Raw genomic sequence first — 57,671 nt, 5'->3', positions numbered from 1 at the left:
TTCAATTAGTTGCATTCTTTGATATAGGAAATGCTTGGCAAAAAGAAAGCATAAATGCTGCAGGAAGAAGAACATATTCGCCAGACAGAAAAAGTGCACATGATTTCAAAGACTTGAAAAAAGGATATGGAGTAGGACTTAGAATAAATACACCAGTTGGTCCATTAAGATTTGATTACGGTTGGCCAATGGATCCTGAAAAACCAGGTAAGAAAAAAGATAAAGGTAAATTCTACTTTAGCTTTGGACAATCATTCTAATATAATATCAAACAGGGAATTTATTTCCCTGTTAATTTTTTAAAATCAAAAATTTTGTATAAAAAAGTAAATTTTATTTAGTAATTTTTTATGATTAATAAATAAGTTATTAACAGACAAGAAAAGAGGGATACACATGTATAATATAAAAGAAGTTGCAGAATTAATTAGTGGAAAAATAGTTGGAAATGAAAATTTAATTTTTAAAAGATTAGCTCCATTTTTTTATGCGACAGAAGATGAGTTGACTTTTGCAGCAGATGAAAAAATGTTGAAAAGTATTGATAAATGTACTGCTGGTGCAATAATTGTTCCACCGTTGGAAAATTTGCCAAAAGACAGAACGTATATTGTGGTTGAAAAAAATCCGAGAGAATTGATGCCAATTTTGCTTAACTTTTTTAAACCGAAAGTGAAACCATTTGAAAAACCGATAGAAGATTCAGCAATAATTGATGAAACAGCGAGTGTCTCAAAAATTAATACATACATTGGACATAATGTAAAAATTGGGAAAAATGTTGTAATTTATCCAAATGTTTCGATTTTTGAAGGGACAGAAATTGGAGACGGGACAATTGTTTACTCAAATGTTACGATTAGAGAATTTTCTAAGATTGGGAAAAAATGTATTTTTCAGCCAGGTGCAGTTATTGGATCTGATGGATTTGGATACATAAAAGTGAAAGGTGATAATGTGAAAATCGAGCAAATTGGACATGTTATCTTGGAAGATGAAGTGGAAATAGGAGCAAATACTTGTGTTGATAGAGGAGCGATTGGAGATACGATTATAAAAAAAGGTACGAAAATTGATAATTTGGTTCATATTGCTCATAATGATGTGATTGGTTCTAATTGCTTTATTATCGCACAAGTGGGAATTTCTGGAAGCGTGGAAGTTGGAGATAATACGACTCTTGCAGGACAAGTTGGAGTTGCTGGACACTTGAAAATTGGAAATAATGTTGTAATTGCTGCAAAATCAGGTGTTACAAATGATGTTCCTGATGGAAAACAAATGTCAGGATATCCTTTGAGAGACCACATGGACGATTTGAGAGTGAAAATGTCGATGGGAAAAGTGCCTGAATTATTGAAAACTGTAAGAAAATTGAAAAAGGAAATCGAAGAATTGAAAAAATAAATATTAGTGATTACTTTAATAAGAAAAATTCGTATTCCTATTGTAAAAAGTAATATTTTATGTTAAAATAAATTATTATAAGAGCCAAATGATTACACAAAAATATAAGGTATTAATAAATTAATTAAAATTTAAATAAAAGATAGGAGTGCGGTATGAAAAAAATATTATTAGGAATGTTATTGCTAATTTTCGCAGTTAGTTGTAGTCAAAAACCAGAATCAACAGTTTCAAAATTTATTGATGGTATTAAACGTCAAAAAATTGAAGAAACGTATAAAAAATATGCGTTAGACAATAAATCAGAAAATGATTTAAAATTAGAATACAACAACAAATTTCAACAATTATTTTTTGAAACATTATTCAAAAATATAGATTATAAAATTGAGAAAGTACATAAACAAGATGATGAAACATCAATTGTTACAGTATCTGTAGAAAATGTAGATGTTGAAAAAGTATTTTTGAAAGTTTATAAAAATATGTTAGATAGCACATTTTCTAGCGGAAATGCTAAATCTGTAGAAGACAGTTTCAAAGAAGAATTGGAATCTAAAGATGTTCCAAAATCAAAAAATGAAACACAATTTATTGTTAAGAAAACAAGCAATGGTTACAAAATTGATGTAACAGCAGAAAATATCGATGTATTATTAGGAAAATTCAATACGACATTTAGAAATTTGAATAAATTAGGAGAAAATGATTCACAACAATCATCAACTGAACCAAATTCAAGCAACGCTCAATTGCCAAAATCTGGTCCAAATGTAGCTCCGACTCAAGTTTCTCCAAATGGTGAAATAAACGGTATAACAAAAAAATAAATTCAATTAACTGTCTTGTAAAATTTGCAAGGCAGTTTTTTTATGCAAAAAAAAGGAATTAATAAAAAAAGACTTTTTTATTTTTCTCGAATATTGTATAATAAATTATGTTTTAAAATTAAAAAAGAAAAATTTATAGAAAGAAAAGGTAAGATAATGGAAAAAAAGTCAAGAATAATAAGAGGAACGAGTAAATGTGCACGTTTTTTCGTTTGTGATACGACAGAGTTAGTTAAAGAAGCTAAAAAAATTCATGAGTTGGATCCAATACCAGCGAGAATTTTTGGAGAATTATTGACAGCGACTGTGATGATGGGAAAAGATTTAAAAGGAGAAAATGATTTAATTACTGTAAAAATAAATGGAGATGGACCGTTTGGAAAAATGTTAGCGACTTCAGGGAAAAATGGAGAAGTAAAAGGATATGTAAGCGGAAATCCATCTGAAGATATTTTTAAAATAATAGACGAAAATGGGAATTTCATAACTGATGAAAATGGAAAAATCAGATTTATCGGTGAAGGAACATTACAAGTAATAAAAGATATTGGATTGAAAGATCCGTTTTCTGGCGTAATAAAATTAGAAAGTGAGAAAATTGCTGACAATATTGCATATTATTTCTTGCTTTCGGAACAAATAAAATCAGTGGTAGCCTTAGGCGTTCAAATAGACGAAAATGGTGAAATTCAAAAAGCTGGTGGATATATGGTTCAGTTACTTCCAGGAGTAGAAGATGGATTTATTGATAAATTGGAAGATAAATTAAGACAAATTAGAAGCATTACTGAATTGTTGAGTGGTGGAATGAGCTTGGAGCAAATTGTAGAATTGTTGTATGAGGATATTACGGTTTTTGAAGAGGAAACTGATGTTGATGGAGCGCATAAAAAAACTTATGTGGAAGATTATGAAATTTTGGAAGAAAGTGATATTGAGTACAAATGTAATTGTTCAAAAGAAAAATATTTGTCAGCAGTGAAAACACTTGGAGATGAACAAATTAATGAGATTTTAGAAGAAGAAGGAAAAATTCAAGTGGAATGTCATTTTTGTAGAAAAAAATATGAATTTACAAAAGAGGATTTTGAATAAAATTAATTTTTGAGAAAAATATAAATTTTGAAAATAAAAAGTTGTGAGTTATTTTGAAATGATAAAAAATAAATAAAATTATAAACTAATAAGGAGATGAAAAAAATGTCAAAATTAAGAGTAGGTGTAATACGTGGGGGAGTTTCGACTGAAAGAGAAGTGTCGCTAAAAACAGGAAGTGAAATTGTAGCAAATTTAAATAGAGATAAATATGAAGTTTTTGATATTGTAATTGATACTGAAAAGGAAGTTTATGAAAAAATAAAAGACTTGAATCTAGATTTTGCTTACATTGCTTTACATGGTGTATTTGGAGAAGATGGAAGAATACAAGCAATTTTACAAAGTTTTGGAATTGCTTACAGTGGGCCTGGAGTAATGTCAAGTGCAGTTTGTATGGATAAGGAATTTTCAAAAAGAATTGTGTCTGAATACGGAGTTAGAATTGCAAAATGGAAAAGTGTTCGTGTAGGAGAAACAGTTGATTTTGAAACAGTAAAAAAAGAATTAGGAGATCATCTTATCGTAAAACCAAATAACGGTGGTTCAAGTATTGGAGTAAGTTTTGTGGAAACTGAAGAAGAATTGAAAAAAGGGTTAGAACTTGTATTTGGAATGGATAAAGAGGCTTTGATTGAAGAAGTATTACATGGAGTGGAAATAAGTGTGCCAGTAATTGGTGGAAAAGTTTTCCCAACAATAAGAATCGAAGCTCTTGCTGGAGATTACTTTGACTATGAATCAAAATATGCAAAAGGTGGAGCAAAAGAATATGTGTTTGAATTCCCAGAAAAAGTACAAGCTGAAATTAACAAATTTGCACAAGATAGCTATTATGGATTAAAATGTGAAGGATTCGCAAGAATTGACTTTATGGTAGTAAACGAAGAAACACCATATTTCATGGAAGTAAACACATCACCAGGAATGACAGCTGCAAGTTTATTGCCAAAAAGTACAGCTTCAAAAGGATACAGCTACTCAGAAACATTAGATTTATTAATCGAATCTTCATTAAAAGTGGAAAGATAAACGAAAGTAAATATTCATAAAGCAAGGAGTTTTGTCCCCTTGTTATCAAATATATCAAAATATGGAGGGAAATATGGAAAGAATAGCAAGTTTTACAGTAGATCATAAAAAATTAAACAGAGGAATTTATGTGTCAAGAATTGACGAAATTAACGGAAATTACATCACAACTTTTGACGTGAGAATGAAGCTGCCAAACAGAGAACCAGTAATAAACATCGCAGAACTTCACACAATGGAACATTTAGGAGCAACATTTTTAAGAAATCATCCAACTTGGAAAGATGAAGTTGTATATTTTGGACCAATGGGTTGCAGAACAGGATTTTATGTAATTTTGAAAGGAAAATTAGAATCAAAGGACATCATTGACTTAATGAAAGAACTTTACAAATTTATGGCAGAATTTAAAGGCGAAATCCCAGGAGCAACTGCAATTGAATGTGGAAACTATTTAGATCAAAACTTGGCGATGGCTAATTTTGAATCGAAAAAATTTTTGGAAGAAACTTTGGAGAATTTGACGGAAGCGAATTTGGTTTATCCTAGATAGAGAAATTTAAAAATAGAAGATTAGTTTGTTTTTTTAGATTTTTTCAAATAATTAATATAAAAAAGGAGATTTATGAAAAAAATACTGATTTTATTTTTAGTTGTTTTTTCATTAAATTTTTCATTTGAATTAAAAAAAGAAAATTTAAAAATTGTAAAAAATAAGAGTTTAAAAATATCGGAAGAAGAAATGAAAAATCAAAGTGAAAAAATTGTTGAAATTTTTGATAAAGAAATTTTAGATAGGATAGAAAGTCAAAATAAAGGAATTGAATATTCGGAAAATACTAATTTTATAACTGGGTTTTTTAAAGCGAATGTACCTGATGTTTTGATGAATAATAAAGTCTATGAAAAAACAATTTATGAAATTGAAAAGATTAACTTTATTTCAAAAAATAAAGTGGAAGTAATTTATACTGAAAAATTACCAAATATTTTTAAAATTATGTTTTCTGAAGAATTTAATAAAATGCTAGAAGATAAAGTTTCGAAAGAATTGGGATATAAATTGGATAATGAAAAAATTCAAAAATTATCCAATGAAGAAAGAATGAAAGCAAATGCAATAATTTTGTCTGAATATCAAAATGAAATGATAAAAATATTGGATAGTAATCAGTTTGAGTATATGACTAATAAAAATAAGATGATTTTGGAAAGAAAGAAAAAAGGATGGGAATATAAAGATGAAGAAACATTAGAAAGTGATGGTTTTGATATTTTTGATTCTATGTTTGAAATTTTGGAAAATAATTTGAATAAATGAGGATGAGGTATGAGAATGAAGAAGATGTTAATGTTATTTTTACTAACAGCAAGTCTTGGATTTTCTGCAAATTATAAGGTGGAAGTTAAGCCTAATGTAAAAATTCAACAGTCAGAAATTGAAAAGAACAATTTGGAAATTGAAAAAGTTTTTTTTGAAAATATAAAACGAGATACTCTTGAAGGAATAAAAGAGGTTGACAATCAGATTGCAGAACAAAAAGATGAATTAGGAGCAAGATTTTTTGGTGAAATTTTGAAAGAATATATGAGAAATGTGGAATATCGTATTAAGGAGATAAATTATAATTCTAATTCAAGTGCAGATTTAAAATTTGTTTTAAAAGCACCAAAATTAAATTTTAATTCTCTTTTGGGAGCTGAAGACCAAGAAAAAATAAATAAAACATTTGAGCAAAAAACTGGAAAATCAATAAAATATTTGTCAAATGTTTCAGGGGAAGATTTTCAAAAGAAATGGATGCCAACCTTGATAGATATAATATCAAAAACGATTTCAGATAAAATTAAGGATATAAAAGAATTTGATGAAAAAGAAGGAACTGTCGAAGCGACAAAAATTAATGGAAAATGGAATATTATAATGAATAATTTAAAATAGAAAATTTTAGAAAATTAATAAGATTGGAAATTTTTTATATAAAAATTAAAAATTTTTTGTAACAAAGGAAGGATTGAAATGGCAAAAATAATAGACACACATACACACATTTACGACGAGCAATTTGCAGAAGATTTTGATGAAGTTTTGGAACGGATTGAGGAGCAATTGGAAAGTGCTGTTGTTATTGGGTGTGATTTGGAAACTTCGCTTACGAGTGTGGCTCTTGCGAATAAATATCCGTTTATTTATGCGGTGATTGGAGTTCATCCTGTGGATATTAAGAAGTATAATGATGAAGTGGAAAAAGAGTTGGAGCGATTGGCTTTGAATGAGGAAAAGGTTGTTGCGATTGGGGAAATTGGGCTGGATTATCATTGGATGGAAGATCCGAAGGATGTTCAGATTGCTGGATTTAGAAAGCAGATGGAACTTGCTGAAAGAGTGAAAAAGCCTGTTGTGATTCATACGAGGGAAGCGTTGCAGGATACGATTAATGTTTTGAAGGAATATCCAAATGTTGGTGGGATTTTGCATTGTTATCCAGGATCGCTTGAGGCGGCAAAACCACTTTTAGATAGATATTATATCGGAATTGGTGGGACTTTGACATTCAAGAATAATAAAAAGACGAAAGAACTTGTGAGAGAACTTCCTTTGGAAAAGATTGTCCTAGAAACAGATTGTCCATATTTGACACCAGTTCCTTTTAGAGGGAAAAGAAATGAGCCGATTTATACAAAATATGTGGCAGAAGAAATTTCTAGAATTAAGGAAATTTCAGTGGAAGAAGTTATAAGAGTAACTACGGAAAATGCAAAAAAAATTTATAGAATGAAATAAAAGAAAGGAAGTGCAGAGAATGGAAGAAAAAGTAATTTTAGAATGTAAAAAATTGAGAAAATCTTACAAACTTAATAATGCATTGAATGATATTGATCTTTCGATAAAAGGCAATAAAATTATTGGTTTGTTGGGACCGAATGGGAGTGGGAAGACAACTTTAATTAAGTTGGCGGTTGGATTATTGAAACCGACATCGGGAGAAATCTTGATAGATGGGAAACCAATTGGTGTGGAAACAAAAGAGATAATTTCATATCTTCCGGATAGAGATTATTTGGACAAAAATCAAAATGTGGATTCATTGATTAAATTATTTGAGGATTTTTATCCTGATTTTAATAAACAGACAGCGTTGCAAATGTTTCAAGATTTGAAAATTGATACGACGAAAAAATTTAAAGCGTTGTCGAAAGGGAACAGAGAAAAGGTTCAATTGATTTTGGCTATGAGTCGAGAAGCTAAATTGTATTTATTGGATGAGCCGATAGCGGGAGTGGATCCAGTTACGAGGGATTATATTTTGAATACGATTATTAAAAATTACAATAAAGATGCGACTTTATTAATTTCAACTCACTTAATAAATGATGTTGAGAAAATTTTGGATGAAGTGGTTTTTGTAAATAATGGTGATATTTTACTTCATGATACAGTTGAAAACATTAGATCGAAAAATGAGAATAAAAGTATTGACGAATACTTTAGGGAGGTGTTCAAATAATGTTAAAATTATTTAAGTACGATTTTAGAGCGATAAGTAGAAGATTGATACCGTTGTATCTAGTTGGAATAGTAATAGGAGTTATTAATGTAATATGTTCAAGCATATTATCAAATATGCTAAGTGGCGATTATACTTCGAAGGCTCAAGAAGTAACATTTATGATATTGACAATTTTAAAAGGCTTGTTGTCATTTTCATTTTTTATACTGAGTTCATATATTTCGATATTGACAATTTTTATATTAATCTCAAATTTTCATAGTTCAGTTTATGGGAACGAAGGTTATTTAATAAATTCATTACCGATAGAATCAAAGAAATTAATTTTAGCAAAATATTTTAACTTTTTATTCTGGACATTTGTTTCAGGAATATTTTACTCAATTTTCTATATTGCAGGATTATTTTCAAATGTAAATAAATATGAAAGAAAAGAGTTATTTGATCATTTTAATGAAGTAAAAGTAGAACTTTTCAAAAGAATGGCAAGTTATCCACATATGTCAAAAATTATAGCTTTAATTATAATAGCGATAATTTGCTACGTTTTGTATATTTTACTATATTCTTGGTATTACATGCTAAGCGTTACTTTTGCAAATTTAATAAAATTAAATAAAATAGTTGTTGGAATAATAACTTTTTTCATTTGTAACGTAATTGTTATGATAATCTCAGTAACTTTAATGATTTCAGGAATTGTCAGTTTATCGAAAATTGAAGGATCAGCATCTTCTGAAATACAAGTATTTAATGTACTAAGTACCCATGGAATAACATTGATGATTGCTTTGATATTATTGAATGTTGGTTCGTTTTTCTTGATAAATTATATTCATTCAAAGAAAATTGATTTAGAATAAATTAATTAAATAAATAAAAAAGAATGTGAATTTAAAACCATTTTTGGAGATAAGTTCACATTCTTAATTTTATAGTAAAACTGCTTTAAAACTAAACTCAAAAACTATGACTATTTTACTCAACTCTTAAATTTACGTAATTGTTAATAGTTTTGAGTATAAAATATCCTATAATATTCCTGGATATTTTACTCCGCCCCAGTTAACATTGTCTTTCATAACAGCAATTTCGTCTAAATTAACATCTCTCAATGCCCATTTTTTAAATTCTTCAAATCCTGTTCTGTCAACAATATAACCAATATGTTCTTTTGGTAAACTTCTGTCGATATATTCTTCTACATATTCGTATGTATTTTTTAAGATTTTGATGATTGATTCTTCATCAGCCCACAATAACCAATCTTCAGCAAGTCTAGGGTTCTTTTTACCAGTTCTTCCCATAATTGTTAATTTGTAATATTTTTTAGAATCTCTTGTCCAAGCATTCATCGGACAGTTTAATACACATTCTCCACATCCGATACATCTGTCATGGTCTCTAACAGGTTTATAATTAACCATTTTTATTGCCCCTGTCGACAATTTTGTACATTTTCTTTCACACATTCCACAAGAAACACATCTTTGTGCATCAAAAACAGGTTTAGCCATTCCAATAATTCCAAAATCATGCATTCTAACTTTTTGACAATCATTCGCACAACCAGTCAAAGCCACTTTAAAATGCAAATCATTTGGGAAAATAACTTTTTCAATCTTTTTAGCCAATTCAGTTGTATTGTATTGACCTTTTGGACAAACTTTGTTTCCGATACAAGCTGCCACATTTCTAGTACCAGCTGATTGATACCCTTCGTTTTCCCCTTTGTAATTAATTTCCAATTTTTCCATAATTGGTTGAACCATTTTATTAACTTTTTCAATATCTTTCCAGTCGATTCCTAATATTTCAAATCCTTGTCTAGTTGTGATATGAATTCTACCATCTCCATAAGTATTTGCAATATCATTAACCATTTCCATTACATCAGTTGTGATGCTTCCACCAGGAACTCTGACTCTCAAAGCAGTTTTATGTCTATCTTTTGTTACTCTAAAAGCGTTTTTCGTAACAACTTTTCTATTTATATCCATACTCATTGATTTTTCCTCCATCATTTTTTACTAAAAGCTCAGTCGCCACTTTCAAATTATATTTATTAATCAAGCAATTTTTGTGCAAAGCTGTAATTAAATACAGGCCCTTCTAAACAAATGTATGTTTCATCAATTTTACAGTGTCCACATTTTCCAACAGCACAAGACATTCTTCTTTCAAATGACACCCAAATTTGCTCTTTAGGAATATTTCTTTTTAATACTTCTAAGCAAGTGAAATGCATCATAATTGGAGGTCCAACAACTACAAATTCATAATCAGAAGTATCTTCAGGCAAGAATAAATCTGGAATATATTTAGTAACCATTCCTTGATTCATATCCTTGGCACCTTCATTGTTATCCAAAGTAATCAATACATCAAATTTTTCTTTCCATCTATCAAATTCATCTTTAAAAATTAATCCTTCAATATTTTTAAATCCAACAATGATTTTCAACGATTTAACTTCTTCAGGATGTACATAAAAATATTCAATTATTGGTCTTACAGGTGCAATTCCACTTCCTCCAACAATCAAAATCACATTTTTATTTTTATACTTATCAATTGGAAACCCATTCCCATAAGGTCCTCTCAAAAAGATTCTATCATTTTCTTTTAATTTAAAAATTTCATCAGTAACTTTTCCAACTTTTCTTATCAAAAAGTCAAGCCATCCTTCTTCTTCGTTAAAATTAGCAATAGAAATAGGAACTTCTCCAACACGAGGCAACGAAACTTGCATGAATTGTCCAGCACTAACTTTTCCCTTGTATTGTACTCTAAAAAGCCATTCCAAGTGAGTAACTTTTTCTACTTTTAATAATCTATGTACAGTTGGTAAATACACATTTTCAGTGTAATAAGAGTTAAAATTTTCTTCAATTGCTTTTTTCACAAGAGGTAAAGCACTTTCAGCGTAATTAGAATTATTCATTTATAGCAGCCTCCTTTTTTTCTTTAGAAATTCTTTTTAATTCAGCACTCAATTTATTGATGCAATTTGAGAAAGAGATGTACTCAGGACAAGCATCATCACATCTTCCACATCCTGTACACATATTATATCCAAATCTTTTCTTAAAATCAGAAATTTTGTGCATTACTTTAAATCTCATTCTATCTCCATGTCTTTGTCTAAATGAGTGTCCACCAGCCATATCAGTAAATCCTTGAACATGGCAAGAAGCCCAAACTCTTCTTCTTTCTCCAACATTTTCTGTTTCGCTGTAAAAAATATCTTGTGTAGAAGTACAAGTACAAGTAGGACACACAAAGTTACATTTTCCGCAAGCAATACATCTCTTATCGTATTCACGCCATAAATCCAAGTTTATAACATCTTCCAACTCAATATTATCAGGAATATCAACGTGAATTTCATTATCTTCAACAAATTCCATTTCAAATTCCTGTTTTCTATAATTTAATCTATCGTTCGCAAAATAGCTTATAAATTCTTCATCTTTAATATCTAAAAATATTTCTGAATCAGTAACTTTAATTCCAATATTATAATCATCAGTTTTGTTAGTCCCCATATCCACACAGAAACAGTTTTCAAAACTATTAGGACATCCAAAAACAACAAATTTAACATTTTCTCTAACTTTTTTGTAATAAATGTCCAAAAATTTATTATTCAAATAAATTTCATCAACCCTTTTCACAGAATGTAAGTCACAACTTCTCAAAAAAATCAAATATTTTTTATTTTTTTCTTCAGGAACTTTAACATTATCTTCAGTAAAATAAAACATTGTTTGAGTAATTGGTAACATTACTTCCTTTGCTGAAAAATTTGATTTTCTATCAAAACAAATATCTTCAACTTTATCAATTTGGTGATATCTAATAACAGATGTATCAGAGAAATTCCCAATACCAGGAACTTCTACGGGTGCATGAATTTCATATTCTTTTTTTAAAGCATCCAAAGCCTTATTAAAATTTGCATAATTTAAGCTAATTTTCATTTTTCCTCCCTAAATTTATAAAATCTTTCTGCCAAATGCAAAAAAATTTTTAGTATTACAGAACTGTAAATATTTTTAATTTGTAATTCTTTTCACTAGGAGTATACCCCATTTTAACTATATTAGGCAAGTAAAAGTTTTTATTTGGATTTCAAATAATTTATTATTAAAATAAAAAAATCTGAAAAATAAAATTTATTTACAAAAAATTAATAATTTTACAACTAAGAAAAATTATAATATGTAAAAAAAATTATAAAAAATTTGCTATAATGAAAAATTTACTTCAATTCGTGACAAAAACAAATTGCAAAAATAAAATAAGATGTGGTATAATTGACGCATAACGTTTGTTATTTATAAAGAAAGGAAGAGAAAACAGATGAAAAATGTATTAAAATTTTTAATAAAAAGAATTTTAATGGGATTTGTAACTTTATGGTTAGTAATTACAATTACGTTCTTTTTATTACATTTATTACCTGGTGATCCATTTCAAAGTGAAAAAGCGATACCACCGAAGATAAAAGAAAACCTAATGGCAAAATATCACTTAGATAAACCTTTAGGTGTTCAATATGTAGAATATTTGAAGAGCATTTCAAAAGGTGATTTAGGAATGTCGATGAAAGTTAGAGGAAGAACTGTAAATGATGTAATTGTAGATAGTTTTCCTGTGTCAGCAGATTTAGGAGCTAGAGCAATTATATTTGCATTGGTAGTGGGAATACCTTTAGGAATAATTGCAGCATTGAAGAGAGGGAAGTATCAGGATAAGATATCAATGGTAATAGCGATTATTGGGATATCGGTTCCGAGTTTTGTCCTGGCGGGATTAATGCAGAAATATGCAGTTGATTTTCATAATGGAATTTTGATTGATAAGCTGAATTTACCACTGTTTAGAATTTTATTGTCAGGTTGGGATGATCCGTCTAAAAAAATATTGCCTGTAATTGCGTTAGGATTGTATACAGTAGCGTTAATAGCGAGATTACTTAGAGATAAAATGATTGAGGTAATGGGACAAGATTACATTAGATTGGCAATAGCAAAAGGTGTAAAACCTAAAGATATAGTATTAAAACACGCATTAAGAAATGCCATTTTACCAATAATTACAATAATGGGACCAACAATAGCAGCATTATTGACTGGTTCATTTGTAATTGAACAAATTTTTACAATTCCTGGATTAGGGAAATATTTCGTTCAAAGTATAAATGATAGAGATTATACGATGGTATTAGGAGTAACAGTATTTTATGCGATATTCTTGATTATAATGATGATTATTATGGATATTGTGTATGCGTTAGTAGATCCTAAAATTAAACTTGGAAAAGGAGATGAGGCGTAAGTATGTCAAATAGTACAAATGAAAAATATATTCCAACGGCAGAAGACTTTAAAATAGTTGGACCAGATACGGCTCAAAATGAGGTAATTTACAAACCAAGTTTAACATTTTGGCAAGACGGTTGGAGAAGATTTAAGAAAAATAAATTGGCGTTATCATTTTTAGCATTAACAGTATTTTTTGCGTTTTTAGCGATTTTTGGACAACATCTAACAAAATATTCGTACAGAGCACAAGATTTAACACAAAAATTCTTAAGTCCATCTCAAGGTATAAAAACAGGGCATTATTTAGGGACGGATAATTTAGGAAGAGATTTATTCGCAAGACTTTCTCAAGGAATTAGAATTTCAATGGAATTATCAATTGTAACAGCAATTATTTGTGTTATTTTTGGTACAGTTTATGGTGCGATTTCTGCATATTTTGGTGGAATAATCGACACAATTATGACAAGAATTGTAGAAATTTTAATGATAATTCCTTCGATGATTTACATAATCTTATTAATGGTTGTAATGGGAAATAGCGTAAAAACAATTATTATAGCGATGTCATTGACTAGATGGTTAGGATATTCATTGTTAGTAAGAGGGGAAGTTTTAAAAATTAAGGAAAGTGAATTTGTGTTAGCATCAAAATCACTTGGTGGAAACTTTATTTGGATAACATTGAGACATTTAATACCAAATACATTAAGCGTTATAATTATTAGATTGACAACTGATATACCAAATATTATTTTTACAGAAGCATTTTTGAGTTTTATTGGATTAGGAGTACCAATTCCTCAAGCTTCATTAGGAAACTTAGTATTTGATGGATTCATAAATATGGATTCTTATCCTTATTTATTTGTAATTCCAGCAGTTGTAATTTCATTAATTACATTGGCGTTTAATATTGTAGGAGATGCGTTAAATGATGCATTAAATCCTAAATTGAGATCGTAAAAAAACGACTTTAAACAAGCTTAAAATTAAAATTGGGAGAAATAGAAAATGAGCAAAAAACTATTAGAAGTTAATAATTTAAGTGTTTCGTTTAATACTTATGCTGGAGAAGTTCAAGCATTAAGAGGTGTTAGTTTCTCTGTAGATAGAGGTGAAACACTTGCAATAGTTGGAGAATCAGGGTCTGGGAAATCAGTTACTGTTCAAACAATTATGAAATTAATTCCGATGCCTCCAGGTGAAATAAAAGGTGGAGAAATCTTTTTCGATGGAGAAGATTTAGTAAAAGTTTCGGATAAAAAAATGATGGAGTTAAGAGGAGGAAGAATCGGAATGATTTTCCAAGATCCTATGACTTCGTTAAATCCTACAATTAAAGTAGGAAAACAAATTATGGAAGGTATTTTAATTCACAAAAAAGTGAGTAAAGCTGAAGCTAAGGCACAAGCAATTGAAATGCTTAGAAAAGTTGGAATACCTAAACCTGAAGAAAGATTTAATCAATATCCACATGAATTTTCTGGTGGAATGAGACAAAGAGCGGTTATTGCGATTGCACTTTCTTGTGAGCCAGATTTATTGATTTGTGATGAGCCAACAACGGCATTGGATGTTACAATACAAGCACAAATATTAGAATTGATAAATAAATTGAAGAAAGAATTGAATATTGCAGTAATTTTGATTACGCATGATTTGGGAGTTGTTGCAGAAACAGCTGATAAAGTTGTAGTTCTTTATGCTGGAGAAAAATTAGAAGAAGCACCTGTGGTTGAATTATTTAAAAATCCAAAACATCCGTATACTTGGGGATTATTGAAATCATTGCCAAGATTGGATATGACAAGTGGAGAAAAATTAATATCAATTCCAGGGACACCGCCAGATTTATTGAAACCACCAGCTGGAGATCCGTTTGCAGCTAGATCAGAATATGCGATGAAAATAGATTACGAAAGAAAACCACCAATGATTGATTTAGGAAATGGTCATTTGGTAAAATCGTGGCTTTATGTTGATGGAGCACCAAAAGTTGAATCGCCTTTTGCGAATAAAAATGTTGATAAAAAGGGAGATGAGTAAGAATGCCAAGTAATGAAAAATTAATTGAAATGAAAAATTTAAAAAAATATTTCCCTATGAAACAAAAACAAGTTTTAAAAGCGGTTGACAATGTAACGATGGATATTCATAAAGGAGAAATCTTGAGTTTGGTTGGAGAATCAGGTTCAGGGAAAACAACTTTGGGAAGAACAGTTAGTAGATTGTATCATAAAACGAATGGAGATATATTATTTGGTGGAAAACCTGTTGAAAAATATAGTATAAAAGAATTTACGAAAAAAGTTCAGATGATTTTCCAAGATCCGCAAGCGTCACTAAATCCAAGAATGACAGTAGGAGATATTATTGCTGAAGGAATCGATATTCACAGATTGGCTAAAACTAAAAAAGAAAGAATGGAAAAAGTTTATAGCTTATTGGAAATTGTTGGGTTGAATAGAGAACATGCGAATAGATTTCCACATGAATTTTCAGGAGGTCAAAGACAAAGAATTGGGATTGCGAGAGCTTTGGCAGTGGATCCAGAAGTGTTAGTATGTGATGAGCCAATTTCAGCATTAGATGTGTCGATTCAAGCGCAAGTAGTAAATTTATTAAAGGATTTACAAAAAGAAAGAAATTTAACATTGTTATTTATAGCGCATGATTTGTCGATGGTAAAATACATTTCAGACAGAGTAGCTGTTATGTATCGTGGAAAAGTTGTAGAATTAGGAACGCCTGAAGAAGTGTATAATAATCCAATTCATAGCTACACAAAATCATTAATTTCAGCAGTACCAATAGCTGATCCAACTGCAAAAAAACACGAAAAAGTTGGAGTAGACGAATCATATTTAAGAAGTCCAATGGGAGATGTCTCAGAAATTAATAAAATTCCTGAAGTTCCAGAATTGACAGAATATGAGCCAGGACATTTTGTAGAAACTTCTTTTTTGAAAGAAAATAAATTAATATAAGCTTATAGTTTTAGAAAGAGAGAGAGAAAATTATGAAAAAAATTTTAGTAATTTTAACATTGTTGATGTTTGTTTTGTCGTGTGGAAAAGCTGGAGGAAATGGAAAAACAGCTACATTTAACATGGAAGCAGAGCCATCATCTTTAGATCCACAACTTTTGACTGATATGGGTGGATTTATGATTACAGGACTTACTTACGAAGGACTTGTTAGATTGAATGAAAAAAATGAAGTTGTACCAGCAGGAGCAGAAAGTTGGGAAAAATCAAAAGATGGAACAGTTTGGACATTTAAATTAAGAAAAGGAATGAAATGGTCAAATGGTGATGCTTTGACAGCTAAAGATTATGTAAATGGGATGAAGAGAGGATTGGAACCTGCAACAGCGTCTGAATACGCATTTTTGATGTTTTACATTAAAGGAGCAGAAGATTATAACGGTGGGAAAATTAAAGATTTCAATCAAGTTGGAATAAAAGCTAAAGATGATTATACTATAGAATTTACTTTATCAAAACCAGCACCATTCTTTGATAAAACATTGGTTATGCCAGTTTATTATCCAATAAATGCGAAAGCATTGGATCAATTTAAAGATAAATATGCGACAGAAGCTAATAAATCTATTTACAGTGGGCCTTATACAATCGAAAAATGGACTCACGATAATGAAGTTATTTTGAAGAAAAATCCTAATTACTGGAATGCAGCGAACACTAAATTCGATACTTTGAAAGCATTGATGGTTTCAGACTTTAATGCTGCAACAAATTATTTTGAAAATAAAGAATTGGATTTAACAAAAATTTCTCTTGAGAAAAAAGCTTCTTATGTAGGAAAACCTGAATTAAAAGAAGTGCCAGATGGAAGAGTTTATTATTTAGCATTTAATACAAAAGCGCCAGGATTGAAGAATAAAAAAATTAGACAAGCGTTATCATTGGCTATAGATAGAAAAAATTTGGTTAGTAATGTGTTAAATGGTTCAGGAATTGTAGCTTCAGGGGTTGTTTCTGAAGGAACAAAAGGAGAAAATGACGATTTCAGAAAAGAAGTTGGAGATCTTTATGCACAATATAAAAATGTGAATGTTAAGGCTTTATTTGATGAAGGATTGAAAGAAGAAGGATTGACTCCAGATAAATTGAACTTGACTTTGACAGTTGATGAAAAAGGAAGTGGAAAAAAAGAAGGAGAATTTTATCAATCTCAATGGAAAGAAAAATTAGGATTAGATGTAAACGTGGAAACTATTACGTATAAAGAAAGATTATCTAGAGCGAAAGCAGGAGATTTCCAAATAGTAAGATATGCTTGGGGACCTGATTATGCTGATCCGATGACTTATTTAGAAATTTTCCAAACATCAGCTGGACAAATTAATGTTGCGAAATTTTCAGATCCTGAATATGATAAATTAGTTGAGTTTGCTAAAAAGGAACAAGATAATAAAGCTAGAATGGATGCTATGAAAAAAGCTGAAAAAATCTTAATGGATGATTTCCGTTATACAGGACTTTACTATGAAGTGGCTACATACTTACAAAATCCACATTTAAAAGGTGTTGTTATAAGAGCAGTAGGAAATCCTATTGACTTCTATGCAGCATATAAAGATTAATTAGTAAATCAAAATATTTTTTAAAAAAATATCTTGAAATTTGATGGAAAAAATAGTAAAATATAAAAAATAATATTAAGACAGAGGAGTTATTCAAGAAAAATAAAAAATGTTTTTCGAGGTAACTCCTAAAAAAAGAGTATATATTTGTATAGAAAAATTTTAAAAATTTATAAGTTTGAATTTTAGTATAAATTTTATATATGAATTAATTTATAAAAAATATTATTAATTTAAAATTTGAAAGGAAGTGTATTGAATGAAGAAAATTTTATTAGTAATAAGTTTAATTTTAGTATTCGCCTTATCGTGCGGAAAATCTTCTAATAGTCATGCATTATTATTAAACTTAAAAGAAGAAGGAAAATCTTATGATCCACAATTAGCAAATGATTCAACAGCAGAAATTGTTGATTCGTTAATAGGGGAGACATTGATTAGAGAAGGTGAAGATGGACAAGGAGTTCCAGGAGTTGCCGAAAAATGGGAAGCTTCAAAAGATGGACTAGTTTGGACATTCCACTTAAGAAAAAATGCAAAATGGTCAAATGGAGATCCAATTACAGCAAATGACTTTAGAGCTGGATGGTTAAGAGCGTTGAATCCTAATACAGCAGCAGAATATGCTTCAAAATTATTCCCAATAAAAAATGCAGAAGCGTATAATAAAGGCCAAGTAAAAGAAGATGCAGTTGGAATTCAAGCTGTAGATAATTATACATTGAAAGTAACATTGGGAGCACCATTACCATATTTTGATTCAGCGGTTAGATTGTATACATATCTACCAGTTAATACTAAATTCTTAAAAGAAGTTGGAGATAAATATATGACAAGTCCTAAAGATTCAATTTCTTCTGGAGCATATGTAATTAAGTCTTGGACAAAAGATTCTGAAATAGTATTTGAAAAAAATCCTAATTACTGGAACAAAGATAATATACCTTTAGAAACAGTTAAAATTAAATTTGTAGCAGATGAAGCTGCATTAAATGCGTTTAAAAATAATGAAATTGATATAACTAATATCACAACTGAACAAGCTAAAGAGTATGCTAATGATAAAAGACTTAGAGTGGCAAAAGATGGATCTGTTTGGTATATGACTTACAATATGAAAAATAAAGTTTTAGCAAACAAAAAAATTAGACAAGCGTTATCATTGGCTGTAGATAGGGAAAAATTGATAACAGGAGTTTTAGATAATAAAGGAGAAGCAGCTTATACTTATACAACAAAAGGTGTTGGAATTTATGGAGTAAGTAAAGATTTCTCTGAAGAAGCAGGAAAAGTATTCCCAGCATATAATCCGCAAAAAGCAAAACAATTGTTAGCTGAAGGATTGAAAGAATTAGGATTAAAAAAATTACCAACATTGGAAATGATCTTTAACACAACAGGAAGTAATAAAGCGATTGCTGAATTTATTCAAGAAAGTATGGAAAAGAATTTGGGAATTGACTTTAAAGTAACTGGTATTACATTTAAAGAAAGATTAGCAAGAATGGAATCAAAAAATTATGAAATTGCATTGGCAGGATTTAATGGAGATTATCCAGATGCAGTGACTTATTTGGAAAGATTCGATTCAAAAGATGGAAATAACTATTCTCAATATGTAAATCCTAAATATGATGCAACATTGAAAATTGCTAAAAACTCTATGGATAAAGCAACAAGAGTTAAAGCGATGATTGAATTAGAAAAAATGATTGCTGACGATATGCCAGTAGGATTACTTTACTACAGAGCAAATAATAAATTAATCAATCCTAGAGTAAAAGGAATTGTATTCCACCCAATTGGAATTGATTATTATTTAGGAAAAACTACTATTGGAAAATAGTGATGGTTCTAATATTTAGAAAATTTTAAATATATATGATGAAAAAGAATTATCTTAATTTTTAAGATAGTTCTTTTTTGATTTTATAGATGAATATAAAAAAATCATAAATAAATTTTATTTTTTATATAATTATTTTTGTAAAATTAATTGAAATTTTTAAATTTTCAAGGTATACTATGTAATATAAGATTTATTAAGAGAAAGGAAGAAGAACAATGAAAAAAGTATTGTTAATTTTAGCGATGGCGATGATGTTCTTTGCATGTGGTGCAAAAGGTTCTAAAGGAAGTACCTTTTCATTAAATTTAGCAGCAGAACCAAAATCAATCGACCCTCAATTGTCGACAGATATAGCAGGAGGAACAGTAAACGAATTACTTTCGGAAGGATTATTAAAAAGAACTCCAGATGGTAAACCAGATCCAGGAATTGCAGAAAAATGGGAAGTTTCACCAGATGGTTTGAAATGGACATTCCATTTAAGAGATGCAAAATGGTCAAATGGAGATCCAATTACAGCAAATGATTTTAAAGCAGCGTGGATAAGAGGATTGGATCCAAAAGTAGCATCAGAATATGCATACATGTTATATCCAATAAAAAATGGAGAATTGTTTAATAAAGGAAAGGTAACAGCTGACAAAGTAGGAATTAAAGTTGTAGATCCAAAAACATTAGAAGTAACATTGGAAGCACCAACACCATATTTTGCAGATTTAGTAACATTTAAAACTTATTCTCCAATTAATGAAAAATTCTTAAAAGAAGCAGGAGAAAAATTTGATACAGAAGCTAATCAAACAATATCATCAGGACCATATGTAATGAAAAAATGGGTTCATGATTCAGAAATGAAATTTGAAAAAAATCCAAATTATTGGAATAAAGATAATGTAAAAGTTGATAACATTATATATAAAATAATACCTGATAATTCAGCTGCATTAAATGCATTTAAAAATAAAGAAGTTCAAGTAACTCAAATTACTGCAGAACAAGCGAGAGAATATGAAGGTAAACCAGAATTGGTAAAATCAAAAGATGGTTCAGTTTGGTATATTTTACCAAATTTAAAAAATAAATTCTTAAGTAATTCAAAAATCAGAAAAGCAATTTTGTTAGCAGTTGATAGAGATGAATTAGTAAAATCAGTATTAAATGGAACTGGAGAAAGTGCGAGAACATTTGTTCCATCAGGAATTGGAATAAAAGGTATTTCAAAAGATTTCCCAGAAGAAGTTCCAACTTCAATTGAAAAATACAATCCACAAAAAGCTAAACAATTATTCGCTGAAGGATTGAAAGAATTAGGAATGACAAGTGCACCAACATTAGAAGTACTTATAAATGATTCAGGAAATAACAAATCAGTTGCTGAATTTGTTCAAGAATCTGTAAGAAAAAATTTAGGTTTAAATCTTAATGTAAAAGCAGTTACATTCCAAGAAAGAGTTTCGAGAATGGCTTCAAAAGATTTTGATTTAGTATTAGCAGGATGGTCAGGAGACTTTAAAGATCCAATTACATATTTAGACTTGTTTGTAACAGGTGGAGGACAAAATAGAGGTTCTTACTCAAATCCTCAATATGATGCATTAGTTAAGAAAATAAAATCAACAGCTGATCCTAATGTAAGAGTACCAGCAATGATTGAATTAGAAAAAATAATAGCTGATGATACTCCAGTAGCAGTATTATATCAAAGAAAAAAACCTTACTTGAGAGATACAAAAGTTCAAGGGTTGAAATTTACTGCAATCGGTGGAGAATTTTACTTTAAAAATTTATCAATGAAATAATTTAATAATTTAGAAAAAGTTGGTGAAATAAAATTTGTTTTGCCAATTTTTTTTGAATAAATTTATTGTAGATATAAAATTGGAGTGATATTGAAGTTATAAATATATGATTTTTTATTATAGTTTGGCATAGAAAATAGTGATAGAAATTGAGTATAGTATTCATATATAATATATATTAAATAATTTAAAAAAAATATAGCTAATAACAATAGAAAAATATTAAAAAATAAGGTATAATAAAGTATATTATTAAATTTAAGAAGAAGGAGAAAGTAGAATGAAAAAAATGTCGGTATTATTAGCATTAGTGCTAATGTTTGTTTTATCATGTGGCGGACATGGAAATAAAGGTAAAGAACTAGTATTGAATCTAGGAACAGCACCAACTTCAATTGATCCGCAAATTACTACTGATATCGCAGGTGGGACAGTAGATGATTTGTTAATGGAAGGATTATTGAGAAAAGATAAAGATGGGAAATCAGTGCCAGGAATTGCAGAAAAATGGGAATCAACTCCAGATGGATTAAAATGGACATTCCATTTAAGAGATGCAAAATGGTCAAATGGAGATCCAATTACAGCAAATGATTTTAAAGCAGGTTGGTTAAGAGCGTTAGATCCTAAAACAGGAGCTGAAAATGCTTATTTGTTATTTATGATTAAAAATGCAGAAGAATTTAATAGTGGAAAAGCAACAGCTGATCAAGTGGGAATTAAAGTTGTAGATCCTAAAACTTTAGTAGTAGAATTGAAAACACCAACACCATATTTTGATGATTTGGTAACATTTAAAGCATATATGCCTTTGAATGAAAAATTCTTTAAAGAAAAAGGAGATAAATATTTTGCAGAAACTCCAGATAACACAATTTCATCAGGTCCATATGTTTTGAAAAAATGGACTCAAGATTCAGATTTGAAATTTGAAAAAAATCCTAATTATTGGGATGCTAAAAATGTAAAAACTGATGCTATCACATTGAAATTGACTGAAGATACAACAGCAGCGTTTAATGCGTTTAAAAATAAAGAATTAGATGTAACAAAAGTAACTTACCAACAAGCTAAAGCGTACAAAGGGAAACCTGAATTAGTAAATGCTGCAGATGGTGGAATTTGGTACTTATTGTTAAATAATAAAGTAAAACCTTTGAATAATGCGAAAGTAAGACAAGCGTTGCAATATGCTATAAATAGACAAGAATTGATTTCTAAAGTATTAGAAGGTTCAGAAAAAAATACAAATACATTTACTCCAAGTGGAGTTGGAATTAAAGGGCTAAAAGGAGACTTTGCTGAAGAAGTTCCTACAAAAATACCAGAATTTAATGTAGCAAAAGCTAAACAATTATTGGCTGAAGGATTGAAAGAAGAAGGAATGACTAAAATGCCAGAATTGGAAGTAATTTTTGCTGATACAGGAAGTACTAAAATGATTGCTCAATACATTCAAGAAAATTTGAGTAAAAATTTAGGAATTAAATTGAATTTACAAGTTGTAACAGGAAAAGAAAGAATTAGTAGATCTAAACAAAGAAATTACCAAATTGCAATCGCTAACTGGACAGGAGATTTCAAAGATCCAATTACATATTTAGATATTTTTGAATCAACTAATAAAGGTGCAAACCGTGGAGATTTCTCAAATGCTGAATATGATGCATTGTCTAAAAAAGCTAAATCTACAGCTGATCCAGCAGTTAGAGTTCCAGCTATGATTAAAATGGAAAAAATAATTTCTGAACAAACACCAGTAGTTGTATTATTCCAAAGACAAAAAAATTATTTGGTAAATCCTAAAGTAAAAGGACTTGGATTTGTAGCAATTGGTGGAGAATTTAACTTTAAAGATTTAGAAGTTAATAAATAATTTATTTCTTGAATTTTTTGAAAAATAAATTTGAGGAATAGGAAAAGTTGGCAAGACATTGAATTGTTTTGTCAATTTTTTTGATTATATGATATAATAGTTACAATACAAAAGTTATAAAAAAATAAATATGATTTTTATAAATAGAGAAAATTTTAGAGAGGAGAGAAAATGAGAAATTATGATGTTATTGTCGTGGGAGCAGGGCATGCGGGAGTAGAGGCGGCTTTGGCTTCAGCGAGATTAGGATTGAAAACAGCCGTTTTTACAATAACACTTGATAATATTGGTGTGATGTCTTGTAATCCATCAGTTGGAGGGCCAGCGAAAAGTCATTTGGCGAAGGAAGTTGATGCTCTTGGTGGAGAAATGGGAAGAAATATGGACAAAAGTTTTGTTCAAATGAGAATTTTGAATACGAAGAAGGGTCCAGCAGTAAGGTCTTTACGGGCACAAGCTGATAGAAAAATTTATGCGAGGGAAATGAAGAAAACTGTTGAAGCACAAGAAAACTTGGATACGGTTCAAGACATTGTAACAGAATTAGTTGTTGAAAATGGAGAAATTCGAGGGATTAAAACGAAAACTGGAATGGAATTTTCAGCAAAGGCTGTTGTAATTGCTTCGGGGACATTTTTGCGAGGATTGTTGTATATTGGAGATAAAAGAGTAAAAGGTGGAAGAATGGGAGAATTGTCAGCTGATGATTTGACAGGTTCGTTGGAAAAATTAGGATTTAAAATGGGAAGATTCAAAACAGGGACACCGCCTAGATTAGATATTCGTACATTGGACTTGGAAAAATTAGAGGAACAACCTGGAATTACTGGGATTCCATTGAAATTTTCAATGAGAACGTCTGATGAGGAAGTTACTGAGAAGCCACAATTATCTTGCTATTTGACTAGAACGAATGCTAAGACGCATGAAATAATATTGGGAAATTTAGATAAGGCACCGATGTATAATGGAAGTATTGCAAGTACTGGTCCGAGATATTGTCCTTCGATTGAAGATAAAGTTGTAAAATTTAATGATAAGGATAGTCACCATTTGTTTTTAGAGCCAGAAGGGTTTGAGACTACGGAAGTGTATATTAGTGGACTTTCTACGAGTTATCCTGCAGAATATCAGCAAAAAATTGTAAATACGATTGAAGGTTTGGAAAATGCACATATTATGAGATATGGATATGCGGTTGAATATGATATTGTTGATCCAAGTGAGCTTGATTATACGCTTGAGACACGAAAAGTTAAAGGACTCTTTTTGGCAGGGCAAGTTAATGGAACAAGTGGTTATGAAGAAGCTGCTGCACAGGGTATTATTGCTGGGATAAATGCGGCTTTGAAGGTAAAAGGTGAGGAACCGTTGATTTTAGATAGAGAAACTTCGTATATTGGGACAATGATTGATGATTTAATTAATAAAGAATTATTTGAACCGTATAGAATGTTTACAGCAAGATCTGAGTATCGTTTGATTTTACGTGAAGATAATGCGGATATTCGTTTGTCAGAAAAAGGTTATAAAATTGGATTGTTGGATAAAAAATATTATGATAAAGTTTTGGAGAAAAAGAAAAATGTTGAAGAAACAATTGTAAAACTGGAAGATACGAAATTGGGAACTAGTAATAAAAGATTAGTTGAAGTTTTGGAAAAATATGGTGAATCGTTGAAAAGTGGGACTACTTTGAAGGAAATTTTGAGAAGACCGAAAGTAACTTACGAAGATATTAAATATATTGCAGAAGTTATTGAAAATGGGCCTCAATTGACATTTGATGCGGAAACTGAATATCAAATTGAAGTGCAAGTTAAATATGAAGGTTACATTGCGAAGGCGATGCAAGTGATGGAAAAGCATAAGAAACTTGATGATAAACAAATTCCAAAAGATTTTGATTATGAGGCGATGAAAGGGATTACGCGTGAGGCTAAACAAAGATTGAAGGAAGGTAGACCTTACAATGTTGGTCAGGCGTCGAGAATGTCTGGAGTAACACCAGCCGATATTTCGGTTTTATTGATGTATTTGGATGGAGTTTTGAAGTAGGAATTTTAAAAAAATTTTTAGTTGGAAACAGATAAATAAATAGATTAAAAAATATATAAAAATAAAAGAAAAGAGAAATTGAAGAGAAAAATTATGGAAAATGAAAAAAAATATTTTGAAGAATTACTTACAAAATCAAGTATTGAAATGAATGATGAAGCAAAAGGGAAAATGCTGGATTTTTTGGAATTGTTGTATGAAAAAAATCAAGTTATGAATTTGACAGCGATTAGAGATAAAGAAGGAATGCTTGAGAAACATTTTATAGATTCGTTATTGTTGACGAAAGTTATTAAAGATGAGGAAAAATCATTTATTGATGTTGGGACGGGAGCTGGATTTCCAGGATTTGTTCTTGCGATTTTTTATCCAGAAAAAAACTTTTTGTTAGTGGATTCTGTTAGAAAAAAAATTGAATTTATAAATGAAGTTATTGAAAAATTAGGATTGGAAAATGTGAAAACTAGTTTTGAGAGAGCTGAAGAATTGATTAAAGGTAAGAGAGAGACATTTGATGTGGCACTTTGTAGAGGAGTTGCTAATTTGAGAATAATTTTAGAGTACATGATTCCGTTTATTAAAATTAATGGAAGATTTTTGCCACAAAAATTGAATTTGAATGAGGTTGAAGAGTCTGGAAATGCGTTGAAACTGCTGGGATCGACAATTGAAGAAATTCATAAATTTAATTTGCCAAAATGTGGTGACGAGAGAATAATTTTGGAAATTGTGAAGAATAAGAAAACGCATGAGAAGTATCCTAGAAAAACTGGAATTCCAGCAAAAAAACCTTTGTAATTACAACTTTTTTTATCATTACAAAAAGAAAAAATAAATAAGCAAGAGAGGAAAAATATGAATAAACCAATAAAGTATACGCTTGAAGTAAAAGATGGCAATGCTAGAGCAGGTGTAATTGAAACACCACATGGGAAAATCGAAACGCCTGTATTTATGCCAGTTGGAACGCAAGCGACAGTAAAAGCAATGACAAAAGAAGAGTTAGAGGAGATTAACTCACAAATAATTTTAGGAAACACTTATCATTTGTATTTGAATCCAGGAGATGATTTAGTAGATGATTTTGGAGGATTACACAAATTTATGAGATGGGATAGACCAATATTGACTGATAGTGGAGGATTCCAGGTGTTTAGTTTGGGTTCGTTGAGAAGAATAAAGGAAGAGGGAGTGCATTTTAGATCGCATTTGGATGGATCGAAACATTTTTTGTCGCCTGAAAAATCAATTTCAATTCAGAATAATTTAGGAAGTGACATCATGATGGTGTTGGATGAGTGCCCTCCAGGAATGTCTTCGAGAGAATATTTGATTCCTTCGATTGAAAGAACTACAAGATGGGCTAAAAGATGTATTGATGCGAATAAAAATAAGGATAGACAAGGATTATTTGCGATAGTTCAAGGTGGAATTTATGAAGATTTGAGAGATAAAAGTTTTGAGGAACTTTCTCAATATGATGAGGATTTTGCAGGATATGCTTTGGGAGGGCTTGCAGTTGGAGAGCCACGAGAAGATATGTATAGAATTTTAGAATATATTACGCCAAAATTACCTGAGAATAAACCAAGATATTTGATGGGAGTGGGAGAACCGTTGGATATGCTTGAAGCGGTTGAATCTGGGATTGATATGATGGATTGTGTGCAACCGACAAGAATTGGAAGACATGGAACAGTATTTACAAAATATGGACGTTTAGTTATAAAAAATAAGGCTTATGAATTGGATGACAGACCTTTGGATGAGGGGTGTGACTGTTACGCTTGTAAAAATTATATGAGAGGGTATATTAGACATTTATTCAAAGCGAAGGAAATTTTAGGGCAAAGATTGGCGACTTATCATAATTTGCACTTTTTAATAAAATTGATGAATGATTCGAGAGAAGCTATAAAAGAAGGTAGATTTAAGGAATTTAAAGATGAGTTTATAAAAAATTATGCGCAAGGAAAAGAAAGTGAGTGGATAATCCCGAAAAGAATACCAGCAACACGAGATAACACAAGATAAATTTTACAATGAGAGCATATCTCATAATAAAGGTATATTTTTTTGTAACTAACCAAAAGAAAGGGAAATAATGAATTATAAAAATTATTTAAAATATTCAAAAATAGCCAGAAAATTGGAAAAAGCGGATAAAGTTTTTAAAAATGGATTTATTTTGAATGTTTTTACAGAAGAAATAGTGAAAGCGGATATTGCGATTAGTGACGGGATTATTGTTGGAATTGGCGAGTATTCGGGAAAAGAAGAAATAGATATCACTGGGAAGTATGTTGTTCCAGGATTTGTGGATAGTCATTTACATTTGGAGTCTACGATGGTGAGACCAATTGAGTTTTTGAAGGCAGCAGTAAAAGCAGGGACTACGACTTTTATTGTAGATCCTCATGAAGTTGCGAATGTATCAGGGACAGATGGGATTGATTATATTATTGAGCAAACTGAAAATGTTCCTGCAAATGTGTTTGTAATGATACCGTCTTGCGTTCCAGCTGTTTCATTTGAAGATAATGGTGCAACGTTGTTAGCAGAAACAATGGAGAGATATCTTTCAAATCCAAGAGTTTTGGGATTAGCAGAAGTTATGGACACAAATGCTGTTTTAAATGGCGAAAAAAATATGATGGAAAAATTAGAAATGTTTAAGGAAATGAATATTGACGGACATTCTCCAGCTTTGACAGACGAAGAATTGGCGGCGTATGCTTTGGCAGGGATAAAAAATGATCACGAGGCTTGTACTTACGAATATGCAAAAAAACAGATTGAAAATGGATTGTATGTATTGATTAGAGAAGGAAGTGCGGCAAGAAATTTAGAGGCGATTGTATCGGGAATTGTTGCAAATAAGGCTTCTACAGAGAGATACTGTTTTTGTACAGATGACAAGCATGTGGAGGAAATTTATAGAGAAGGACATATTTGCTACAATATTAGAAAGGCGATTAGTATTGGGTTAGAACCGATAAAAGCGTATAAAATGGCGACAATTCAGGCTGCACAGGCTATAAAAAAAGATAGAGAAATAGGAGCGATTGCACCTGGATTTAAAGCGGATTTTGTGGTATTGAAGGATTTTGAAAATGTTGAAATTGAAAATGTGTATTTTGAAGGACAAGATGTGAATGATATTTTTAAAAAGGAAATTAAGTTTCCTGAATGTCCAGAGCATTTGAAAAAAACGGTTCATGTAAAAGATTTTGATGCAAAAAAAATTGAGATTGAGTTGGAAGATGAAAATGCTGAATTTCCAGTGATTGAGATTATAGAAGGACAAATTGTTACGAAAAAAGTTTGCGAGAAAATTCCAGCAAGAGAGAATAAATTTGTGCCAAATCAGGAATACAATAAACTTGTGGTTGTGGAAAGACATAAAAATACTGGTAAAATTGGGGTTGGAGTGTTGAAAGGGTTTGGTATAAAAAATGGTGCAATTGCATCAACAGTGGCTCATGATTCACATAATATCGTGGTTGTAGGAGATAACGACAGGGATATTGAAATTGCTGTGAAGGAATTGGCTGAAAAACAAGGTGGATACACAATTGTGGAAAATGGAAAAGTTGTAGATACATTACCGCTTGTAATAATGGGCCTTATAAGTGATGAACCAAGTGAGAAAGTCAATGAAAAATTAGAAAAAATGTTGGAATATTCTAAAAAAATGGGAATAAATCCGAATATTGATCCATTTATTAATTTGTCATTTTTAGCATTGCCAGTTATTCCAGAGATTAGAGTGACTGCACGAGGAATTTTTGATGTAACTTTGAATAAGTTTCTTTAAGAAAAAGGGCTCAAAAAAGTAAAATTGACAATAGATATGGATTTCTTGTATAATGAGGGTATTATGGATAAATTAGAAGATTTTTTGAGATACTCGGTGCTTTTTTTGTATTATGGTGAACTTTTTTCAAAGAAACAAAAGCAATATTTAGAGTTGTATTTGGAAGAAAATAGTTCGTTTACAGAAATTGCGGAGAAGTATGGAGTTACGAGGCAGGCAGTTTTTGATAATATAAAAAGAGGTTTTAAGCAGCTTGAGGAATATGAGAGTAAGCTGAAAATATTTGAGAGAGAAAAAGAATTGAAAAAAAGGTTAGAAAATTTAAAAAGTAATTTTACGAAAGAAAATTTAGAAAAAATAATAAAAGATTTTGGATATGATGAGGTGAATTAATGTTTAATGGATTAGGAGACCGTTTTAAAGATATATTTAAAAAGGTAAGTGGTCAAGGAAAATTAACTGAAGGAAATATGAAAGATGCACTTCGGGAAGTAAGATTAGCATTATTGGAAGCGGATGTAAACTATACAGTTGCTAAAAGTTTTGTTGCAAAAATTAGAGAAAAAGCGTTGGGAGAAGAAGTAATTAACGGTGTAAATCCGACTCAACAATTTATAAAAATTGTAAATGATGAATTAGTAGAAGTTTTAGGTGGTACGAATGTAGCTATTGCTAAAGCTGATAAAAATCCTACGGTTATTATGCTTTGTGGACTTCAAGGAGCTGGGAAAACTACTTTTTCAGGAAAATTGGCAAAACATTTGAAATCAAAAGGGGAAAAACCATTTTTGATAGGAGCGGATGTTTACAGACCTGCGGCGAAAAAACAATTGAAAGTGTTGGCTGATCAGATAAAAGTGCCTTCGTTTACGATTGAAGATAGTACAGATGCGGTGGAAATTTGTAGAAAAGGGATTGAGGCAGCGAAGGAAGAACATGCAACTTATGTGATTTTGGATACAGCTGGAAGATTGCACATTGATGAAGAATTAATGAAGGAATTACAACAAATTAAATCGGAAGTTAAACCGCATGAAATATTGTTAGTTGTAGATGGAATGACTGGGCAAGATGCTGTAAATGTGGCAAAATCATTTAATGAAGAATTGGAAATTACGGGAGTTGTTCTTACAAAATTAGATGGAGATACTCGTGGTGGAGCTGCATTGTCAGTAAAAGAAGTTGCTGGAAAACCAATAAAATTCATAAGTGAAGGTGAAAAATTAGATGATATCGCACCATTCCATCCAGATAGATTGGCTTCAAGAATTTTAGGAATGGGAGACGTTGTTTCTTTGGTTGAAAAAGCACAAGAAGCAATTGATGAAAAAGAAGCTAAAAAGATGGAAGAAAAATTTAGAAAAAATCAATTTGATTTTGAAGATTTCTTGAAACAATTTAAAATGATTAGAAAAATGGGGTCAATTGCTGGAATTATGAAGATGATACCAGGTGTTGATACAAGCATGATTGACATGGGAATGGCTGAAAAAGAAATGAAAAAAGTCGAAGCAATTATTTGTTCTATGACTGTTCAAGAAAGAAGAGATCCAAAAATTTTGAAAAATGGAAGCAGAAAAGCTAGAATTGCCAAAGGAAGCGGAGTTACAGTAAACGAAATAAATAAATTAATCAAACAATTTGAGCAAATGAAGCAAATGATGAAAATGTTTAATAGTGGCGGATTTCCTGGTTTAGGTGGCGGAATGCTAAGAGGTCGTAGAAAATAGAAAAATTTGAGGGGGACTTTTTATGGAAAAAATCAAGAGAAAAAAGTTACCAATTGGGATATCGAATTTTAAAGAAATAATTGAAAATAATTACTACTATGTTGATAAAACTAATTTTATCGCGAATATTTTGGAAGAAGGTTTCAAAGTAGAATTATTCACTCGTCCAAGAAGATTTGGAAAGACTTTAAATATATCAATGTTAAACTATTTTTTTAATATAGAGAATAAAGAAGAAAATCGAAAATTATTCGAAAATTTGAATATTTCTAAAAGTAAATATTTTGAAAAACAGGGGAATTATCCAGTAATTTCGATTTCGTTTAGGAATTATGGGGAAAAAGACTGGGAGAATGGGTTTAAGATAATAAAACAAATAATCGGAGATTTGTATACTGAGCATAAATTTTTGATTGAAAAAATGGATGAAATTGAAATTGAAAAATTTAATTCGATTAGAAGAGAATCAGATAAAGGAAATTGGAAAAATTCGTTATTAAACTTGACGAAATATTTGTATGAATATTATGGAAAAAAAGTAGTCATTCTAATAGACGAATACGACCAACCAATAATAGATTCCTACGTAAAAGGCTACTACGAAGAAGCAATAGACTTTTTCAAAAGTTTTTACGGAAGTGTTTTGAAAGATAACGAATATCTGGAATTGGGGGTAGTCACAGGCATATTGCGAGTTGCAAAGGAAAATATTTTTTCAGGCTTAAACAATTTAAAAGTTCATACAATTTTGAATGATAAATTTACAGAATATTTTGGAATTATTGAGTCAGAAGTTGAGCAAGCATTGAAGGACTTTAATTTAGAATACGATTTGAAAGATGTTCAGAAGTGGTATAATGGCTATTTGTTTGGCGATATTCAAGTTTACAATCCATGGTCAATTATTAATTTTTTAGATGAGAAAAAATTAAAACCATATTGGGTAAATACGAGCGGAAATGAGCTTATTAAATTATACTTAAAACGATTAAAAAATGAGATTTTCAATGATTTTTCTAAATTATTGAATAAAGAAAGCATTCTAAAGAGAATAAATGACAACATGACTTTTGGTAATTTAGAAGCGAATTTTAGTCGAAATATTTGGAATTTATTTTTTCATAGTGGATATTTGACTTTAGCTGAAAAATATGACGAAGAGGAAGAAGACGTGTTTTTAAAAATTCCAAATGAAGAGATTTTAAGAATGTTTTCAGAAATGTTTATTGATGTGTATTTTGAGGATTATGACAAATTTTCAGGAATGACTTACGCGCTAAAAACAGGAGATATTGAAACTTTTAGGTTTGAAATGAAGCGAATTTTATTGGAGAATACTGGGATATTTGATGTAAGTGGAATTTACAAGGAGCAATTTTATCATGGATTAATGCTTGGATTAATTTTGAAATTGAGGAGAGAATATGAAATTACATCGAATAATTTTTCTGGAAAAGGTCGATACGATTTACTATTAAAACCTAGAAATCTGTTAAGAAGAGATGAAGGAATAATATTTGAGTTAAAAGTTGTTAATGTAAAAGAAAATTCCAGTTTGGAAGAAACCCAAGAAAAATTAAAAAGAGAATGTGAAATTGCATTGAAACAGATTGATGATAAAAAGTATGTTTCGGCATTGAGAAATGCTGGGATAGAGAAAGTTTTGAAGATCGGGTTGACCTTTTGTGGGAAAGAGTTTGAGGTTAGGTTTGAGAGAGAGAAAATTTGATAATAGTTTTGTAAAATATGAAAAGGGGAGAATTTTATGGGAAAAAATGAGAGAAAACGGTTACCAATTGGAATATCGAATTTTAAGGAAATAATAGAAAATGACTACTATTATGTTGATAAAACTAATTTTATCGCGAATATTTTGAAAGAAGGTTTCAAAGTAGAATTATTTACTCGTCCAAGAAGATTTGGAAAGACCTTAAATATATCAATGTTAAACTATTTTTTTAATATTGAAAATAAAGAAGAAAATCGAAAATTATTCGAAAATTTGAATATTTCTAAAAGTAAATATTTTGAAAAACAGGGTAATTATCCAGTGATTTCAATTTCATTTAGGAATTATGGGGAGAAAGACTGGGAGAATGGGATCAAAGCTATAAAAACGGTAATTTCGAATACATATGATGAGCATAAATTTGTAATGGATAATTTAGATAAAAGAGAGTTAAAAAAATTTGAGGATATTTGGTTGGAAAATGACGAGGGAGATTGGAAGAATTCGTTATTAAACTTGACAAAGTATTTGTATGAATATTATGGAAAAAAAGTAGTCATTCTAATAGATGAATACGACCAACCAATAATAGATTCCTACGTGAAAGGCTACTACGAAGAAGCAATAGACTTTTTCAAAAGTTTTTACGGAAGTGTTTTGAAAGATAACGAATACTTAGAATTAGGGGTAATAACAGGCATATTGCGAGTTGCGAAGGAAAATATTTTTTCAGGCTTGAATAATTTAAAAGTTCATACAATTTTGAATGATAAATTTACAGAATATTTTGGAATCATTGAATCAGAAGTTGAACAAGCATTGAAGGACTTTAATTTGGAATACGATTTGAAAGATGTTCAGAAGTGGTATAACGGCTATTTGTTTGGAGATATTCAAGTCTATAATCCATGGTCGATTATTAATTTTTTAGATGAGAAAAAATTAAAGCCATATTGGGTAAACACAAGCGGAAACGAGCTTATTAAATTGTACTTAAAACGATTAAAAAATGAGATTTTCAATGATTTTTCTAAACTATTGAATAAAGAAAGCATCTTAAAGAGAATAAATGACAACATGACTTTTGGTAATTTAGAAGCGAATTTTAGTCGAAATATTTGGAATTTATTTTTTCATAGTGGATATTTGACTTTAGCTGAAAAATATGACGAAGAGGAAGAAGACGTGTTTTTAAAAATTCCAAATGAAGAGATTTTAAGAATGTTTTCAGAAATGTTTATTGATGTGTATTTTGAGGATTATGATAAATTTTCAGGAATGACTTACGCACTAAAAACAGGAGACATCGAAACTTTTAGGTTTGAAATGAATCGAATTTTATTGGAGAATACTGGGATATTTGATGTAAGTGGAATTTACAAGGAGCAATTTTATCATGGATTAATGCTTGGATTAATTTTGAAATTGAGGAGAGAATATGAAATTACGTCGAATAATTTTTCAGGAAAAGGTCGATACGATTTATTATTGAAACCTAGAAATCTGTTAAGAAGAGATGAAGGGATAATATTTGAGTTAAAAGTTGTTAATGTAAAGGAAAATTCTAGTTTGGAAGAAATTCAGGAAAAATTAAAAAGAGAATGTGAAATTGCATTGAAACAGATTGATGATAAAGAATATGTTTCGGCATTGAGAAATGCTGGGATAGAGAAAGTTTTGAAGATCGGGTTGACCTTTTGTGGGAAAGAGTTTGAGGTTAGGTTTGAGAGAGAGAAAATTTGATAATAGTTTTGGAAAAAGAAAAAAGGGGAGAATTTTATGGGAAAAAATGAGAGAAAACGGTTACCAATTGGAATATCGAATTTTAAGGAAATAATAGAAAATAACTATTACTACGTTGATAAAACTAATTTTATCGAGAATATTTTGGAAGAAGGTTTAAAAGTAGAATTATTCACTCGTCCAAGAAGATTTGGAAAGACCTTAAATATATCAATGTTAAACTATTTTTTTAATATTGAAAATAAAGAAGAAAATCGAAAATTATTCGAAAATTTGAATATTTCTAAAAGTAAATATTTTGAAAAACAGGGGAATTATCCAGTAATTTCGATTTCGTTTAGGAATTATGGGGAGAAAAACTGGGAGAATGGGTTTAAAGCTATTCAGGACGAAATAAAAGAACTTTATAATCAATTTTATTTAATCAGAGAAAAGCTAAATCAAAGAGATTTAGAAGAATTTGATGCGATTTGGTTTGGAAGAGAAAATGCTCGATGGAAAAAGGCATTATTAAATTTGACACGATATTTATACGGATTTTATGGAAAAAAAGTAGTCATTCTAATAGATGAATACGACCAACCAATAATAGATTCCTACGTAAAAGGCTACTATGAAGAAGCAATCGACTTTTTCAAAAGTTTTTACGGAAGTGTTTTGAAAGATAACGAATACTTAGAATTAGGGGTAATAACAGGCATATTACGAGTTGCAAAGGAAAATATTTTTTCAGGCTTAAACAATTTAAAAGTTCATACAATTTTGAATGATAAATTTACAGAATATTTTGGAATTATTGAGTCAGAAGTTGAACAAGCATTGAAGGACTTTAATTTGGAATACGATTTGAAAGATGTTCAGAAGTGGTATAATGGCTATTTGTTTGGCGATATTCAAGTTTACAATCCATGGTCAATTATTAATTTTTTAGATGAGAAAAAATTAAAACCATATTGGGTAAATACGAGCGGAAATGAGCTTATTAAATTATACTTAAAACGATTAAAAAATGAGATTTTCAATGATTTTTCTAAATTATTGAATAAAGAAAGCATTCTAAAGAGAATAAATGACAACATGACTTTTGGTAATTTAGAAGCGAATTTTAGTCGAAATATTTGGAATTTATTTTTTCATAGTGGATATTTGACTTTAGCTGAAAAATATGACGAAGAGGAAGAAGACGTGTTTTTAAAAATTCCAAATGAAGAGATTTTAAGAATGTTTTCAGAAATGTTTATTGATGTGTATTTTGAGGATTATGATAAATTTTCAGGAATGACTTACGCGCTAAAAACAGGAGATATTGAAACTTTTAGGTTTGAAATGAAGCGAATTTTATTGGAGAATACTGGGATATTTGATGTAAGTGGAATTTACAAGGAGCAATTTTATCATGGATTAATGCTTGGATTAATTTTGAAATTGAGGAGAGAATATGAAATTACGTCGAATAATTTTTCAGGAAAAGGTCGATACGATTTATTATTGAAACCTAGAAATCTGTTAAGAAGAGATGAAGGAATAATACTTGAATTAAAAGTTGTTAATGTAAAGGAAAATTCTAGTTTGGAAGAAATTCAGGAAAAATTAAAAAGAGAATGTGAAATTGCATTGAAACAAATTGATGATAAAGAGTATGTTTCAGCATTGAGAAATGCTGGGATAGAGAAAGTTTTGAAGATTGGATTGGCTTTTTGTGGGAAAGAGTTTGAGGTTAGGTTTGAGAGAGAGAAAATTTGAAAAAGTTTAGACTATTTTCTGATTTAGAAAATGGTCTTTTTTTTGTATTTTAAATATAAAAGTATAAGTAAATTTAGAAAATTATTAAAGAAATACAAAATTCAATTGATTTTTTCTTTTTTTTGTAGTATACTAAGATTAGCTAATTTTAAACTATAGTAATTCATTATAATAACAAATGAATTTGAAATTATTACTATAATGAATTAATTTTTAAAATGTAACCATTATAAAATTCTGTGAAATAATAAATTTAAAATATTAATAAAACTTTCTTCTTTAAGTAATAAACTTTGATTTATTATTTTATAAAATTTAAATTAGTAGAAAAATGAAAAATAAGAAACTAAAAATGAGGTGATTTAAGTATGACTAACAACCTAAAAAAGTTAGAAAAAGATTTAAAAGCTTTTGCAAAGAGATGTAAAGACTTTAAATATACGGAACAAGCTTTATTGGCATTTTTGTTAGGAGGAATATTCGGGTTTTCTGAAACAACAGATAAAGAAATTCAAAATCAAAGACAAGAAATATCAACTTCAATAGGAGATATGCGACAAGAATTTAGAAAGACTAAAGCAGAAAACAATAAATTAATGAAAGATTACAATTTGGAATTAATTCAATTAATGGAACAAGGAGATCAAGTAGTAAAATCGCCTTGGAAATCATGGCAATATGGAGCCAATACGTTCTTAAATGAATGGAAAGGAACGTATAAAGGTCATGGAGACAAAACTGGCAATGTCAAGTATAAAAGAAACGCTGGATTAGGTAAATACAATTACCAATCAACAGAAGGGAAATATGGAACAACTTCAATAGGATTAGGAAATGCAATGGAAAGACCAGTAGAAATTCAAGTGGATGCTTCATTGAGAACATTATCAATAGATAAACCAGCACCTACTTTTGTGCCTACTACGCCTAGTGGGGGATTGCCTCCGTTTGATCCATTGATGGTAACACCGCCTGTTATTAATCCTAAAAATGTTAATATTAGTCAACCACCTCAATCACCAACAATAAATGTAGGGGTTGAAGATGTACCTGAGAATCGTACAGGATATAATAAAGATGGAACTATGGATAATAATAGTTTATTGTCTCAATTAGATCTTACTGGTGGAAATTTTAATTTATTTTTTCATGGTGGAGGTAATACTTATGATTATTCATTTATAAATGCTTCAGAAAATGCCACATATACACCAACAGGAAGTGGAATCCACCTTCCTTCTTCAGACAATGGAACATCCCCAAAAGTAGCATTTTTTGGTATGGGTGGTAAACTTCTTGCAGAAATACCAAGTAATGTAACTGTAAATGCAGTTTCTAATGTATCTGGTGATGTGAATGTGCTTTATTATATGGGAAATAATAACAATGCATCTAATCCAGAATCAAAATTAATTCACAAAGGAACTACTAATTTATATGGAAATGATTTATTAGTTGTAAAAATAGATAACGTAAGTAGTAATGGCAATATCACATTTGTAAATGAAGGTAAAATTAATGGATATGCTCAAAAAGGGGCATATACTGATTTGGTTACAGGAATACCTGGTGGAACTGGAAATGATCCAAAAGGGCATATTTTTGCGGCATTTACATATGGTGATGCTGGAGTTGATACTGTTGAAAATGGAAATAATGGAGTTATTGAATTTTATGCACCTAAAAGTTATGGTTGGGTTTATACATCAGCTACAAATGCTCCGTTGAAAAGAAGTTCTATTAATAATGGAATTATGAGATTATTTGGGAGTGAAAGTATAGGAGTTTCAGGAACTACAGGAGCTGATCCAGTAACTCAGACTTCTTGGGCTGATATCCAATTAAATAAACCAATAGAGATATATGGAGATAAATCAGTAGGAGTTAGTTTCTTGGTAGAATCTGATAATACAGTTTCTCCTAATTTTTCCAATTCAAAATTTAATGTGCAAATTGGAGGTTCAGCATTAACGGCACAAGATGCTACTTATGGAGATACAGAAGGAGATGCATCAAAAGTTCAAAACTCTATAGGAATAAATTTTGATTTCTCACAAGGAAATGCAGGATTTACACAAAAGGATGTGAATAATTATATTGTAAAACTAGAAAATAATGCTAAAAATTCAACAGCTATAAGATTAGGGGAAGCTAATCTTACATTTAAAGATTCAGCTACTAGTGGGATAACTATTGGTGGAGAAGATAATATAGGGTATCTTTCAGATGGAAGTGCAAATAATAATTTAGTTTATAATAATATAACTAATAATTTTAAGGTTAGTGGAAAAAATGCGATATTGTTTGCTGCAAAAAATGGAGGAACATTAGAAGTAAATAATTCGTTGCCTTTATCTTCAACATCAGTTAGTGGAAATGGGTTCACGTTGGCTTATTCTGAAGTAGCTGGATCTACAGTAACATTGGATAAAGGTGCTACTGGAGAAGTTGTCGGTTCTGATGCAGTGCTGTATTATGCAAAAAATGGAGGGAAAGTAACTATAACAGAAAATGCTGTTGCACAACCATCTGCTACTGTAAATGCATCAGGAGTAACTGTTGTAACTGATTCATCAATAGGAACTCCTAAAGTTACTATTTCTGGAAGTAATGGAGTTGGTTTTTATACAACAAATGGAGGGCAAATTGAAGCAGAAAACAGTTTTATGAAATTATCTGATGGATTAGTTGGTGTGTACAGTGATGGCTCTACAAGTAATATAAATTTAAAAAATTCAATTTTAGATTATAAAGGAAGCGGTTATTCTATTTATAGTGGAAACAATGGAAAAATCGATTTACAAGGAAGTACAGTTGTTTTAAGAGGAAAAGCGATAGGAGTACAAGGATCTTCTTTAAGTGATATAACAACAAATGCAAATACAAAGATAGTTGTTATGTCAAATGATGCTATTCCATTTGAATTTAAAGATAAAGGAATAGTAAATTTAACATCTATAGATACTGATTTAGGTATTGCTGCTTCAGGAATTCAAGTTGTAAATGGGGAAGATGGAACAACAACATATACTAATTATAAAAAAGCTTTTGTAGATGGAATGTTAAACTATAATATTAATACAGATATTGATAAAAGTTTGGCTACTAATATTGCTAACGAAGCAACAGATTCATTTAAATTTGTTAAAAGATATTTAGTTCAACGTGCAGTTTTAAATTTACAGGCAGGGAAAAATGTAACGGCACATTTAAGTTCTTCAGATTTAACAGCGGCTGGTATGAAAGGTGTTGTAGGACTTGATATGAGTTCAAGCAGTTCAGCAGCTTCAAATAATGAGACTCAAATAAATCTTGCAGCAGGGTCTTCGGTTTCAGCAGACAGAACAGACGCAGGAAGCGGAGCAGTTGGATTATTCATAAACTATGGAAAAGTGAATACAGATGCATCATCTACAATAAATGTTGAGCAGTTAACAACAAATCCTCACAATGACAGTGCAGTAGGAATTTACGCAGTAAACGGTTCTGAAGTAAATAATGAAGGTACTGTAAATGTTGGTGGAAACAGTTCAATCGGATTATTAGGATTGGCATATAGGGAAGATGCAGTTACTGGAGCACCTAAAGTAAATGAATTTGGAGGAAGACCCGGTGAAGGAACAACTAGTATTATAAATAAAGGAAATGTTTCATTAGATGGAACAACTTCATATGGAATTTACGTAAAAAATAATAATTCAGCAGGAACAAAAACTGATGCTATTGGAACAAATACAGGAAACGGAGTGTTAACTTTATCAGGAGATAAATCTATTGGAATGATAGGAGATAAAGCAACGTTAACAAATGATACAAATGCAAAAATTAATATGACAGGACAAGAACAAGTTGGAATGTTTGCAAATAATAGTTCATCATTAATAAACAATGGAGAAATTAATTTGGCGACTTCGACAGGTTCAATTCCAAGTGTTGGAATTTACACTGATGATGTTGCTACAGATATTACGAATAATAGTAAGATTATTGGTGGAAATAAAAATTATGGTATTTTTGGTAAGACAGTAACACATGGTTCAACTGGAGAAATTACAGTTGGAGATGAAGGTGTTGGAATTTATTCGACAGAAGGAAATATTACATTAAATTCAGGTTCTAAAATAAATGTTGGAGCAAATGAAGCAGTTGGAGTATTTACTACTGGAACAGCAGGAAGAACGATAAATGCTGATACGAATATGACAATTGGAAATTCTTCATTTGGTTATGTAATTAAAAATACAGGAACAACAAATTTAACTACAAATGGAACTGCAACATTAGGAAATGAAGCGAAATTTATTTATTCGAATAATAAAGATATAACAGTAACAAATAATGTTCCATTAACTTCAACAGGAAATAACACTTATGGAATTTATTCTGCAGGAACAGTAACAAATAATGCAGATATTGATTTTGGAAGAGGAACAGGAAGTGTAGCAATTTATGCAATTGATGGAGGAACTGCTAGAAATGCTGCAGGTAAAACAATTACAGTAAGTGGAAGTAATTTATCAGCAACTCCAGTTCCAGAATATGGAATGGGAATGGCTACTTCTAATGGAACAATTATAAATGATGGAACAATAAAAGTAGCTCTTGATGAAGGAATTGGAATGTTCGCTTCAGGAAGTGGTTCAAAAGCAATAAATAATGGTACAATTGAATTAAGCGGAAAAAATACAAAAGGAATGTATGTTGATAATAACGCAGTAGGAGAAAACTGGGGAATTATTAAAACAGTTCCAACAGCAACTAATGATGGTATCTTAGGTGTAGTTGCCACAGGTGGTGGAGTAATTAAAAACTATGGACAAATTATTGTAGATGGGCCTAATAATAAAGCTGGATATCTTGGTTCTACAGGAACTTTCTCAAATGAAACTAGTGGAGGTACAACAGGAATGGTTACAAATACTGGTGGAGCCGAAGGAGTTGTAAGAAAATCTGGAAGCCCTACAGGTAAAACAGTAGCAGGAATAGAAATTATAGCACCAGCAGGAGCAACTTCAGCTACAATTAAAATAAATGGTTCAGTTGTAACGCCAACTTATGTTGACACAAATGCAAGAACTAACACACCAAGCTCAGTATCAGTTACTTCTCCAAGTGGAGCAACAACAATTGTTGATCTAGGAGCAACTGGTTTAGGAAGTATTCCAACAAACGAACAAGTTGGTTCATTAGGAATGTATATTGATACGTCAGGAGTAAACTATACACATCCAATTGTAGGAGTTAATAATCTTACAGGATTACAAAAAGTTGACTTGTTATTTGGTAATGAAGCAGCTAGATATACTGACAGTAAAGTAATTGAAGTTGGTAGCAACATAATTGATCCATATAATTCAATGATTTTAAATATGGCAGCTTCAGGAACTGGAACTAAATTTGCATTAAGTGCTGGAAGTTTGACATGGTTTGCAACTGCAACACAAAATTTATCAACAGGTGCTCTAGGAAAAGTTTACCTAGTTAAAATACCTTATACAGCTTTCGCTCAAGATAAAAATACATACAATTTCTTGGATGGATTAGAACAAAGATACGGAGTAGAAACTAGCGGAAGAGAAAAAGATTTATTCAATAAATTGAATGATTTAGGAAAAGGAGAAGCTCACATTTTAGCACAAGCAATTGATGAAATGAAAGGTCACCAATATGGAAATGTGCAACAAAGAATTAATGAAACTGGAAATGTATTAGACAAAGAATTTAATTACTTACAAAATGAATGGAGAAATCCTACTAAAGATAATAATAAAATTAAAGTATTTGGTATAAGAAATGAATACAATACTGATTCTGCTGGAATTTATGATTACACAAGTAATGCGACTGGAGTAGCTTATGTTCATGAAAATGAAACAGTTAAACTTGGAAATAAATCAGGATGGTATGCAGGAGCTGTAAATAATCATTACAAACTTAAAGATATAAGTAGATCAAGAGAAAATCAAACTATGTTAAAAGCTGGAATCTTTAAAACAATGTCACCATATATGGATCATAATGGTTCATTACAATGGACAATTGCTGGAGATGTATTCGCAGGTAAAAATGAAATGAAACGTAGATTCTGGATTGTAGATGATACGTTTGATGCAAAATCTGATTATTATTCATACGGAGCTGCTTTCAAAACAGATTTAGGATATGATATCAGAACATCTGAAAAAACTCATTTGAGACCTTACGGAGCATTGAAAATGGAATATGGAAGATTTACTGACATTAAAGAAGACGAAGGACAAGTTAGATTGGAAGTAGATGGAAACAATTACTTCTCAGTTAAACCAGAAGTTGGATTAGAATTCAAATATGTTCAACCAGTAGCAGTTAAATCACAATTATCAGTTGGCTTAACAGCTGCTTACGAAAATGAATTAGGAAAAGTAAACAGAACAAACAAGGCAAGAGTAAGATACACAAATGCTGATTGGTATGAATTGAGAAGTGAAAAAGAAGACAGAAGAGGAAACGGTAAATTTGACTTTAACTTAGGTGTAGACAACACTAGATTCGGAGTAACTGTAAACGCAGGATACGACACTAAAGGAAGCAACATCAGAGGTGGAATCGGATTTAGAGCGATTTACTAATAAAAATTTAAAATAATTATTGACAAAATATGTTTTTAAGGTATACTATGGATGTAATATAAATTATAGTTGATATTGAAATTTATGGTTAATAAAAAACAATAAAAGGAAATATTGACTGGTATAAAAGAAAATGGTTGAGAACCGAGCCAGTGGAACGTGAAGCGTTTCAGTAGAGTTTTACTCTCAAAAGTCTTGAGTGATGAGTCTTTGATTGTTGGTCTTGAAAAAGATGAAAACTCAAGAACCTCGTTATCTTTGCGAGAGGTTCAAAAGTATGTATTGTTTGATTTGGGAGTTGTCTCATCATTGAGATGACTCCATTTTTATTGGATGCATATAAATTGTGGAGATTATTGTTAATTTAAAAATCAATTAATTCTTTCAATTAATTTTTTTAGGTACAATCTTGTAAAAATTTTAAAAAAATTATTGACAAAAATATAATAAAAGGTATAATGTTATTAGAAGATAATAGGTGTTTTGCAAACTTAATAAGGAAATCGGTTGAAATCCGATACAGCCCCCACTACTGTGAAACTGACGAAAGCGTGATGACCACTGAGATTGATGGGATCTTGGGAAGGAAGTGAGTAGGTTGAAGTTAGTCAGGAGACTTGCCTAATATTGATATATTATAGATTTTCTGGGAAGGGGAAATTTGATATACATCAGTAAATGAATCAATGGTGATTTGTTCCATTAGCACATAGTGAATGTACGATGTTAGTACAAATATTGCTTTTATGGAATTTGACGTGTATTAAATTCGGCTTTTAGCTGATTTTTTTTTGGATTGCTTAAAACTAAATAAAAGTTTTGGAAGGAGAAAAAATGAAAAAGAAAACATTATTATTTTTAGTTTTGACTAGTATGCTTTTAATAGGTGTAAACGGTTTTTCAATGCACATTATGGAAGGTTTTTTACCATTAAATTGGGTTATTGTATGGTTTGTTGTGTGTATTCCGTTTTGGATTTTGGGGATAAAAAAACTTCAAACTGTTTCTAAAGGGAGTGTTAAGGATAAAATGACACTTGCATTGGCAGGAGCATTTATTTTTGTGTTGTCGGCGTTGAAAATTCCATCAGTTACAGGGAGTTCGTCACATCCGACTGGAGTAGGACTTTCAACTATTTTATATGGACCATTTGTAACTTCAATTTTAGGGACAATTGTATTAATATTCCAAGCTGGATTACTTGCACATGGAGGATTTACTACTCTTGGGGCAAATACGGCTTCAATGGCGATTGCTGGACCAATTGTTTCGTACTTGATTTATAAAGGACTTGCTAAGAAGAATAGAGCGGTTGCAATATTTTTGGCAGCAGCAATAGGGGATCTTGCAACTTATGTTGTTACATCTTTTCAGTTGGCACTTGCGTATCCATCGCCTGAAGGTGGAGTACTTGCTTCATTTATTAAATTTGGAATGGTATTTGCAGTAACTCAAATTCCACTTGCTATAATTGAAGGATTGCTTACAAATGTTGTAATGAATATACTTGACAAATATGAAGTAAAAGGGGTGGAAGAATAATGGATAAGAATAAAAATAAAAGTGTTTTTAAAAAGAATGTTATTTTATTGGTTTTAATACTTTTGATAGGTGTCGTACCATTACTTCTCGTAAAATCTGAATTTGGTGGTTCAGATGACAAGGGAGAAGAAATGATTAAAACGATAAAACCTGATTACAAGCCTTGGGCTAAAAATTTAATAGAATTGCCTGGAGAGGAAACTGAAAGTTTACTTTTTGCGTTACAAGCAGCATTAGGTGCAGGAATTGTAGGATATGTTTTAGGATATTTCAAAGGTGAAAGAAAAAATGCTAATAGATAAAATATCATATACGAATCCCATAAAAAATATTAATCCTGGAATAAAATTTACGTTGTCAATGATGACATTAGTATTTTTGCTTTACACGGGAAGTAAAGTAGTATTTATTTTTAATCTTACATTATTTAATTTACTTCTTTTATTTGTAGTAAAAGTGAAAGTGAAAGATTTACTAAAGCTGAATTTTGTTCCAGCTTTATTTATTTTAACAACTGTAATTTCATTATGGCTAATAAAGGCGGATATTTGGACATTTTTGTTACGTTCATTTTCGTCAATATCAGTAATTTATTTTCTTATTTGCTCAACACCAGTTGTAGATTTAGACTATATATTTGAAAAAATGAGATTTCCAAAAATTTTTAGAGAAATGTTTTTGTTGATTTATAGATATATTTTTTTGTTGTTTGAGAATAAGGAAAGACTCAAAAATGCACAGGAAGTAAGACTTGGATACAGTAGTTTTAAGAATGGGATGAAATCATTTCCAATGTTAGTGGTAGCGATATTAAAAAAAACATATTACTATAATCTTAATTCTATAAAGGCTGTAGAATCAAGACTGGGAAAGGAATTTATCTTTTCTCATAGAAAATACAAAAAAATTGGATTTGAAACTATTTTTGTAATAATAATAGTTGCAATAAATTTATATTTGGTGGTAAAATAAAATGCTTAAACTTGAAAATATAACTTTTTCGTATGATAATGAAACAGAAGCGTTAAAAAATGTGACTTTGAATATTGAAAAAGGAAAGAAAACATTATTTCTTGGGGAAAATGGCTCAGGAAAATCAACTTTATTTTTAATAATGAATGGACTCTTGAAGGCACAAAAAGGAGACATTTATTTTGAGGGGAAGAAGGTTAAACATAAAAAAAAGGATTTGGAGGAATTGAGAAGAAAAGTTGGAATAATTTTTCAAGATCCTGAAATACAAATTTTTGCTCCGTTAGTTTTTCAAGAAGTGGCTTATGGACCTGAAAATCTTGGATATTCTGAGGAAAAAGTAGAAGAAAATGTTAATAGAGCAATGAAGGAAATCAATATTGAGGAGTTGAGGGACAGACCTTGTCATCATTTGAGTTATGGTCAGAAAAAACGGGTTTCAATAGCGGCAATTACAGCAATGGAGCCAGAATTATTGATTCTAGATGAACCTACAGCTTGGTTGGATTCAAAAAATACAAAAAGAGTTTCTGAAATTTTAGATAATTTTTCTAAAGCTGGGAAAACACTTGTAGTTTCGACACACGATACAGATTTTGCATATGAATTTGCTGACTATATTTATGTTCTTGATAAAGGGAAAATTGTAAGACAAGGTAGTAGAGACGAAGTTTTTGAGGATTTTGAATTTTTGAAAAAATTAAATTTGAATGTTCCAAATGTTTTGAAAATTAAAAGTTATCTTAAGTATAAAAATCTTGATGAAAATGATTATTGTAAATTTTTGGAGGAAAAAAATTTGTTATGAAAAAAATATTAATATCAGGAACGATGAGCGGAAGCGGAAAAACTACAGTAAGTAGCATTTTGATGTCTGCATTAGAAAATGTGGCTCCTTTTAAAGTGGGACCAGATTACATTGATCCGACTCATCATGAGGTATTTACAGGACATCATTCACACAATTTGGATATTTTTATGACAGGTGAGGATGCTGTGAGACAGATATTTGAGATGTATTCGCAAGGCAGGGATATTTCTATTGTTGAAGGTGTTATGGGACTTTATGATGGAATTGGGAACGAAAAGGACAATTTTAGCACGGCTCATTTAGCAAGAGTACTTGATATTCCCGTAATTTTAGTTGTGAATGCTAAAGCGATTTCAACAAGTATTGCGGCAGAAGTTCTTGGGTTTAAGATGTTTGATGAACGAGTGAATATAAAAGGTGTGATTCTTAACAATGTTTCTTCACAAAAATTGTATGAGAGCTTGAAGGAAGCAGTTGAAAAATATACAGGAATTGAGTGTTTAGGCTACATTCCTAGAAATGAGCAACTTGCTACAGAGAGCCGGCATTTAGGCTTGAAACAGGCTTTTGAAGAGGATAATGCACAAAAACAGGAGTTATTTAAGGAAATCGCACAAAATTGCTTGAATTTGGAGCGGATAAAAGAAATTGCACAAGAATTTGAGTCAAGTCGAAATATGGAAAATTATGCGAAAATAGGATATCTAAAAGATAAATTTAAAGGAAAAAGAGTAGCGATTGCAAGAGATGAAGCATTTTCGTTTTATTATGAGGCAAACATTGATTTGATGAAATTTTGTGGAGTGGAAATAGTTGAGTTTAGTCCAATTCGAGATAAAAAACTTCCTGAAAATAAAGATTTTATCTACTTTGGTGGAGGTTATCCTGAATTATTTGCAAAAGAGTTGAGTGAAAATATTTCTATGAAAAATAGTATTGTTGAAGCGTGTAAAAATGGCGTGAGAATATTTGCTGAATGTGGCGGATTTATGTATTTAGCAAAAAAATTACATTTATTAAATGAAGAAATTTTTGATATGTGTGGAATTTTTGATATTGAAATTGGGATGAGAAAACGTTTAAATATTGGAAGATTTGGGTATATCAATATTGAAACTGCAAATGGGATAAACTTGCAAGGACATGAATTTCATTATTCGGAAATTTTGAAAAATAATGAAGTAAACGGGAATGATTCAGAAGGCTATTTTTATAATATTTACAAGAATAATGGGAAAGAATGGAAATGTGGATATATGAAAAATAATGCGATAGCCGGATATCCGCATATTCATTTTTACTCAAATGTGGAGTTTCTTGAGTTTTTGTTGGATGTGAAAAGAGATTAAGAAGATTTTGAAGAGAAATTTTAACAAAAAGATAGCAAGATGTCTCCGCCTTCTATAATTGAGAGTAGTTCACGATTGTTGAAAAAATGAGAAATTTTTAATTTTTTTGAAAATAATGAATTTGAAAAATAATGAATTTGAAGTGTGGAAAAGGATAAAGAAGAAAGGAGAGTGTGGTAGTTATTATCGCACAATGAAATATGTCATATATTAAAGATCCAAAATCAATAGAAGTGAGAAGTTTTGAAATAATAACTGAAGGATTGGCTGGAAAGGCTGATCATTTTAGTGAGGAAGAGCAATTGATTGTTAAAAGATTGATTCATACGACGGGAGATTTTGATTATGTAAACATTGTTGAATTTCAAAATAATCCGATTGAATCGGCAAAAGAAGCGTTAGAAGCTGGAAATTGCAGAATTTATTGCGATACAAATATGATTGTTAATGGACTGAATAAAAATGGGTTGAAAAAATTTGGTGCTGAGGCGTATTGTTTGGTGGCGGATCCAGATGTGGCGAAAGAAGCGAAAGAAAGAGGAATTACACGTTCAATGGTTGGATTGGAAAGAGCATTAAAGGATCCTCAAACGAAAATTTTTCTAATTGGAAATGCACCGACAGCATTGTTCACATTACTTGAAAAAATGGATAAAGAAGGAGAAAATGTTCCAAAATTGATAGTTGGAGTGCCAGTTGGATTTGTGGGATGTCCTGAATCGAAAGCTGAGCTTTCAAAATACGATGTTCCATTTATTAGAACAAATGGGACAAAAGGTGGAAGCACAGTTGCAGTTGGTGTGATGCACGGAATCCTTTATCAAATGTACGAAAGAGATAAATATTTTAATAATTAATCACAATTTTATGTGAAAATTAATTAGTAAATCTATTAATATCTGAAAATTTATTTCAATTTTTATATTTTATTTTTTCATAACGAAAGATAATATAAATTATTGATTTAAGTATTTTCAGATATATTTTAATATAATTTTGGAGAAGTAAAAAATGGAAAATTATGTATATTTTAACGGTAGAAAATTGCGATATGGTTATACTACTGGGAGTTCAGCAACGGCAGCGACTAAAGCAGCATTGTTACTTTTGCTGGGAAAAGTCGAAAAAATCGAAGAAGTTGAAATAGACGTTCCAGCAGGTGAGAGAATAAAAATTGGGATTAAATCTTTTGAAAAGATGAAGGATTATACGATGGCGACTGTTGTGAAAGATGGGGGAGATGACCCTGATGCGACACATGGTTTGGAGATTGTTTCAAAAGTGAGTTTTAGAAAAGATAATAAAATCAATATTTTTGGAGGAAAAGGAGTTGGAAAAGTTACAAAAGTTGGGCTTCCTGTAGAAATTGGAAAATCAGCAATTAATCCAACACCAATGAAAATGTTGACAAGTATTGTTGAGGAGTTTCTTCCAGAGGGAAAAGGTATTGATGTTGAAATCAGTGTGCCTTTGGGTGAGGAAGCTGCAAAAAAAACAATGAATGCAAAGTTAGGAATTATCGGTGGAATCTCGATTCTTGGAACAATGGGAATTGTGCGACCAATGTCTGAAGAGTCATGGAAAGCCTCTTTGGCAATAGAATTGAAGCAAAATTTGACATATTTTAATACAAAGACAGCGATTTTTCTTTTTGGAAATCGTGGAAAAATGTTTTTGAGCAAGGAATTCCCTAAAAGAGCTGAAGAAGGGGTTGTAATCAGTAACTTTGTTGGATATATGTTTGACAAAGCCTGTGAATATGAAGTTAAGAAAGTTTATTTTATTGGTGAATTGGGAAAATTTGTGAAAGTGGCAGGAGGAATTTTTCATACACACAGTCGAGTTTCTGATGCAAAAATGGAAATTTTAGCTGCAAATGCTTTATTAGTTGGCGAAAAGTTGGAAAATGTTTACAAAATTTTAGATTCGAATACGACTGAAGAAGCTTCTGGATATATTGAAAAAAAGGAAGTTTTCAATTTACTAGCTGAAAAGGCAAAGCAAAAATGTGAAGAACATTGCAGAAAAAATGGCTGGGACTTGGAAGTAGAAACGTTGATTTTATCAGCTGAGAAAAAAATTATTGGGCAAAGTAAGAACTTTTTTAAAGAGTTCTAGTTTTTTATTTTTAAAGAAAAAAACATAATAAAAAATTATAGTTTTTGAAAAGAGGGAAAATGGAAAAAATACAAATTTTAGGTCTAGGACCTGGAAATTTAGACTACACATTACCAATTGTTTTGAAGAAAATTAAGGAATCGGAAGTAATTGTCGGTGGAAAGCGGCATATTGAAAGTTTGGGAGAGTATGCGGAGAATAAGGAATATTGCTATATTTCAGCTGATTTGCAAAAAGTTCTGGATTTCATAAATGAGAATCGAAATAAAAAGATTTCTGTGATTGTGTCTGGAGATACTGGATTTTACAGTCTTCTAACTTTTATGAAAAAATATTTTGAAAGTGAAGAGCTAGAAGTTGTGCCAGGAATTTCATCGGTTCAATATATGTTCGCAAAAATTTCAGAATATTGGTATGATGCTTGTATTGCCAGTGTTCATGGGAAGGAATTCGATTTTGTGGAAAAATTGAATGAGTATGAAAAAATTGGATTATTGACTGATTTTAAAGAAAATACGCCGCAAAAAATTGCTCAAAAATTGTTAGAAAATAATTTTGAGAATGTGAAAATTTTTGTTGGGGAAAATTTGTCTTATGAAAATGAAAAAATTTATCGTTTTAAGGCAAAAGAGTTGGCAAATTATGAAGAGAAATTTGGAATGAATGTTGTGATTTTGAAAAAATAAAAAAGGTTAAAAGTTTTTGTAATAAAAATAAGGTTTTTAACAAAATAAAAAAATTAAATGTAAGAAGTGGAGAGAAAATGTATCATATAAAAGATAAGGACTTTATTCGTGGAAAAGTTCCAATGACAAAGGAAGAAATAAGAGCGGTGAGTATTGCGAAAATGGAAATTTCTGATGAAGATGTGTGTATTGATATTGGTGGTGGAACTGGCTCTGTAAGTATTGAAATGGCTAGATTTGCTAAAAATGGGCATGTTTACACGATTGAGCAAAAAGAGGAAGCCATTGATTTAATAAAACAAAATATGGAAAAATTTGGGATAAAAAATATGACTGTAATTTCTGGAAAAGCACCAGAAGATTTACCACAAGGAATAACTTTTGATAAAGTGTTTATTGGTGGTTCAGGTGGAAATTTATCAGAAATTATCAATTATTCTTATGAAAATTTAAAAGAAGGCGGAATAATCGCTTTGAACTTTATCGTTTTAGAAAACACATTTGAAGCACTTGAATACTTGAAAAAATCGAAGTTTGAGGATATTGATATTTCTCAAATAATTGTGGCAAAAAATAGAAAAGTGAAGGATTTTAACATGATGATGTCGGAAAATCCAATTTATGTGATTTCTGCGAGAAAATAATATATAAAAAAACCACTTGCAACATATTAAAAGGTGGTTTTTTATTATGAAAATTTTTTCATAATAATCATTTTTGTTGATTATATTTTGTTTTATCATAAATTTAAATTTTTATAAATATAAAATCGTGTCTGTTTATAAAAATATTTTATTATGTTACAATACTGTTACATCATTAAGATATATTAAGTGGATTAGTTAATTTTAAAAATGATATGTAAAAATTTTTATATAAACCTCTAAATGAGATATAGTAAAATAACTGTATAACATTTGGAGGTTTTTGTTATTTATAAGGAAATTAAATTCATATTTTTTATTTATTTACTTTTCTGCATTTCTTTCTGTAATATAGTATATTTTTTTTAATTTTTATATTGACAATCAAATTATTAAGTGGTACTATTATTTTGTAATTAGGTTGACCTAATTTAAAATTAGGAAAGACTAAAAAATGAGATAAAGATAAAGTCAAAGAAAGGAGTATAATGAGTAAGAGTTTAGAAGATTATTTAAAGGGAATATATCTCCTTAAAAAAAGAAAACAGTATTCAAATAAGAATTTAGCTGAATATCTCAATATTTCACCTGCATCAGTTAGTGAAATGATAAAGAAACTTTCAAATGAAAATTATCTAATCCTGGAAGGCAGGAATATAAAGCTTACTAAGAAGGGAAGTGATATTGCAGTAAATATTATAAGAAAACATAGAGTTTGGGAAGTGTTTCTTGTAGAAAAGCTGGGTTATGATAAAGATGAGATACATGAAGAAGCTGAAGTTTTAGAACATGTGACAAGTGAAAAATTATTGCAAAAACTTGAGAAATTTCTTTTCTATCCTAAAGAATGTCCACATGGAAGTTCAATATTTTATGACAGTGATGAATTTAGTGAAGAAAATATGATGAAACTGTCTGAAGTAGCAGAAGAAGATGAGATAGTAATATTAAGTGTAGAAGATAATATAGAACTGTACGACTATCTAAGAGAAATGGATATAACAATAAAAGAAAGTTATAAAGTTACAAAAAAAGATCCTTTTAATGGACCTATTTATCTGGAAAATAGTAATAAGAAAATAAAAATTATCGCATATGATGCGGCTAAACTAATAGAAATTTATAGAAAAAAATATGAAGGAGAATGATGAATATGAACAATAATCTATTAAATATAAAAAAGAACTTTAAATTTGTAATAATGTTTGGATTAATGATACTTGCACTGGTAAATTGCGGAAATAAAGGTGGAGCAGCAAAAGACAATGCCCAGTCGGGAAATGGAGATAAAAAAATAAAAATTGTTACAACAACAACAATGCTTGCTGATCTTAGCAGAATAATCGGTGGAGATAAAGTTGAAGTTGAAGGGCTTATGGGAGAAGGAGTAGATCCTCACTTGTATACAGCCAGCGCAGGAGATGTAGATAAACTTTCAAAAGCTGATTTAATTGTTTATGGCGGACTTCATCTGGAAGGTAAAATGACAGAAGTATTTGAAAGTATGGAACAACAGAAGAAATCTATACTTAATGTAGGAGAAGCAATAGATAAAAGTCAAGTTACAATGGTGGAAGGAAACACACCTGATCCACATGTCTGGTTTAATACAGAATTCTGGGGAAAAGAAGCTGAAGCATTGGCAAATAAATTAGCAGAAATGGATTCTAAAAATGCTGACTATTATAAACAGAATTATGAAAACTATAAAAAAGAATTAGCTGAACTTACTGAATATGTAAAAGGAAGAATTAATGAAATTCCTGAAAAAAGTAGAGTGCTTGTAACAGCCCATGATGCATTTGGATATTTTGGAAAACAGTTTGGACTTGAAGTTAAGGCAATACAGGGAGTTTCTACAGATTCTGAAACAGGTACTAAAAATATAAGTGATTTGGCAAACTTCATTGTTGAAAGGGATATAAAGGCAATTTTCGTAGAGTCTTCAGTACCTAAAAAAAGTATAGAAGCATTACAGGAAGCGGTAAAGGCAAAAGGAAAAGAAATAAAAATAGGTGGGGAACTTTATTCAGATTCACTAGGAGACAAGGAACATAATACAGAATCTTATATAAAAACAGTAAAAGCAAATGCAGACACAATTGCAAATGCATTAAAATAGGTATATAATAAAGATAAAAAGAAGAATGTAGAGGTTAAGTTATGACAAGAGCAAATAGTATGGGAAATAAACAGAACAATGAAATAATTATAAAAGTGGAGGATTTGACAGTAGCCTACGAAGATAAGCCTGTTTTATGGGATGTTGAATTAAATGTAAAAAAGGGAGTACTGATGGCTATTGTAGGTCCAAACGGTGCCGGGAAATCAACATTAATTAAAACAATGCTCAACCTTATAAAGCCTGTTACTGGAGAAATTTTATTTTATAATGAAAAGTACAGCAAAGTAAGAAATAAAATAGCATATGTTCCTCAAAGGGGGAGCGTTGACTGGGATTTTCCAACGACTGTATTTGATGTGGTTGAAATGGGGCGTTATGGAAAGGTTGGATGGCTTAAGAGGGTAAGTAAAATCGATAAGGAAAAAACAAAGGAAGCTATTGCAAAAGTTGGAATGGAAGAATTTTCCGACAGACAGATAAGCCAGCTTTCGGGAGGACAGCAGCAGAGAGTCTTTCTGGCAAGGGCATTAGTTCAGGAAGCTGAAATTTATTTTATGGATGAACCATTTCAAGGAGTAGACAGTAAGACAGAAAAATCAATAATTGATATTCTGAAAAAATTGAGAAATGAAGGAAAAACAGTGATTGCTGTACACCATGACTTACAGACTGTAAAAGAATATTTTGATTATGTGACGTTCATAAATGTGTCTGTCGTTGCATCTGGGCCTGTTGAAGAAATTTTCACGCCAGAAAACATTGAAAAAACTTACAAAAATAAAAAATTAAGTGAAAGAGAGGGCAGTTAATATGAATTTTATGATTGGCCACACTTTTAGAACAGTTGCACTCGGGTGTTCGTTGCTTGGAATGGTGTCAGGAATATTGGGATGTTTTGCAGTATTGCGAAAACAAAGTTTGCTTGGAGATGCAGTTTCTCACGCTTCTTTGCCTGGTGTATGCCTTGCCTTTTTATTCACAAATGTGAAGGAAACAGAAGTTCTGTTATTCGGAGCATTGGTAACGGGTGTGATTTGTATTGGATTAATTCAGTTAATTCAAAATTATACAAAAATAAAATTTGATAGTGCGTTAGCCTTGATTTTATCAGTGTTTTTTGGATTAGGATTAGTTTTACTTTCTTACATGAACAAATTACCTGGCTCGAATAAATCTGGATTGAATAAATTTATTTTTGGACAAGCGTCGACATTTATCGAACGAGATGTCAATGTAATTTTTATTGCAGGAATTGTACTTTTAGCAATAATTATGCTATTTTGGAAAGAGTTCAAGCTTGTTTCATTCGATTCAGATTTTGCAAAAACATTAGGGTTTCCAAGTAAAAAAATCGAAATTTTAATTTCCGTATTAATCGTAGCGACTGTAATAATCGGAATCCAAGCAGCAGGAGTAATTTTAATAAGTGCAATGTTAATTTCTCCAGCAGTTGCCGCAAGACAATGGACAGATAAACTTTCAGTTATGGTAATTTTATCAGCGATTTTTGGCGGTATATCAGGATTTTTTGGAACACTGATCAGTATAAGCCAAGAAAATTTGCCGACAGGACCGATTATCGTAGTAATTATAAGTTTAATCGTGCTTTTCAGTATTCTATTTTCAAACAAGCGAGGAATTATTTTTAAAATTATAAGAAATAATCAAAAGAGAAAATTAAATCTAGCTAAATTAAAAGAGGCGAAAGGAGAGGATAAATAATGATACATTTTGCGTTGGAAATACAGTTAATTGCAATTATGGTTGCGAGTGCCTGTTCGATTTTAGGGACTTTTCTTGTATTAAAAAGTATGGCAATGGTGTCAGATGCTATCACTCATACGATTTTACTTGGAATTGTAGTTGCATTTTTTATGGTTCATGACTTAAATTCTCCTTTATTAATCGTCGGTGCAGGAATTGTAGGAGTTATGACGGTTTACCTTGTGGAACTATTAAATTCAACAAGGCTTGTTAAAGAAGATTCTGCAATTGGAGTAATTTTTCCACTATTATTCAGTATTGCAGTAATTTTGCTTTCAAAATTTGCTCAAAATGTGCATTTGGATGTTGACTCAGTATTATTAGGAGAATTAGCCTTTGCACCATTTAACCGAGTAGCAATTTTCGGATTAAGCATTCCAAAAGGATTACTAACAACTACTATAATTTTTTTAGTAAATCTATCATTCATAACAATTTTTTTCAAAGAATTAAAAATTTCAGTATTTGACAGAGCATTGGCGTTGACACTTGGAATGAGACCAATATTAATCCACTATATGTTGATGTCGCTAGTTTCAATGACAGCAGTCGCCTCTTTTGAAGCAGTTGGATCCATTTTAGTCGTAGCCTTCATGATAGGCCCTCCAATAACAGCCTACTTACTTACTGACAAACTAAAAGTAATGATTATTTTAAGCACACTGTTAGGAGCATTTGCTAGTATCACAGGTTTCTATTTTGCAAGACTTTTCGATGTTTCAATCGCAGGAAGCATTGCCGTTGCAATCGGAGTAATTTTTCTTTTAACATTAATTTTTTCTCCAAAAAAAGGTTTGATTTTTACAATAAATCGGAAAAAATCTCAAAAAATGGCATTTTCACTAAGAATTTTGTTAATTCATTTGTCGAATCACGCCAATACTAAAAAGGAAAAAGACGAGTGTGGAGTTGAAACTATTGAAAATCATTTGCGTTGGAGCAAAAGTTTTTTGAAAAAAGTTATTGACAAAGCTGAAAAAAACAAATATATTTATGTTGATAACGGAGTTTTCAAACTTTCTAAGCATGGAGAAAAAATTATTGACAGTTATTAATTAATTTGAAATTTTAGAAGGAAAAGGTGGCGAAAAATGGATACAAAATCAAGAGAAAAAATGCGTGGAGTGATACTGGCAAGTTTAGCCTCAAGTTTATGGTCAATTTCAGGAATTTCAGGAGAAATCCTTTTTAAAAAATACAATTTTTCATCAGATTGGCTAGTTTCCACAAGAACTCTGATTTCAGGAATATTACTATTTTTAATTGTAATTTTCGTTGAAAAAAAATCAGTCTTAAAGCCACTAGAAAACAAGCGAGACACACTTGGAATAATTCTATTCGGACTGGCCGGAATGTACTTTGTTCAATACACATACTTTCGAACAATCGAATTAAGTAATGTTTCATTTGCAACAATTTTACAGTTTACAGCACCATTTTTCATATTTATTTATGAATCTGTAAAAAATAAAAAAATTCCAGCAATTTCGACTTTAATTTTACTTTTTATGACCGTTTTAGGAGTTGTATTCATAGCGACAAAAGGAAAAATTTCAAGTTTATCTGTCCCTCCAGAAGCGCTATTTATTGGAATTTTTTCAGCAATTATGATCGCCTTTTACTCAATTTATCCAAAAAAACTATTAAAAAAAATATGGAAGCATAACAGTAGTTGGCTGGGGAATGATTATAGGAAGCATAGTTTCAAACATTGTTCATCCAATTTGGAAAATAGAAGGAAATATAAACACAAAATCTATAATTCAAGTAGCAATAGTCGTAATTTTAGGAACTTCTATCGCCTATTTAATTTATATCGCAAGTTTAAACTACATTTCCTCATCACTTGCAGGGATATTGACAGCCTTCGAGCCAGTACTTGCGGCAATATTATCAGTAATAATTTTTGGATTAAGATTTTCTGTTGTTGAATTAATTGGATTTGTATTGGTTTTCGTTTCAATATTTATTTTGGAAAAAAGATTATAAATAAATTTTGAAAATTTAATTTTTAAAAACTTCTAATATTTGTTTAATGAAGATGTGATATTATTATGATGAAAAGATAAAAAGAATAAATCATAAAATCTTAAATTAAAGTCTATTATAAAATTTAGAGAAATTTGAAAATATTAGAAATATAAATTTTAAGATTTTAGATAAAAAATTTTAGAAAAGAGGAATAAAAATGAAAAAGACATTTATTTTATTCGGAATTTTAACAGTTTTCTTACTAAGTTGCATTTCTTTAAGTGCAAAAACTAAAAAGAAAATTATTAACTTAAACGAAACTTCATGGGAATTATCACAAATTATAAAAAGAGGAAAAGAACAAGAATTTCCCCAAAATGCAAACATCACAATTAATTTTGCAGACAACAAAATTAATGGAAATTCAGGAGTAAACAGGTATTTTGGAGGTTATAAAATCAAAAATAACTCAATTTTAACTGCAAATGCAGCAACAACATTAATGGCAGGTCCAGAAGAATTAATGAAAATTGAACAAAGATTTTTAGAAATATTACAAAATTCTCCAAGAATAACTTATAGCAATACAACTTTAAGTTTGAGAAATAAAAATGGAGAAATTTGGACATTCCAAAAATTAGATTTAAGTGAAAAATTAAAAAATACAAAATGGAAACTTTTGGAAATGGGACAAACAACACTCCCAGAAAAAGATGGAGAAATAACAATTTCTTTCGACGAAAACAAAGTAAACGGAAATTCAGGAGTAAACAACTATTTTGGAAGTTTTGAAATAAAAAATAACAGCATTAAAATCGGACCAGTTGGCTCTACAAGAATGGCAGGACCAGAAAATTTAATGAAAATTGAATTTGAATATTTAAAATTATTACAAGATTCTAAAACTATAGAATTTAAT

General features: G+C 30.3%; 48 protein-coding genes, 1 pseudogene and 1 riboswitch (2 of these 50 only partly in view). Of the genes and pseudogenes, 46 read left to right on the top strand and 3 right to left on the bottom strand.

Annotation, left to right across the window (positions count from 1 at the left end; translation table 11 throughout):
• The 11 genes from J4863_RS07975 to J4863_RS07925 form a co-directional block, all read left to right on the top strand.
• On the top strand, positions 1–260 hold the 3' end of the coding sequence (locus J4863_RS07975) for an outer membrane protein assembly factor (RefSeq protein ID WP_211618214.1). 1,819 nt of this gene lie to the left of the window's left edge; 260 of the gene's 2,079 nt are visible here — the last part of the coding sequence; its start codon lies off the left edge, out of view; its stop codon occupies positions 258–260.
• A 136-nt stretch (positions 261–396) separates the two neighbouring features.
• Positions 397–1,407 carry a UDP-3-O-(3-hydroxymyristoyl)glucosamine N-acyltransferase gene (lpxD, locus tag J4863_RS07970; RefSeq protein ID WP_211618213.1) on the top strand — a complete coding sequence of 337 codons (1,011 nt, stop codon included), beginning with the start codon at positions 397–399 and terminating at the stop codon, positions 1,405–1,407.
• Positions 1,408–1,562: 155 nt separating this feature from the next.
• On the top strand, positions 1,563–2,237 hold the full coding sequence (locus tag J4863_RS07965) for a DUF4878 domain-containing protein (RefSeq protein ID WP_211618212.1): 675 nt from the start codon (positions 1,563–1,565) through the stop codon (positions 2,235–2,237).
• A 156-nt stretch (positions 2,238–2,393) separates the two neighbouring features.
• Positions 2,394–3,332: an Hsp33 family molecular chaperone HslO gene (locus J4863_RS07960; RefSeq protein ID WP_211618211.1), complete on the top strand. Its 939-nt coding sequence runs from the start codon at positions 2,394–2,396 to the stop codon at positions 3,330–3,332.
• A 105-nt stretch (positions 3,333–3,437) separates the two neighbouring features.
• Complete coding sequence (locus J4863_RS07955; protein ID WP_018499170.1) at positions 3,438–4,364, top strand: D-alanine--D-alanine ligase; 927 nt, start codon at positions 3,438–3,440, stop codon at positions 4,362–4,364.
• Between the two features lie 73 nt (positions 4,365–4,437).
• The gene (locus tag J4863_RS07950; protein WP_178938378.1) at positions 4,438–4,917 is read left to right on the top strand and encodes an S-ribosylhomocysteine lyase; all 480 of its coding nucleotides are present in this window, start codon (positions 4,438–4,440) and stop codon (positions 4,915–4,917) included.
• A gap of 72 nt (positions 4,918–4,989) precedes the next feature.
• Positions 4,990–5,685 carry a hypothetical protein gene (locus tag J4863_RS07945; RefSeq protein WP_211618210.1) on the top strand — a complete coding sequence of 232 codons (696 nt, stop codon included), beginning with the start codon at positions 4,990–4,992 and terminating at the stop codon, positions 5,683–5,685.
• A 15-nt stretch (positions 5,686–5,700) separates the two neighbouring features.
• Positions 5,701–6,306, top strand: a complete 606-nt coding sequence (locus J4863_RS07940) for a hypothetical protein (RefSeq protein ID WP_211618209.1) — start codon at positions 5,701–5,703, stop codon at positions 6,304–6,306.
• A gap of 78 nt (positions 6,307–6,384) precedes the next feature.
• A complete protein-coding gene (locus tag J4863_RS07935; protein ID WP_211618208.1) occupies positions 6,385–7,149 on the top strand; it encodes a TatD family hydrolase in 765 nt (254 codons plus the stop codon).
• A 19-nt stretch (positions 7,150–7,168) separates the two neighbouring features.
• The gene (locus tag J4863_RS07930; RefSeq protein ID WP_211618207.1) at positions 7,169–7,873 is read left to right on the top strand and encodes an ABC transporter ATP-binding protein; all 705 of its coding nucleotides are present in this window, start codon (positions 7,169–7,171) and stop codon (positions 7,871–7,873) included.
• Positions 7,873–8,739, top strand: coding sequence for a hypothetical protein (locus J4863_RS07925; RefSeq protein ID WP_211618206.1), 867 nt, complete (start codon positions 7,873–7,875; stop codon positions 8,737–8,739). Before J4863_RS07930 ends, J4863_RS07925 begins: the two co-directional genes overlap by 1 nt.
• Positions 8,740–8,907: 168 nt before the next feature.
• On the opposite strand, the gene asrC is transcribed toward J4863_RS07925, so the two are convergent.
• Genes asrC through asrA form a run of 3 tightly spaced genes read right to left on the bottom strand, consistent with a single transcriptional unit; the run spans position 8,908 to position 11,859 of the window.
• The gene (gene asrC / locus J4863_RS07920) at positions 8,908–9,882 is read right to left on the bottom strand and encodes a sulfite reductase subunit C (protein ID WP_211618205.1); all 975 of its coding nucleotides are present in this window, start codon (positions 9,880–9,882) and stop codon (positions 8,908–8,910) included.
• A gap of 59 nt (positions 9,883–9,941) precedes the next feature.
• Positions 9,942–10,820 (bottom strand): anaerobic sulfite reductase subunit AsrB, encoded by an 879-nt coding sequence (gene asrB / locus J4863_RS07915; RefSeq protein WP_211618204.1) that lies wholly within the window; start codon positions 10,818–10,820, stop codon positions 9,942–9,944.
• Positions 10,813–11,859, bottom strand: a complete 1,047-nt coding sequence (gene asrA / locus J4863_RS07910; RefSeq protein ID WP_211618203.1) for an anaerobic sulfite reductase subunit AsrA — start codon at positions 11,857–11,859, stop codon at positions 10,813–10,815. Before asrA ends, asrB begins: the two co-directional genes overlap by 8 nt.
• Before the next feature lie 382 nt (positions 11,860–12,241).
• On the opposite strand from asrA, the gene J4863_RS07905 reads away from it, so the two are divergent.
• The 35 genes and pseudogenes from J4863_RS07905 to J4863_RS07740 all read left to right on the top strand — a co-directional run.
• Positions 12,242–13,219, top strand: coding sequence for an ABC transporter permease (locus J4863_RS07905; RefSeq protein ID WP_211618202.1), 978 nt, complete (start codon positions 12,242–12,244; stop codon positions 13,217–13,219).
• Positions 13,220–13,221: 2 nt separating this feature from the next.
• Positions 13,222–14,172, top strand: a complete 951-nt coding sequence (locus tag J4863_RS07900; protein WP_211618201.1) for an ABC transporter permease — start codon at positions 13,222–13,224, stop codon at positions 14,170–14,172.
• 48 nt (positions 14,173–14,220) lie between these two features.
• On the top strand, positions 14,221–15,255 hold the full coding sequence (locus J4863_RS07895; protein WP_211618200.1) for an ABC transporter ATP-binding protein: 1,035 nt from the start codon (positions 14,221–14,223) through the stop codon (positions 15,253–15,255).
• A 2-nt stretch (positions 15,256–15,257) separates the two neighbouring features.
• Positions 15,258–16,196, top strand: a complete 939-nt coding sequence (locus J4863_RS07890; RefSeq protein ID WP_211618199.1) for an ABC transporter ATP-binding protein — start codon at positions 15,258–15,260, stop codon at positions 16,194–16,196.
• A 32-nt stretch (positions 16,197–16,228) separates the two neighbouring features.
• Complete coding sequence (locus tag J4863_RS07885; RefSeq protein WP_211618198.1) at positions 16,229–17,818, top strand: peptide ABC transporter substrate-binding protein; 1,590 nt, start codon at positions 16,229–16,231, stop codon at positions 17,816–17,818.
• A 259-nt stretch (positions 17,819–18,077) separates the two neighbouring features.
• Entirely contained in the window at positions 18,078–19,664 is a 1,587-nt protein-coding gene (locus J4863_RS07880; protein ID WP_211618197.1) for a peptide ABC transporter substrate-binding protein, read from the top strand.
• A 218-nt stretch (positions 19,665–19,882) separates the two neighbouring features.
• Positions 19,883–21,466 (top strand): peptide ABC transporter substrate-binding protein, encoded by a 1,584-nt coding sequence (locus tag J4863_RS07875; RefSeq protein WP_211618196.1) that lies wholly within the window; start codon positions 19,883–19,885, stop codon positions 21,464–21,466.
• Positions 21,467–21,746: 280 nt separating this feature from the next.
• The gene (locus tag J4863_RS07870; RefSeq protein ID WP_211618195.1) at positions 21,747–23,342 is read left to right on the top strand and encodes a peptide ABC transporter substrate-binding protein; all 1,596 of its coding nucleotides are present in this window, start codon (positions 21,747–21,749) and stop codon (positions 23,340–23,342) included.
• Between the two features lie 171 nt (positions 23,343–23,513).
• Positions 23,514–25,400, top strand: coding sequence for a tRNA uridine-5-carboxymethylaminomethyl(34) synthesis enzyme MnmG (gene mnmG / locus J4863_RS07865; RefSeq protein WP_211618194.1), 1,887 nt, complete (start codon positions 23,514–23,516; stop codon positions 25,398–25,400).
• Between the two features lie 93 nt (positions 25,401–25,493).
• Entirely contained in the window at positions 25,494–26,198 is a 705-nt protein-coding gene (gene rsmG, locus J4863_RS07860; protein WP_211618193.1) for a 16S rRNA (guanine(527)-N(7))-methyltransferase RsmG, read from the top strand.
• 57 nt (positions 26,199–26,255) lie between these two features.
• Entirely contained in the window at positions 26,256–27,434 is a 1,179-nt protein-coding gene (gene tgt, locus J4863_RS07855; RefSeq protein ID WP_211618192.1) for a tRNA guanosine(34) transglycosylase Tgt, read from the top strand.
• A 70-nt stretch (positions 27,435–27,504) separates the two neighbouring features.
• Positions 27,505–29,217, top strand: a complete 1,713-nt coding sequence (gene ade / locus J4863_RS07850; protein WP_211618191.1) for an adenine deaminase — start codon at positions 27,505–27,507, stop codon at positions 29,215–29,217.
• A gap of 63 nt (positions 29,218–29,280) precedes the next feature.
• The gene (gene ylxM, locus J4863_RS07845) at positions 29,281–29,610 is read left to right on the top strand and encodes a YlxM family DNA-binding protein (RefSeq protein WP_211618190.1); all 330 of its coding nucleotides are present in this window, start codon (positions 29,281–29,283) and stop codon (positions 29,608–29,610) included.
• The gene (gene ffh, locus J4863_RS07840; protein WP_211618189.1) at positions 29,610–30,947 is read left to right on the top strand and encodes a signal recognition particle protein; all 1,338 of its coding nucleotides are present in this window, start codon (positions 29,610–29,612) and stop codon (positions 30,945–30,947) included. Before ylxM ends, ffh begins: the two co-directional genes overlap by 1 nt.
• 22 nt (positions 30,948–30,969) lie before the next feature.
• Positions 30,970–32,676, top strand: a complete 1,707-nt coding sequence (locus J4863_RS07835) for an AAA family ATPase (protein ID WP_211618188.1) — start codon at positions 30,970–30,972, stop codon at positions 32,674–32,676.
• A gap of 36 nt (positions 32,677–32,712) precedes the next feature.
• Positions 32,713–34,419: an AAA family ATPase gene (locus tag J4863_RS07830; RefSeq protein WP_211618187.1), complete on the top strand. Its 1,707-nt coding sequence runs from the start codon at positions 32,713–32,715 to the stop codon at positions 34,417–34,419.
• Between the two features lie 36 nt (positions 34,420–34,455).
• The gene (locus J4863_RS07825; RefSeq protein WP_211618186.1) at positions 34,456–36,162 is read left to right on the top strand and encodes an AAA family ATPase; all 1,707 of its coding nucleotides are present in this window, start codon (positions 34,456–34,458) and stop codon (positions 36,160–36,162) included.
• 368 nt (positions 36,163–36,530) lie between these two features.
• Complete coding sequence (locus tag J4863_RS07820; protein ID WP_211618185.1) at positions 36,531–42,770, top strand: autotransporter-associated N-terminal domain-containing protein; 6,240 nt, start codon at positions 36,531–36,533, stop codon at positions 42,768–42,770.
• A gap of 459 nt (positions 42,771–43,229) precedes the next feature.
• A riboswitch (cobalamin riboswitch) is annotated at positions 43,230–43,410 on the top strand.
• 194 nt (positions 43,411–43,604) lie between these two features.
• On the top strand, positions 43,605–44,312 hold the full coding sequence (locus tag J4863_RS07815) for an energy-coupling factor ABC transporter permease (RefSeq protein WP_211618184.1): 708 nt from the start codon (positions 43,605–43,607) through the stop codon (positions 44,310–44,312).
• Complete coding sequence (locus J4863_RS07810) at positions 44,312–44,614, top strand: energy-coupling factor ABC transporter substrate-binding protein (RefSeq protein WP_211618183.1); 303 nt, start codon at positions 44,312–44,314, stop codon at positions 44,612–44,614. The genes J4863_RS07815 and J4863_RS07810 overlap by 1 nt, the downstream gene beginning before the upstream one ends.
• Positions 44,601–45,284, top strand: coding sequence for a CbiQ family ECF transporter T component (locus J4863_RS07805; RefSeq protein WP_147002709.1), 684 nt, complete (start codon positions 44,601–44,603; stop codon positions 45,282–45,284). The genes J4863_RS07810 and J4863_RS07805 overlap by 14 nt, the downstream gene beginning before the upstream one ends.
• A gap of 1 nt (position 45,285) precedes the next feature.
• Positions 45,286–46,092 (top strand): energy-coupling factor ABC transporter ATP-binding protein, encoded by an 807-nt coding sequence (locus J4863_RS07800; protein WP_211618182.1) that lies wholly within the window; start codon positions 45,286–45,288, stop codon positions 46,090–46,092.
• Entirely contained in the window at positions 46,089–47,444 is a 1,356-nt protein-coding gene (locus J4863_RS07795) for a cobyrinate a,c-diamide synthase (RefSeq protein ID WP_211618181.1), read from the top strand. Before J4863_RS07800 ends, J4863_RS07795 begins: the two co-directional genes overlap by 4 nt.
• Before the next feature lie 200 nt (positions 47,445–47,644).
• Complete coding sequence (locus J4863_RS07790) at positions 47,645–48,301, top strand: precorrin-8X methylmutase (protein WP_018498361.1); 657 nt, start codon at positions 47,645–47,647, stop codon at positions 48,299–48,301.
• Between the two features lie 154 nt (positions 48,302–48,455).
• Positions 48,456–49,562: a cobalt-precorrin-5B (C(1))-methyltransferase CbiD gene (cbiD, locus tag J4863_RS07785; RefSeq protein WP_211618180.1), complete on the top strand. Its 1,107-nt coding sequence runs from the start codon at positions 48,456–48,458 to the stop codon at positions 49,560–49,562.
• 59 nt (positions 49,563–49,621) lie between these two features.
• The gene (gene cbiE / locus J4863_RS07780) at positions 49,622–50,248 is read left to right on the top strand and encodes a precorrin-6y C5,15-methyltransferase (decarboxylating) subunit CbiE (RefSeq protein WP_211618179.1); all 627 of its coding nucleotides are present in this window, start codon (positions 49,622–49,624) and stop codon (positions 50,246–50,248) included.
• Positions 50,249–50,325: 77 nt separating this feature from the next.
• Positions 50,326–50,892: a precorrin-6Y C5,15-methyltransferase (decarboxylating) subunit CbiT gene (gene cbiT, locus J4863_RS07775; RefSeq protein WP_211618178.1), complete on the top strand. Its 567-nt coding sequence runs from the start codon at positions 50,326–50,328 to the stop codon at positions 50,890–50,892.
• A 488-nt stretch (positions 50,893–51,380) separates the two neighbouring features.
• Positions 51,381–52,040, top strand: coding sequence for a metal-dependent transcriptional regulator (locus J4863_RS07770; RefSeq protein ID WP_211618177.1), 660 nt, complete (start codon positions 51,381–51,383; stop codon positions 52,038–52,040).
• Positions 52,041–52,045: 5 nt separating this feature from the next.
• A complete protein-coding gene (locus J4863_RS07765; RefSeq protein ID WP_371815573.1) occupies positions 52,046–53,014 on the top strand; it encodes a metal ABC transporter solute-binding protein, Zn/Mn family in 969 nt (322 codons plus the stop codon).
• Between the two features lie 41 nt (positions 53,015–53,055).
• Entirely contained in the window at positions 53,056–53,826 is a 771-nt protein-coding gene (locus J4863_RS07760; RefSeq protein WP_249111511.1) for a metal ABC transporter ATP-binding protein, read from the top strand.
• A 1-nt stretch (position 53,827) separates the two neighbouring features.
• Positions 53,828–54,739, top strand: coding sequence for a metal ABC transporter permease (locus J4863_RS07755; RefSeq protein ID WP_211618176.1), 912 nt, complete (start codon positions 53,828–53,830; stop codon positions 54,737–54,739).
• Complete coding sequence (locus tag J4863_RS07750) at positions 54,739–55,836, top strand: metal ABC transporter permease (RefSeq protein WP_249111510.1); 1,098 nt, start codon at positions 54,739–54,741, stop codon at positions 55,834–55,836. Before J4863_RS07755 ends, J4863_RS07750 begins: the two co-directional genes overlap by 1 nt.
• Before the next feature lie 36 nt (positions 55,837–55,872).
• Positions 55,873–56,259 (top strand): annotated as a pseudogene (locus tag J4863_RS09465) (EamA family transporter); the annotation flags it as partial.
• 205 nt (positions 56,260–56,464) lie between these two features.
• Positions 56,465–56,770 carry an EamA family transporter gene (locus J4863_RS09460; RefSeq protein ID WP_249111509.1) on the top strand — a complete coding sequence of 102 codons (306 nt, stop codon included), beginning with the start codon at positions 56,465–56,467 and terminating at the stop codon, positions 56,768–56,770.
• 199 nt (positions 56,771–56,969) lie between these two features.
• Positions 56,970–57,671: the 5' portion of an META domain-containing protein gene (locus J4863_RS07740; protein WP_211618175.1), read on the top strand. It continues 81 nt past the right edge of the window; only the first 702 of its 783 coding nucleotides appear in the window; it begins with the start codon at positions 56,970–56,972; its stop codon lies beyond the right edge, outside the window.

Source organism: Leptotrichia sp. oral taxon 221 (assembly GCF_018128245.1).
Lineage (GTDB): Bacteria > Fusobacteriota > Fusobacteriia > Fusobacteriales > Leptotrichiaceae > JABCPH02.
This window is presented reverse-complemented; position numbering and strand designations above follow the sequence as displayed.

Bases quoted from the DNA above. Each gene is read 5' to 3' on its own strand.
- lpxD (WP_211618213.1), top strand. From the start codon at position 397: ATGTATAATATAAAAGAAGTTGCAGAATTAATTAGTGGAAAAATAGTT.
- J4863_RS07965 (WP_211618212.1), top strand. From the start codon at position 1,563: ATGAAAAAAATATTATTAGGAATGTTATTGCTAATTTTCGCAGTTAGT.
- J4863_RS07960 (WP_211618211.1), top strand. From the start codon at position 2,394: ATGGAAAAAAAGTCAAGAATAATAAGAGGAACGAGTAAATGTGCACGT.
- J4863_RS07955 (WP_018499170.1), top strand. From the start codon at position 3,438: ATGTCAAAATTAAGAGTAGGTGTAATACGTGGGGGAGTTTCGACTGAA.
- J4863_RS07950 (WP_178938378.1), top strand. From the start codon at position 4,438: ATGGAAAGAATAGCAAGTTTTACAGTAGATCATAAAAAATTAAACAGA.
- J4863_RS07945 (WP_211618210.1), top strand. From the start codon at position 4,990: ATGAAAAAAATACTGATTTTATTTTTAGTTGTTTTTTCATTAAATTTT.
- J4863_RS07940 (WP_211618209.1), top strand. From the start codon at position 5,701: ATGAAGAAGATGTTAATGTTATTTTTACTAACAGCAAGTCTTGGATTT.
- J4863_RS07935 (WP_211618208.1), top strand. From the start codon at position 6,385: ATGGCAAAAATAATAGACACACATACACACATTTACGACGAGCAATTT.
- J4863_RS07930 (WP_211618207.1), top strand. From the start codon at position 7,169: ATGGAAGAAAAAGTAATTTTAGAATGTAAAAAATTGAGAAAATCTTAC.
- J4863_RS07925 (WP_211618206.1), top strand. From the start codon at position 7,873: ATGTTAAAATTATTTAAGTACGATTTTAGAGCGATAAGTAGAAGATTG.
- asrC (WP_211618205.1), bottom strand. From the start codon at position 9,882: ATGAGTATGGATATAAATAGAAAAGTTGTTACGAAAAACGCTTTTAGA.
- asrB (WP_211618204.1), bottom strand. From the start codon at position 10,820: ATGAATAATTCTAATTACGCTGAAAGTGCTTTACCTCTTGTGAAAAAA.
- asrA (WP_211618203.1), bottom strand. From the start codon at position 11,859: ATGAAAATTAGCTTAAATTATGCAAATTTTAATAAGGCTTTGGATGCT.
- J4863_RS07905 (WP_211618202.1), top strand. From the start codon at position 12,242: ATGAAAAATGTATTAAAATTTTTAATAAAAAGAATTTTAATGGGATTT.
- J4863_RS07900 (WP_211618201.1), top strand. From the start codon at position 13,222: ATGTCAAATAGTACAAATGAAAAATATATTCCAACGGCAGAAGACTTT.
- J4863_RS07895 (WP_211618200.1), top strand. From the start codon at position 14,221: ATGAGCAAAAAACTATTAGAAGTTAATAATTTAAGTGTTTCGTTTAAT.
- J4863_RS07890 (WP_211618199.1), top strand. From the start codon at position 15,258: ATGCCAAGTAATGAAAAATTAATTGAAATGAAAAATTTAAAAAAATAT.
- J4863_RS07885 (WP_211618198.1), top strand. From the start codon at position 16,229: ATGAAAAAAATTTTAGTAATTTTAACATTGTTGATGTTTGTTTTGTCG.
- J4863_RS07880 (WP_211618197.1), top strand. From the start codon at position 18,078: ATGAAGAAAATTTTATTAGTAATAAGTTTAATTTTAGTATTCGCCTTA.
- J4863_RS07875 (WP_211618196.1), top strand. From the start codon at position 19,883: ATGAAAAAAGTATTGTTAATTTTAGCGATGGCGATGATGTTCTTTGCA.
- J4863_RS07870 (WP_211618195.1), top strand. From the start codon at position 21,747: ATGAAAAAAATGTCGGTATTATTAGCATTAGTGCTAATGTTTGTTTTA.
- mnmG (WP_211618194.1), top strand. From the start codon at position 23,514: ATGAGAAATTATGATGTTATTGTCGTGGGAGCAGGGCATGCGGGAGTA.
- rsmG (WP_211618193.1), top strand. From the start codon at position 25,494: ATGGAAAATGAAAAAAAATATTTTGAAGAATTACTTACAAAATCAAGT.
- tgt (WP_211618192.1), top strand. From the start codon at position 26,256: ATGAATAAACCAATAAAGTATACGCTTGAAGTAAAAGATGGCAATGCT.
- ade (WP_211618191.1), top strand. From the start codon at position 27,505: ATGAATTATAAAAATTATTTAAAATATTCAAAAATAGCCAGAAAATTG.
- ylxM (WP_211618190.1), top strand. From the start codon at position 29,281: ATGGATAAATTAGAAGATTTTTTGAGATACTCGGTGCTTTTTTTGTAT.
- ffh (WP_211618189.1), top strand. From the start codon at position 29,610: ATGTTTAATGGATTAGGAGACCGTTTTAAAGATATATTTAAAAAGGTA.
- J4863_RS07835 (WP_211618188.1), top strand. From the start codon at position 30,970: ATGGAAAAAATCAAGAGAAAAAAGTTACCAATTGGGATATCGAATTTT.
- J4863_RS07830 (WP_211618187.1), top strand. From the start codon at position 32,713: ATGGGAAAAAATGAGAGAAAACGGTTACCAATTGGAATATCGAATTTT.
- J4863_RS07825 (WP_211618186.1), top strand. From the start codon at position 34,456: ATGGGAAAAAATGAGAGAAAACGGTTACCAATTGGAATATCGAATTTT.
- J4863_RS07820 (WP_211618185.1), top strand. From the start codon at position 36,531: ATGACTAACAACCTAAAAAAGTTAGAAAAAGATTTAAAAGCTTTTGCA.
- J4863_RS07815 (WP_211618184.1), top strand. From the start codon at position 43,605: ATGAAAAAGAAAACATTATTATTTTTAGTTTTGACTAGTATGCTTTTA.
- J4863_RS07810 (WP_211618183.1), top strand. From the start codon at position 44,312: ATGGATAAGAATAAAAATAAAAGTGTTTTTAAAAAGAATGTTATTTTA.
- J4863_RS07805 (WP_147002709.1), top strand. From the start codon at position 44,601: ATGCTAATAGATAAAATATCATATACGAATCCCATAAAAAATATTAAT.
- J4863_RS07800 (WP_211618182.1), top strand. From the start codon at position 45,286: ATGCTTAAACTTGAAAATATAACTTTTTCGTATGATAATGAAACAGAA.
- J4863_RS07795 (WP_211618181.1), top strand. From the start codon at position 46,089: ATGAAAAAAATATTAATATCAGGAACGATGAGCGGAAGCGGAAAAACT.
- J4863_RS07790 (WP_018498361.1), top strand. From the start codon at position 47,645: ATGTCATATATTAAAGATCCAAAATCAATAGAAGTGAGAAGTTTTGAA.
- cbiD (WP_211618180.1), top strand. From the start codon at position 48,456: ATGGAAAATTATGTATATTTTAACGGTAGAAAATTGCGATATGGTTAT.
- cbiE (WP_211618179.1), top strand. From the start codon at position 49,622: ATGGAAAAAATACAAATTTTAGGTCTAGGACCTGGAAATTTAGACTAC.
- cbiT (WP_211618178.1), top strand. From the start codon at position 50,326: ATGTATCATATAAAAGATAAGGACTTTATTCGTGGAAAAGTTCCAATG.
- J4863_RS07770 (WP_211618177.1), top strand. From the start codon at position 51,381: ATGAGTAAGAGTTTAGAAGATTATTTAAAGGGAATATATCTCCTTAAA.
- J4863_RS07765 (WP_371815573.1), top strand. From the start codon at position 52,046: ATGAACAATAATCTATTAAATATAAAAAAGAACTTTAAATTTGTAATA.
- J4863_RS07760 (WP_249111511.1), top strand. From the start codon at position 53,056: ATGACAAGAGCAAATAGTATGGGAAATAAACAGAACAATGAAATAATT.
- J4863_RS07755 (WP_211618176.1), top strand. From the start codon at position 53,828: ATGAATTTTATGATTGGCCACACTTTTAGAACAGTTGCACTCGGGTGT.
- J4863_RS07750 (WP_249111510.1), top strand. From the start codon at position 54,739: ATGATACATTTTGCGTTGGAAATACAGTTAATTGCAATTATGGTTGCG.
- J4863_RS09460 (WP_249111509.1), top strand. From the start codon at position 56,465: ATGATTATAGGAAGCATAGTTTCAAACATTGTTCATCCAATTTGGAAA.